Annotated in this window: 50 protein-coding genes, 1 tRNA gene and 3 pseudogenes (1 of these 54 running past the window's edge); 35 read left to right on the top strand and 19 right to left on the bottom strand. The window is 43.2% G+C overall.

Annotated elements, in window-relative coordinates; translation table 11 throughout:
• A protein-coding gene (gene radA, locus O9334_RS18905) for a DNA repair protein RadA (RefSeq protein WP_190381107.1) crosses the window boundary here: on the bottom strand, positions 1 to 819 show its 5' portion. Its footprint begins 708 nt before the window's first position; 819 of the gene's 1,527 nt are visible here — the first part of the coding sequence; the start codon lies at positions 817 to 819; the stop codon falls past the left edge of the window.
• 233 nt (positions 820 to 1,052) lie between these two features.
• On the opposite strand from radA, the gene rpaB reads away from it, so the two are divergent.
• From rpaB to O9334_RS18880, 5 genes are all read left to right on the top strand, one after another.
• Positions 1,053 to 1,781, top strand: coding sequence for a response regulator transcription factor RpaB (rpaB, locus tag O9334_RS18900; RefSeq protein ID WP_002781934.1), 729 nt, complete (start codon positions 1,053 to 1,055; stop codon positions 1,779 to 1,781).
• 9 nt (positions 1,782 to 1,790) lie between these two features.
• Positions 1,791 to 2,432: a cofactor assembly of complex C subunit B gene (locus O9334_RS18895; protein ID WP_288001820.1), complete on the top strand. Its 642-nt coding sequence runs from the start codon at positions 1,791 to 1,793 to the stop codon at positions 2,430 to 2,432.
• An 81-nt stretch (positions 2,433 to 2,513) separates the two neighbouring features.
• Positions 2,514 to 3,002, top strand: coding sequence for a shikimate 5-dehydrogenase (locus tag O9334_RS18890; RefSeq protein ID WP_288001819.1), 489 nt, complete (start codon positions 2,514 to 2,516; stop codon positions 3,000 to 3,002).
• A 44-nt stretch (positions 3,003 to 3,046) separates the two neighbouring features.
• The gene (locus tag O9334_RS18885; RefSeq protein ID WP_045361681.1) at positions 3,047 to 3,469 is read left to right on the top strand and encodes a shikimate 5-dehydrogenase; all 423 of its coding nucleotides are present in this window, start codon (positions 3,047 to 3,049) and stop codon (positions 3,467 to 3,469) included.
• A 57-nt stretch (positions 3,470 to 3,526) separates the two neighbouring features.
• On the top strand, positions 3,527 to 5,074 hold the full coding sequence (locus tag O9334_RS18880) for a protein kinase domain-containing protein (protein ID WP_045361685.1): 1,548 nt from the start codon (positions 3,527 to 3,529) through the stop codon (positions 5,072 to 5,074).
• Between the two features lie 48 nt (positions 5,075 to 5,122).
• Here the strand turns inward: O9334_RS18880 and trhO are convergent, their stop codons facing one another.
• Complete coding sequence (gene trhO / locus O9334_RS18875) at positions 5,123 to 5,935, bottom strand: oxygen-dependent tRNA uridine(34) hydroxylase TrhO (protein ID WP_052426741.1); 813 nt, start codon at positions 5,933 to 5,935, stop codon at positions 5,123 to 5,125.
• A 77-nt stretch (positions 5,936 to 6,012) separates the two neighbouring features.
• Here trhO and O9334_RS18870 point away from each other — a divergent pair.
• From O9334_RS18870 to O9334_RS18855, 4 genes are all read left to right on the top strand, one after another.
• Positions 6,013 to 6,085: transfer RNA gene (locus O9334_RS18870), tRNA-Ala, on the top strand.
• Positions 6,086 to 6,369: 284 nt separating this feature from the next.
• Positions 6,370 to 7,152 carry a DNA repair protein RecO gene (recO, locus tag O9334_RS18865; RefSeq protein WP_288001813.1) on the top strand — a complete coding sequence of 261 codons (783 nt, stop codon included), beginning with the start codon at positions 6,370 to 6,372 and terminating at the stop codon, positions 7,150 to 7,152.
• 22 nt (positions 7,153 to 7,174) lie between these two features.
• Positions 7,175 to 8,665, top strand: a complete 1,491-nt coding sequence (locus O9334_RS18860) for an MFS transporter (RefSeq protein WP_045361691.1) — start codon at positions 7,175 to 7,177, stop codon at positions 8,663 to 8,665.
• Positions 8,666 to 8,982: 317 nt separating this feature from the next.
• Positions 8,983 to 9,963, top strand: coding sequence for a DUF4351 domain-containing protein (locus O9334_RS18855; RefSeq protein WP_045361693.1), 981 nt, complete (start codon positions 8,983 to 8,985; stop codon positions 9,961 to 9,963).
• On the opposite strand, the gene O9334_RS18850 is transcribed toward O9334_RS18855, so the two are convergent.
• The gene (locus tag O9334_RS18850; RefSeq protein ID WP_190381644.1) at positions 9,935 to 10,087 is read right to left on the bottom strand and encodes a hypothetical protein; all 153 of its coding nucleotides are present in this window, start codon (positions 10,085 to 10,087) and stop codon (positions 9,935 to 9,937) included. The two genes, O9334_RS18855 and O9334_RS18850, sit on opposite strands and share 29 nt — an antisense overlap.
• 135 nt (positions 10,088 to 10,222) lie before the next feature.
• Between O9334_RS18850 and O9334_RS18845 the strand changes: the two genes are divergently transcribed.
• The 11 genes and pseudogenes from O9334_RS18845 to O9334_RS18800 all read left to right on the top strand — a co-directional run bounded on the left by O9334_RS18845 (position 10,223) and on the right by O9334_RS18800 (position 23,802).
• Positions 10,223 to 10,468: a UPF0175 family protein gene (locus tag O9334_RS18845; RefSeq protein WP_045361696.1), complete on the top strand. Its 246-nt coding sequence runs from the start codon at positions 10,223 to 10,225 to the stop codon at positions 10,466 to 10,468.
• Positions 10,465 to 10,962: a PIN domain-containing protein gene (locus O9334_RS18840; RefSeq protein ID WP_045361698.1), complete on the top strand. Its 498-nt coding sequence runs from the start codon at positions 10,465 to 10,467 to the stop codon at positions 10,960 to 10,962. The genes O9334_RS18845 and O9334_RS18840 overlap by 4 nt, the downstream gene beginning before the upstream one ends.
• A gap of 154 nt (positions 10,963 to 11,116) precedes the next feature.
• Positions 11,117 to 11,254, top strand: a complete 138-nt coding sequence (locus O9334_RS18835) for a hypothetical protein (protein WP_288001808.1) — start codon at positions 11,117 to 11,119, stop codon at positions 11,252 to 11,254.
• A 250-nt stretch (positions 11,255 to 11,504) separates the two neighbouring features.
• Positions 11,505 to 16,748 (top strand): DUF4347 domain-containing protein, encoded by a 5,244-nt coding sequence (locus tag O9334_RS18830; RefSeq protein ID WP_288001806.1) that lies wholly within the window; start codon positions 11,505 to 11,507, stop codon positions 16,746 to 16,748.
• 72 nt (positions 16,749 to 16,820) lie between these two features.
• Positions 16,821 to 16,898 (top strand): annotated as a pseudogene (locus O9334_RS22920) (bluetail domain-containing putative surface protein); the annotation flags it as partial.
• Positions 16,899 to 17,048: 150 nt separating this feature from the next.
• Positions 17,049 to 18,734 carry a dihydroxy-acid dehydratase gene (gene ilvD / locus O9334_RS18825; protein WP_045361701.1) on the top strand — a complete coding sequence of 562 codons (1,686 nt, stop codon included), beginning with the start codon at positions 17,049 to 17,051 and terminating at the stop codon, positions 18,732 to 18,734.
• Positions 18,735 to 18,950: 216 nt separating this feature from the next.
• Positions 18,951 to 19,811, top strand: a complete 861-nt coding sequence (locus O9334_RS18820) for a tetratricopeptide repeat protein (protein ID WP_288001804.1) — start codon at positions 18,951 to 18,953, stop codon at positions 19,809 to 19,811.
• Positions 19,812 to 20,054: 243 nt separating this feature from the next.
• Positions 20,055 to 20,489 (top strand): ferritin-like domain-containing protein, encoded by a 435-nt coding sequence (locus O9334_RS18815; RefSeq protein WP_002731529.1) that lies wholly within the window; start codon positions 20,055 to 20,057, stop codon positions 20,487 to 20,489.
• A 34-nt stretch (positions 20,490 to 20,523) separates the two neighbouring features.
• Positions 20,524 to 21,444, top strand: coding sequence for an FTR1 family iron permease (locus O9334_RS18810; RefSeq protein WP_288001802.1), 921 nt, complete (start codon positions 20,524 to 20,526; stop codon positions 21,442 to 21,444).
• A gap of 230 nt (positions 21,445 to 21,674) precedes the next feature.
• Complete coding sequence (locus tag O9334_RS18805) at positions 21,675 to 23,288, top strand: ABC transporter substrate-binding protein (RefSeq protein WP_045361707.1); 1,614 nt, start codon at positions 21,675 to 21,677, stop codon at positions 23,286 to 23,288.
• A gap of 43 nt (positions 23,289 to 23,331) precedes the next feature.
• On the top strand, positions 23,332 to 23,802 hold the full coding sequence (locus O9334_RS18800; RefSeq protein WP_288001798.1) for a hypothetical protein: 471 nt from the start codon (positions 23,332 to 23,334) through the stop codon (positions 23,800 to 23,802).
• Positions 23,803 to 24,079: 277 nt separating this feature from the next.
• Here O9334_RS18800 and O9334_RS18795 read toward each other — a convergent pair whose 3' ends face one another.
• From O9334_RS18795 to btpA, 5 genes are all read right to left on the bottom strand, one after another.
• On the bottom strand, positions 24,080 to 25,318 hold the full coding sequence (locus tag O9334_RS18795; RefSeq protein ID WP_288001795.1) for a DNA cytosine methyltransferase: 1,239 nt from the start codon (positions 25,316 to 25,318) through the stop codon (positions 24,080 to 24,082).
• A gap of 72 nt (positions 25,319 to 25,390) precedes the next feature.
• Positions 25,391 to 26,302, bottom strand: a complete 912-nt coding sequence (locus tag O9334_RS18790) for a Bpu10I family restriction endonuclease (protein ID WP_288001792.1) — start codon at positions 26,300 to 26,302, stop codon at positions 25,391 to 25,393.
• 16 nt (positions 26,303 to 26,318) lie between these two features.
• On the bottom strand, positions 26,319 to 27,512 hold the full coding sequence (locus tag O9334_RS18785) for a DNA methyltransferase (RefSeq protein WP_288001790.1): 1,194 nt from the start codon (positions 27,510 to 27,512) through the stop codon (positions 26,319 to 26,321).
• A 109-nt stretch (positions 27,513 to 27,621) separates the two neighbouring features.
• Positions 27,622 to 28,608 (bottom strand): vitamin K epoxide reductase family protein, encoded by a 987-nt coding sequence (locus O9334_RS18780; RefSeq protein ID WP_288001787.1) that lies wholly within the window; start codon positions 28,606 to 28,608, stop codon positions 27,622 to 27,624.
• A 186-nt stretch (positions 28,609 to 28,794) separates the two neighbouring features.
• Complete coding sequence (gene btpA / locus O9334_RS18775) at positions 28,795 to 29,646, bottom strand: photosystem I biogenesis protein BtpA (protein ID WP_045361720.1); 852 nt, start codon at positions 29,644 to 29,646, stop codon at positions 28,795 to 28,797.
• 472 nt (positions 29,647 to 30,118) lie between these two features.
• On the opposite strand from btpA, the gene rimO reads away from it, so the two are divergent.
• The 3 genes from rimO to O9334_RS18760 all read left to right on the top strand — a co-directional run bounded on the left by rimO (position 30,119) and on the right by O9334_RS18760 (position 33,688).
• Positions 30,119 to 31,432, top strand: coding sequence for a 30S ribosomal protein S12 methylthiotransferase RimO (gene rimO / locus O9334_RS18770; protein WP_288001825.1), 1,314 nt, complete (start codon positions 30,119 to 30,121; stop codon positions 31,430 to 31,432).
• 41 nt (positions 31,433 to 31,473) lie between these two features.
• Positions 31,474 to 32,913: a DEAD/DEAH box helicase gene (locus O9334_RS18765; protein WP_045361726.1), complete on the top strand. Its 1,440-nt coding sequence runs from the start codon at positions 31,474 to 31,476 to the stop codon at positions 32,911 to 32,913.
• 340 nt (positions 32,914 to 33,253) lie between these two features.
• A complete protein-coding gene (locus tag O9334_RS18760) occupies positions 33,254 to 33,688 on the top strand; it encodes a DUF4332 domain-containing protein (protein ID WP_045361729.1) in 435 nt (144 codons plus the stop codon).
• Between the two features lie 28 nt (positions 33,689 to 33,716).
• Here the strand turns inward: O9334_RS18760 and O9334_RS18755 are convergent, their stop codons facing one another.
• A complete protein-coding gene (locus tag O9334_RS18755; RefSeq protein WP_045361732.1) occupies positions 33,717 to 34,070 on the bottom strand; it encodes a phenylpyruvate tautomerase MIF-related protein in 354 nt (117 codons plus the stop codon).
• 148 nt (positions 34,071 to 34,218) lie between these two features.
• On the opposite strand from O9334_RS18755, the gene O9334_RS18750 reads away from it, so the two are divergent.
• A complete protein-coding gene (locus O9334_RS18750) occupies positions 34,219 to 35,025 on the top strand; it encodes a Uma2 family endonuclease (RefSeq protein ID WP_288001784.1) in 807 nt (268 codons plus the stop codon).
• Between the two features lie 74 nt (positions 35,026 to 35,099).
• On the top strand, positions 35,100 to 35,705 hold the full coding sequence (gene cobO / locus O9334_RS18745) for a cob(I)yrinic acid a,c-diamide adenosyltransferase (protein ID WP_002767649.1): 606 nt from the start codon (positions 35,100 to 35,102) through the stop codon (positions 35,703 to 35,705).
• Here the strand turns inward: cobO and O9334_RS18740 are convergent, their stop codons facing one another.
• From O9334_RS18740 to O9334_RS18730, 3 genes are all read right to left on the bottom strand, one after another.
• Positions 35,706 to 36,887, bottom strand: a complete 1,182-nt coding sequence (locus O9334_RS18740) for an aldo/keto reductase (protein ID WP_045361739.1) — start codon at positions 36,885 to 36,887, stop codon at positions 35,706 to 35,708.
• A gap of 400 nt (positions 36,888 to 37,287) precedes the next feature.
• Complete coding sequence (map, locus tag O9334_RS18735; protein ID WP_045361741.1) at positions 37,288 to 38,052, bottom strand: type I methionyl aminopeptidase; 765 nt, start codon at positions 38,050 to 38,052, stop codon at positions 37,288 to 37,290.
• Positions 38,053 to 38,563: 511 nt separating this feature from the next.
• Positions 38,564 to 39,571 carry a Gfo/Idh/MocA family protein gene (locus O9334_RS18730; protein WP_288001779.1) on the bottom strand — a complete coding sequence of 336 codons (1,008 nt, stop codon included), beginning with the start codon at positions 39,569 to 39,571 and terminating at the stop codon, positions 38,564 to 38,566.
• 84 nt (positions 39,572 to 39,655) lie between these two features.
• On the opposite strand from O9334_RS18730, the gene O9334_RS18725 reads away from it, so the two are divergent.
• Positions 39,656 to 41,695, top strand: coding sequence for a hydantoinase/oxoprolinase family protein (locus tag O9334_RS18725; protein ID WP_288001776.1), 2,040 nt, complete (start codon positions 39,656 to 39,658; stop codon positions 41,693 to 41,695).
• A gap of 7 nt (positions 41,696 to 41,702) precedes the next feature.
• Positions 41,703 to 41,849 carry a hypothetical protein gene (locus tag O9334_RS18720; protein ID WP_173351057.1) on the top strand — a complete coding sequence of 49 codons (147 nt, stop codon included), beginning with the start codon at positions 41,703 to 41,705 and terminating at the stop codon, positions 41,847 to 41,849.
• 64 nt (positions 41,850 to 41,913) lie between these two features.
• Here the strand turns inward: O9334_RS18720 and O9334_RS18715 are convergent, their stop codons facing one another.
• The 3 genes from O9334_RS18715 to O9334_RS18705 all read right to left on the bottom strand — a co-directional run bounded on the left by O9334_RS18715 (position 41,914) and on the right by O9334_RS18705 (position 43,639).
• Positions 41,914 to 42,534 (bottom strand): chorismate lyase, encoded by a 621-nt coding sequence (locus O9334_RS18715; RefSeq protein ID WP_104397327.1) that lies wholly within the window; start codon positions 42,532 to 42,534, stop codon positions 41,914 to 41,916.
• Between the two features lie 148 nt (positions 42,535 to 42,682).
• On the bottom strand, positions 42,683 to 42,979 hold the full coding sequence (locus tag O9334_RS18710; RefSeq protein WP_045361750.1) for a hypothetical protein: 297 nt from the start codon (positions 42,977 to 42,979) through the stop codon (positions 42,683 to 42,685).
• On the bottom strand, positions 42,980 to 43,639 hold the full coding sequence (locus O9334_RS18705; protein WP_045361753.1) for a glutathione S-transferase family protein: 660 nt from the start codon (positions 43,637 to 43,639) through the stop codon (positions 42,980 to 42,982).
• A 187-nt stretch (positions 43,640 to 43,826) separates the two neighbouring features.
• On the opposite strand from O9334_RS18705, the gene lepB reads away from it, so the two are divergent.
• The 4 genes from lepB to O9334_RS18685 all read left to right on the top strand — a co-directional run bounded on the left by lepB (position 43,827) and on the right by O9334_RS18685 (position 47,162).
• Positions 43,827 to 44,924 (top strand): signal peptidase I, encoded by a 1,098-nt coding sequence (gene lepB, locus O9334_RS18700; RefSeq protein WP_288001772.1) that lies wholly within the window; start codon positions 43,827 to 43,829, stop codon positions 44,922 to 44,924.
• 151 nt (positions 44,925 to 45,075) lie between these two features.
• A complete protein-coding gene (locus O9334_RS18695) occupies positions 45,076 to 45,651 on the top strand; it encodes a hypothetical protein (RefSeq protein WP_288001770.1) in 576 nt (191 codons plus the stop codon).
• Positions 45,652 to 45,657: 6 nt separating this feature from the next.
• Complete coding sequence (locus tag O9334_RS18690) at positions 45,658 to 46,026, top strand: DUF1818 family protein (RefSeq protein ID WP_045361760.1); 369 nt, start codon at positions 45,658 to 45,660, stop codon at positions 46,024 to 46,026.
• Positions 46,027 to 46,091: 65 nt separating this feature from the next.
• Positions 46,092 to 47,162, top strand: coding sequence for a YheT family hydrolase (locus tag O9334_RS18685; RefSeq protein WP_288001824.1), 1,071 nt, complete (start codon positions 46,092 to 46,094; stop codon positions 47,160 to 47,162).
• Between the two features lie 78 nt (positions 47,163 to 47,240).
• Here the strand turns inward: O9334_RS18685 and O9334_RS18680 are convergent, their stop codons facing one another.
• Positions 47,241 to 48,302 (bottom strand): ISKra4-like element ISMae42 family transposase, encoded by a 1,062-nt coding sequence (locus tag O9334_RS18680; protein WP_288001767.1) that lies wholly within the window; start codon positions 48,300 to 48,302, stop codon positions 47,241 to 47,243.
• A 92-nt stretch (positions 48,303 to 48,394) separates the two neighbouring features.
• Between O9334_RS18680 and O9334_RS18675 the strand changes: the two are divergent.
• Together O9334_RS18675 and O9334_RS18670 are read left to right on the top strand one after the other, a co-directional pair.
• Positions 48,395 to 49,258 (top strand): annotated as a pseudogene (locus O9334_RS18675) (formylglycine-generating enzyme family protein); the annotation flags it as partial.
• 408 nt (positions 49,259 to 49,666) lie between these two features.
• The gene (locus O9334_RS18670; protein WP_288001764.1) at positions 49,667 to 49,930 is read left to right on the top strand and encodes a hypothetical protein; all 264 of its coding nucleotides are present in this window, start codon (positions 49,667 to 49,669) and stop codon (positions 49,928 to 49,930) included.
• An 89-nt stretch (positions 49,931 to 50,019) separates the two neighbouring features.
• On the opposite strand, the pseudogene O9334_RS18665 reads toward O9334_RS18670, so the two are convergent.
• Positions 50,020 to 50,574 (bottom strand): annotated as a pseudogene (locus O9334_RS18665) (Rpn family recombination-promoting nuclease/putative transposase).
• 268 nt (positions 50,575 to 50,842) lie between these two features.
• Positions 50,843 to 51,355, bottom strand: coding sequence for a DUF29 domain-containing protein (locus tag O9334_RS18660; protein WP_242017409.1), 513 nt, complete (start codon positions 51,353 to 51,355; stop codon positions 50,843 to 50,845).
• Positions 51,356 to 51,482: 127 nt separating this feature from the next.
• Here O9334_RS18660 and purL point away from each other — a divergent pair, with 127 nt between their 5' ends.
• Positions 51,483 to 53,753: a phosphoribosylformylglycinamidine synthase subunit PurL gene (gene purL / locus O9334_RS18655; RefSeq protein WP_288001760.1), complete on the top strand. Its 2,271-nt coding sequence runs from the start codon at positions 51,483 to 51,485 to the stop codon at positions 53,751 to 53,753.
• A gap of 137 nt (positions 53,754 to 53,890) precedes the next feature.
• Positions 53,891 to 55,354 (top strand): amidophosphoribosyltransferase, encoded by a 1,464-nt coding sequence (gene purF, locus O9334_RS18650; protein ID WP_288001757.1) that lies wholly within the window; start codon positions 53,891 to 53,893, stop codon positions 55,352 to 55,354.
• Positions 55,355 to 55,582: 228 nt separating this feature from the next.
• On the opposite strand, the gene O9334_RS18645 is transcribed toward purF, so the two are convergent.
• Positions 55,583 to 57,298 carry an ABC transporter ATP-binding protein gene (locus O9334_RS18645; protein ID WP_288001755.1) on the bottom strand — a complete coding sequence of 572 codons (1,716 nt, stop codon included), beginning with the start codon at positions 57,296 to 57,298 and terminating at the stop codon, positions 55,583 to 55,585.
• Between the last annotated feature and the right edge of the window lie 373 nt (positions 57,299 to 57,671).

The following is a 57,671-nucleotide window of genomic DNA, read 5'->3' as shown; positions in this document are numbered from 1 at the left end:
TAACACCGTATCGACCAAATGTTCCAAAACTCGCGGACCAGCGATCGCCCCTTCTTTAGTCACATGACCGACAATTAATAAAGTAATATTCTCCCGTTTTGCCACCTGCATCAAGGCGGAGGTACATTCGCGAACTTGGGCGACAGATCCCGGTGCGGAAGTTAAGGCCCCAAAATAAAGAGTTTGAATACTGTCAATTACCGCCACCTGTGGGCGTAAAGATTCTAATTCTCGCAAAATTTCCTCTAAATCGGTTTCTGGCAGAACATAGAGATGATTATCGAGTTCTGCGGTTGATTCAGAGGCTTTTTTCTCCTTGCCATTGCCATTATTTTCCGACTCCACGGCAACCACTCCCACCCCCAAACGGGCAGCCCGCAGTTTAATCTGTTGTCCCGATTCTTCGGCGGAAACGTAGAGGATGCGCGGTAATCTTTGGGCGAGTTGGTTGGTAACTTGCAGTAAAAGCGTCGATTTGCCGATGCCCGGATCGCCGCCGATTAGTACAAGAGAACCCGGGACGATGCCGCCACCGAGAACGCGATCGAATTCCCCGTAACCAGAGGGAAAACGTTCCTGTTCATACTGGGTAATTTCCGAGAAGCGAACCGAGATGCGCGGTTGGGGGTTGCGTTCCCCTTTGCCGTTATTTGGGCGACTATTTTGCCATCCTGGGCGATTTACCGCCGGATTATTGCCACCAGCCACCACTTGTTCTTCTAGCGTCCCGTAGGTGTCACAACTGGGGCATTTTCCTAACCATTGGGGAGATTCCGCCCCACAAGCACTACAGATATATATTGTTCGCGATTTCGCCATGTTTTTTAAGAAAAGTTGAAGAAAAGCGGTTTGGGGATCAATTCTCTTGTCAAATTTAATTAAGTATGATATAGGGGGAGGAAGACCATAAAGTTATTGATAATTGCCATAAAAGAAATAAAATAGGAAATTTAGGCTTAATGATAACGGCAAAGGGATATTCTATAAACAGGAACGCTCGTTATTTAACTTTAAAATTCATCACACTATTTAACTAAGGAGTGTTAATTCAGTTGGAGAACCAGAAGGAAAAAATTCTCGTTGTTGATGATGAAGCCAGCATCCGTCGTATCTTAGAGACTCGTTTGTCGATGATTGGTTATGAAGTCGTCACCGCCGCCGACGGCGAGGAAGCTTTAGAAACCTTCCGCACCGCCGAACCCGATTTAGTGGTTTTGGATGTGATGATGCCGAAATTAGACGGTTACGGTGTCTGTCAGGAACTCCGCAAAGAATCGGATATTCCTATCATTATGTTAACCGCTTTGGGGGATGTGGCTGATCGAATTACTGGGCTAGAATTGGGGGCGGATGACTATGTAGTTAAACCTTTTTCTCCCAAAGAACTCGAGGCGCGGATTCGTTCGGTGTTGCGTCGGGTAGAGAAAAATGGCGCTCCAGGGATTCCTAGTTCCGGTGTGATTCATATCGGTTCAATTAAAATCGATACCAATAAACGCCAAGTTTATAAGGGAGATGAACGCATCCGTCTGACCGGTATGGAATTTAGTTTACTAGAATTATTGGTCAGTCGATCGGGAGAAGCTTTTTCGCGCTCGGAAATCCTTCAGGAAGTTTGGGGTTATACCCCCGAACGTCATGTGGATACGCGGGTGGTAGATGTACATATTTCCCGTTTACGAGCCAAATTAGAGGATGATCCCAGCAATCCTGAGTTAATTCTCACCGCTAGAGGTACAGGCTATCTTTTTCAACGTATTCTAGAACCAGACGAGGAATAGTTCTCAGCTATGGCACCAGCTGATCCCGATCGTATTTTAAGACTGTTACCCCTGTTCGCCGGCATCGTCGGGGGTACGGTATTAATGTTTAATCGTTTTGCCACTGCCGATTTAACCCCATCGCAAGCGCGTTCCGATGTGATGGGAGTGATTTTGAGTGGGGTTTTAATTTTGGTGGGTTTAATCTGGCAAAGAGTTCAACCCCGCTTACCGGATGCTGTGGAATTAATCGGGCGCGAAGGCCTGGAATTTGCCCCAGATTTGCCAGAACCGGTTAAAATTGAGCTTGCCTGGGCTTCCCATTTACTTTTAACTAACACCGCCACAAAATCTCTGATCGTTTATTATCAGGGACAGGTTTTATTACGTCGCGGTATCTTAAGCCAGAATTCTGAAGTTAAAGTTAGTAATATTATCAAAAGAGTTTTAGAAACCGGTAAAGCCGTTTATTTAGTTAATTTAAATTTATATCCCGCTAAAATCGAGTTTGACTATTTGCCAGAAAACACCCAAGGCTTAATCTGTCAACCCATCGGTAAGGAAGGGGTGTTAATTTTGGCGGCAAATGCGCCGCGCAGTTATACTAAACAAGATGAAATTTGGATCGAGGGAATTGCTGATAAATTAGCCAACACTTTCAGTCAGTTTTAGACGATTTCAGTAATATTTAAGAATTTGGTTAAGATGAGAGTAGGCAATTAGCGATCGACTTGTAGCTAAGGATTTTAACCGATGACTCAAACTGGTGAAACCGTTACCTATTCGCTGGAATCCGTCCTGACAAGGATCGAGGGTAAAATCGACAATTTTCAAAGGGATGTTAATCAAAAATTTGATACTCTCCAGAGGGATGTAGATCAGAAAATCGACTCTTTCCACAGAGATGTGGATCAGAAAATAGATTCCTTCCAGAGAGATGTTAATCAAAAATTTGAAACCTTCCAAAAAGATGTGGATCAAAAATTTGACACTCTCCAAAAAGATGTTAATGATTTAAAAGTGGAACCCACAGAAATAAAGGGAGAGATTAAAACTCTGACTGAAAAAGTCGCAGGTATCGATAAACGACTGGAAAAAGTCGAGGATAGTTATGCAATCCTAGTTAAAGATATTGCTGACTTAAAAGGGTTTAAATCCCTGATTATCCCGATGGTTGTGGCTTTTTTAAGTGCTGTGGTCACTTTAGGATTGCACGGCTTTTTTCTTGGCAACAAACCTTAATTTTTTATGTCAAGAAAGTAGTTATTTGCAAGAGGTTTTTAATTATGACACAAACTAGCGAAACCGTTACCTATTCTCTCGAATCTGTCCTGACAAGGATCGAGAGTAAAATCGACACCCTCCAAAGAGATGTTAATCAGAAAATCGACAATCTCCAAAGAGATATGGATCACAAATTTGACAGTCTCCAAAAAGATGTTAATCAAAAATTTGACACTCTCCAAAAAGATGTTAATGATTTAAAGGTGGAAGTCACAGAAATCAAAGGAGATATTAAAACTCTTGATCAGAAAGTCGAAGCGATGGATAAACGACTGGAAAAAGTCGAGGATAGTTATGCAATCCTAGTTAAAGATATTGCTGACTTGAAAGGGTTTAAATCTCTGATTATCCCCATGGTTGTGGCTTTTTTAAGTGCCGTGGTCACTTTGGGATTGCGCGGCTTTTTTCTTGGCAATAAACCTTAAATATATCAGTGGATATTTTAATCATCAAGTTTATTTTGTACTCTACCAATAAAATCCATGAGTTTTTGCATTAATCCTCATTGTCCTAAACCGAAAAGTATCAAGGAGAGTCGTTACTGTCAATCCTGTGGTTCCGACTTGCTTTTAAATGGTAAATATCGAGTCACAAATTTATTGAGTGCCAAAGGTGGATTTGGTAATACCTATGAAGTGATAGATGAACGTAAAATACCCAAAGTATTAAAAGTTCTTACCTACGATTCCAGCAAAGCTATTGATTTATTTCAACAGGAAGCCAATCTTTTAAAACAATTAAATCACCCCGGTATTCCCAAAGGAGAAAACTATTTTATTTATCATCCCCGGGAGAGTCAAACTGCTTTACACTGTTTAGTCATGGAGAAAATTGCTGGTATTGACTTAGAAGAATATCAAAAACAAAGAGGATTTAAACCGATTGATTATCATCTCGCTTTGGATTGGTTAACTCAGTTAGCTAATATTCTCCACGAAGTTCATAAACATAAATTCTATCATCGCGACATCAAACCCTCTAATATTATCTTAAAACCCGATGGTCAATTAGTTTTAATTGATTTTGGGGCAGCGCGACAAGTCACTAAAACCGTCCTAGCAGGAGGTAAAAATACGGGAATTTATACCCCCGGATATGCTCCTCCCGAACAATCTCTCGGTCACTCTGTCCCCCAATCAGACTTTTATGCTTTGGGCAAAACTTTCGTCTTTTTGTTAACCGGTAAAGAACCCAGTGACCCGAAAATTTATAATATCAATACCAACGAATTTAATTGGCGTAAATATGCCCCAAATATCCCTTCTCGATTAGCAGATTTTATCGATAATTTAATGGCAGAAAAACCTATTGATCGACCTAAAGATACCAAAACTTTGCTAAAAATCATTACCGATATTAAAGCCAATCCCCATCAAACTAAAAAAACTAAAAATTCTGCTCCTGAAAAACCTAGAATTATTCCTATTCCCAATCCTGCACTTATTTCTTTAATCGCTGCAATTTCTCCCAGTTATGCTGGGTTTTGGCTCCGTTTAAAAGCTTCTTTAATTGATTCTTTTATCGTTCTTATTATCGCCGCTTTATTAGGTGGTTATATCTGTTTTCGCTTACAACAATGGTCAACTTTTAAAAACTTAAATCTTGATTTTGATATTCCCAAAGAAATCTGGGTTTACTATGCGGCAGGATTAAGTGCAGTTGGAACAACAATTATCGGGTTTGCTTTATTTATAGCGGCAATTATCTATAATATTCAAGCCAAAATTAACTTTACTCACGAACATATTGCCATCCTGACTGCTCTTGGTTTAGGAATAGTGATTAAATGGTTATATTATGTTTTCTTAGAATATCTTTTTAAAGCCACTATTGGTAAAATGTTTTTTGATTTATTCGTCACCGATAGCCAAGGCCGACGCATATCTTTTGCGAGAGCCAATCGCCGCTACTTACTAAAATTTCTCTCCACTGCTCCCTTATATTTGGGCTTTTTACTGGCAGCCTGGACAAAGAAAAAACGCGCCCTTCATGACATGATTTCCGGTACACAAATCCGCAAAAAAAAGTAACCAGAACCTAGAAAAGTAGGGAGATGAGAGCGGTACGATAGGATAAAATTAACTACAATAGGGACAAGATATTCCTGCTCGGTAACTGGGGGATTGTTTATCTTTTTCATCGATGGGATGACCACAAGCGGGACACATTTCATAATGTCCTACCTCTAAATTAGCTGTTAGTGCCACTCTTTGATCGAAAACAAAACATTCTCCTTGCCAAAGACTCTGATCGGGACTAACTTCTTCTAAGTATTTCAAAATACCTCCCTCTAGCTGATAAACTTGAGAAAAGCCTTGATTTAATAAAAAAGCTGCCGCCTTTTCACAGCGAATTCCCCCCGTACAAAAAAGAGCTATTTTCTTATTGTTAATACTATCAAAATTTTCCTGAATATACTCGGGAAATTGGCGAAAATGCCGGATTTCCGGGTTAAGCGCTCCCGCAAAAGTACCGATCGCCACTTCATAATTATTACGAGTATCGATAACTACCACGTCCGGCTCTTTCAGTAATTGGTTCCACTGTTCAGTTTTGAGATGAATTCCTGTTTTTTCGAGAGGATTAGCCTTGGGTTGACCAAAAGTGACAATTTCCTGTTTTAAGCGAATTTTTAAGCGTTGAAAGGGCAAATAATCACAAACAGACTCTTTCACCTCTAGATTAGCTAAACGAGTATCGGTTTTTAACCAACTAATCACCTCCGCGATCGCTTGACGGTTTCCTGCGATCGTTGCATTAATCCCCTCGGCTGCCAGAAGAATAGTTCCTTTAATTCCTCTTTCTTGGCAGTATTTTTGTATTTCTGGCTGTTTTTGACGATAATCTGACAAAGCCACAAACTGGTAAAAAGTGGCGACTAGATAAGACATGGCAGGCAAGGGAAAAATTAACTTGTAATATTTTTCACTATAGGTTATAATAACGAGAGTGTCTCAAAAACCAGATCGGGGGTTTAGCTCAGTTGGTAGAGCGCCTGCTTTGCAAGCAGGATGTCAGCGGTTCGAGTCCGCTAACCTCCATAGTTTCCCTTTTGCCTGGTGATTAGCTCAAGTCTTTTTGGGGAGACAATTAGCTAGGGTTTGCTGAAAAAATCTAAAAACCTTGTTGGGTAAGACTTTTAGACCTTTTGTCAATCAAAAAGTACCAGATATGGGAGTGATCGGGGGGAAATTTCCTGGACTTTTTCCCTGAAAATTAGGTAATTGACCCCCTCAAAATCGGTAAAACCCTACACCCCACACCCCACACCCCACACCCTGTCCCCACGAAAAACTTTTTGCCGCAGACCCTAGTTAATTATTAAATGATGTCTCGTACCTATCAAGCTACTGGAATCAATCTGCAAGGAATGGCCTTCGGAGAAGCCGATCGCATCTTAACTATTTTGACCGCCGAATATGGTTTAATTAGAGCCATTGCCCCTGGTGCGCGCAAGTATAAATCTTCCCTCCGGGGTAGAAGTGAACTATTTGTGGTCAATAATCTGTTAATAGTCGCAGGAAAATCCCTAGATAAGGTCGTTCAAGCCGAAACTATCGAATCTTATCCCAAATTAAGTCAAAATCTCGCCAAACTCACCGTTAGCCAATACCTCTGCGAACTGGTTTTGGCGATCGCACTGAGCGAACAACCCCAGAGGGAATTATACGAATTAATCTGCAGCCATCTGGCCAGAATTGAAGTCCTCGACGAGAATCAATACATACTTCCCTATCTTTGTCAAGCAATTTTTCATTTCTTAATAATTGCCGGCTTAGTGCCGCAAGTCCATAACTGCCTGTTGACGGGAAAAGCTTTAGTTGGGGAAAATTGCCTAGGATTTAGTTTTGAGGCAGGGGGAATAATAGATCTAGCTGCCCTCACAGAAACAATCAACCCGCCCAAAATCGATAGTAAACTGACGCGGCAAGAACTGCAATTACTGCAATGCCTAGGAAAAACAGATTTTCCCCCACCAGAAAACCTGACCTCAGAACTAGCATGGATTAACCTCGATCGCCTGCTGCGCCGCTATACTCAATATCATCTGGGAAAAACTTTTCGCTCCTCGGCATTAGTTGAGGGTTTATCTCCCTTAGAATTTTAAACAGATAGCAAAAATCATCATAATGCAACTGTTTGACTCAGAAACTGACGACGCTACGTCTAGCTCCTCCTCCACTCCTGTTTTTAATTCTTCCGATTCCTCACCGAGGCAATCCGACGCAGAAACCATGAACCGCTTGCCTAAACGTGCGCCCAAATCCCATCCTAGTCAGGGTTTTGCCCCAGTGCTAAAAAACCCGCGCTTTCTCATTCTCTGGGCGGGGGGAATTTTTTCCCAATTAGCGGATAAATTCTATTTAGTCCTGATGATATCCCTAATTGCCACCCATTACCAAGAAGCCGATCAGTCGATTAGTGGCTGGGTATCGGCGATAATGATTGCTAATACAATTCCGGCGGTGTTAGTGGGTTCGGTGGCGGGTGTATATGTTGATAGATGGTTAAAAAAACAAGTTTTAGTTATTTCTAACCTTTTACGGGGGGCCTTTGTCCTCGTCATTCCCCTATTATTATGGTTAGTGCGCGGGCAAACTTTAGCCGTTCCCCTCGGTTGGCTGCCGGAAGGTTTAAGAAATTGGCATTACCGGCTACAAGGAGAATTTAATTTACCCTTCGGTTTTTTCCTGTTGTTAGTCATTACTTTTCTTGTCTCCACCTTAACCCAATTTTTTGCCCCTGCCGAACAATCTACCCTGCCATTAGTGGTAAAACGTCGTCATCTTCTACCGGCTAATTCCCTCAACACTTTAACCACCATGGCGGTATTAATTATCGGTTTTGCCATCGGTGAACCAGTATTAGCTTTTGCCGATAGCATTTTTGGCACGAGAGCCGGACAATTTGATATTGGCAAAGTGATGATTGTCGGTGCTTTTTATATAATTGCCGGTTTAATTCTAATTATCCTGCGAACTAACGAAAAATATGTTATTCCTACCGCAGAACAGCCCCATGTTTGGGAAGATATCCGCGACGGCATTCGTTACCTCAACAAAAATCATAAAGTTCGTAACGCTCTGATTCAATTAGTCATCTTATTCTGTATTTTTGCTGCTCTATCGGTATTAGCCGTCAGTATGGCCGAAAAACTACCCGGGTTAAAAGCTTCTCAATTCGGCTTTTTATTAGCCTCCTGTGGTGCAGGAATGGCAGTTAGTGCGATTACTTTGGGTTATTGGGGCCAAAAATTCTCCCACACCCAATTAAGTCTCTGGGGTTCCCTGGGTATGGCGGCAGCTTTAATCGGTTTATCTCTAGCCACAAAGAGTTTAATTTTAGCCTTCGCTATGACCGCTTTATTAGGGATTTTTGCCGCTTTAGTCGGGGTTCCCATGCAAACTACCCTACAGGCAGATACACCCCCCGAAATGCGCGGTAAAGTCTTTGGTTTAGAAAATAATGCCGTTAATATTGCCCTCTCTTTACCCTTAGCTGTTGCGGGTATCGCCGAAACTCAATTCGGACTCCGACCAGTACTATTAGCTTTAGCAGTTATGGCAGTTATCGGCGGTGGTTTTACTTGGTATGTTTCCGGCAATTTATCTAAAGATTAGCGGAACTTTTCAGTTATCAGTTATCAGTTATCAGTAATCAGTTATCAGTTATCAGGAGTCAGTATTCAGGAGTCAGGAGATTGAGATTGCCTTTATTTATTCTCCCATCTCCCCCACAAAGAAGCGAAACTAACATTAACTAAACGGTTGTACGAACAGGGTTATCAACGAGAGGATATTCTCAGAATAGAAAACGGGTTTCTTGAAGAAACCCGTTTTCTGGATCGTCTTGTCAAGTAACCTTAAACTTGTTAGAATCAAAAAGTTATTATTTTCTGGTAGTCATTCACCGCTGAGATTAGTTAAGATGATATTACATGACTAATAATATTGACCATGATCGCTTATTTAAGGAGTTAATCTCCACCTTTTTTGTCGAATTTATCGAGTTATTTTTTCCTCAAGTAATGGATTATTTAGATAGGGACTCGATTACTTTTTTAGACAAAGAAGTATTTACCGATGTCACGGAAGGAGAAAAGCATGAAAGCGATTTAGTCGCACAGGTTAAGTTTCGAGGAAAAGAATCTTTCTTTCTGATTCATCTGGAGGCGCAGCAAAGTTCCCGCCAGTGGTTTAACCGGCGAATGTTTACTTATTTTGCTCGCTTTCATGAGAAATTTGTCTTACCGATTTATCCCATTGTAATTTTTTCTTACTCCCAGCCAAAAAAAGAAGCAATTAGTCAATATGTGGTCGATTTTCCCGATTTTAAAGTCTTAGAATTTAACTATCAGGTAGTGCAGTTAAATCGATTAAATTGGCGAGATTTTCTCAATCAGCCGAATCCGGTTGCTTCGGCTTTGATGGCGAAGATGAACATTGCCGACAAAGAGCGAGCCAAGGTTAAAGCGGAATGTCTGCGCTTGTTAATCACTTTAAGGTTAGATGCAGCGAGAATGCAATTAATTTCTGGATTTATTGATACTTATCTCAATCTAAATCCTGCCGAAGAGATACAATTTCAAGAAGAGATTAGCACATTTAGTCAACCCGTACAGGAGGGAGTTATGCAAATTACCACCAGTTGGATGCGTCAAGGTATTGAACAAGGTATCGAACAAGGTATCGAACAAGGTATCGAACGGGGTATTGAACAAGGTATCGAACGAGGTATCGAACGCGAAAAGACGTTTATTATTCGCCAACTTAAACGCAAGTTAGGGGAGATTAATCCTGCATTAGAAACTAAAATCATGCAGTTAAGTATTGATGATGTCGAAGCATTAGGAGAAGCTTTATTCGACTTCTCTACGGTTGAAGATTTAATCAATTGGTTAAATACTTTAACTGCCTAGCTTTGACGTTAGCGATCGCATCTTCGCCATCACAAGCGGTGAGATTGCTTCGGGTGGTTTTGGCTGAAAGAGAAAAGTTAACGCGGGAAGTATCCCCCTCACAATGACCCGCTAAAATTGTCATTATAGCTTGTTGATTGAAGTGAGGTCAAAGACAATGCTTCTTACCGTAGGGTGGGAATTACTCACCAATTCACCTTGACAGGCGGCGAAAAATAGGATAACATTTGTATAATTCTTGTCAAAATACGAAGAAAATATGAGTCTAGTTATTTCCCAAGAAGTGATTAAAGCAAGTGGTTTATCAGAGGATGAACTGTTAAAAGAGATTGTTATTATGTTATTTCAACAAGATAAGATTAGCTTGGGAAAAGCAAGTGAGTTATTAGGTATTAATCAAATCAAGTTTCAACGGATGCTTTCTGAAAGAGGAATTTGTATTCATTATGATGTTGCTGAGTTTCAGGAAGATATTAAGCATTTAAAAAACAAAGGTTGGCTATGATCATTATTAGCGATACTTCTCCTCTCAGCAGTCTTGCTCTTGTTGGTTATCTGTCAATCTTAAAAGATATTTATACTAATGTTATTATTCCCCAAGCAGTTGCCAATGAATTGGCCAATTTAACTGAGGAAGATATCCGCATTAAAGCGACGCTTTCTCTGGAATGGATACAGGTTCAACAAGCCACTAATTTAGAACTTGTGGCTTGTTTGAGGAATGAATATAATTTAGATCTTGGCGAAGCAGAAGCAATCGCTCTTGCTTTGGAATTAAAGGCGGATGAATTGTTAATTGATGAACGTCTTGGACGGAGGGAGGCTGTGCGTTTGGGGCTGTCAATTACGGGTATTCTAGGAGTTCTTTTAATTGCTAAAAATAGAGGATTAGTTTCTAAGGTTAAACCGATAATGGAGTCTCTAATTAGCCAAGCAAATTTTCGCATCAGTCATCAACTTTATGAGGAGGTTTTGCAAACTGCAAATGAATTAGATTAAGTTGTGAGGGGGGAATTGAGAGACAATATTCAGAAAAACTGATGATTTAGAAATACAGTTTTCCCGATCAATGTTAATTTCTGTTACAGCACCCTTGAAAGATTGGGGATTGTTGAGCTAAAACTGTTAGCAATAAACTTTTGCTGTCAATGTCATGACTTCTCCCCTGTTGCCGATTCTTCCTGCTGTTGACGATATTTTATTCGATTTTGCTCAATCTGATGGCTTGGTTCAAGTTAATCAGGTGGATAATACAAGAAATCAGGGTTTAACCGCACCGAATTTAATTTGATTTTCTCTGATTCATGAATAAACCTGATGAAAAAAAAAAAAAAAAAAATAAGCATATTTTATATTCTATTGACGGTAGAAAAAAACGCTCTCAAAATGGTAGAAACGATTAATTGATGGTTTGACAGTCTTCAAGCCTAACCTAGACTGGCTGCGGTTGCGGAAAACAGGCTGACTCGGCTGAATAAATAATATTAAAGCAGCTTGTGGGCAATGCCCACCCTACACCACTCACCAGGAACCCTTGTATTATGTCTCGCCAAACCAATCTCAACCAGTCCGTAGTTTTCCTCGATGCTGGTGTTACCGATTATCAAAGTCTCCAAGCTGGGGTAATTCCAGAAGTCGCCACCGTTATTCTCTCTGCCAAGGAAGACGGAATCGAACAAATATCCGCTTTTTTACAACAAAATCCCCAGATTACCACGATTCACCTCGTCTCTCATGGTGCGCCTGGATGCTTATATTTGGGGAATTGTCAACTTAATTTAACAAATATTTACGATTACCGCCAACAGTTACAGAATTGGGCAAATGTTCATCATATTCTACTGTACGGTTGTCAGGTCGCGGCGGGAGATGCAGGAGAAGAATTTATTGAGAAGTTGCATCAGTTGACAGGTGCGACGGTGATGGCTTCAGCGACTCCTACGGGAAGTAGTCGAGGGGGAGGAAATTGGGAGTTAGAGGTAATAGTTTCTCGCGCTGAAAGTGAGCAAGATTTGAATATTTCCTTGGCGTTTGATGGGGGGACTTTAGCGACTTATGAGGGAGTATTTGCTCTTTCTTTAGTTGGGAAGTGGGATCGTTTAAGCTTTGCCAATGCGGTGACAGTAGTAGGTAACTACGCCTACGCGGTGGGGGATACACTAGAAATCATTGATATTAGTAATCCCAGTGACCCGATTTTCAAGGGGAATTACGATATTTCCGATGGTCAAGATGTACAAATAGTCGGTAGCTATGCTTATGTAGCTGATTTGTATTCAGGACTGACAATCATCGATATCAGTAACCCAGATACTCCCACCTTTGTCAGTAATTATGATACTTCTGCCAATTCTTATGATGTGGAAATAGTAGGCAACTACGCTTATGTGGCTGATGGAGGGTTGCTAATCATCGACATTAGCAACCCAGCCGCTCCCACTTTTGTGGATATTGATTATACTTCTGACCTTCCTTATGATGTGGAAATAGTCGGTAACTATGCTTATGTAGCCGATTATTGGTCAGGACTGCAAATCTTCGAGATTTTCAACCCAGCCGCTCCCACTCTTGTGGGTAATTATGATACTTATGGCAATGCTGAGGATGTGGAAATAGTCGGCAACTACGCTTATGTGGCTGATGGAGGGGGTGGACTACAAATCATCGACATCAGCAACCCAGCCGCTCCCACTTTTGTGGGTAATTATGATACTTTTGGCGGTACTAGGGGTGTGCAAATAGTCGGTAACTACGCTTATGTGGCTAGTTATTATTATACAGGACTGACAATCATCGATATCAGCAACCCAGCCGCTCCCACTTTTGTCCGTTATTATTATACTTCTGGCTCTACTACTGATGTGGAAATAGTAGGCAACTACGCTTATGTGGCTGTTGCAGGGAGTGGACTGCAAATCATCGACATTAGTAATCCGACAACGCCTACTCTTAAGGGTAATTATTATAATTTTTTTGACGGTGGTGATGTGGAAATAGTCGGTAACTACGCTTATGTGGCTAATGGGACTTCAGGACTGCACATCATCGATATCAGCAACCCAGCCGCTCCCACTTTTGTGAGTAATTATGATACTCCTGGCTTTGCTTCTGATGTGCAAATAGTAGGCAACTATGCTTATGTAGCTGATGAGTCAGGACTGCAAATCATCGACATCAGCAATCCAGCCGCTCCCACTCTTGTGGATTCTGGTACTTCTGGCTACTCTGCTGGTGTGCAAATAGTAGGCAACTACGCTTATGTGGCTACTGGTGCAGGCGGATTGAAGATTATTGATGTCAGTGACTTCAATAACCCATCGCCTTTACCAAGTGTCACCTTAGCAGTTTCCACCACCAGTGTTACTGAAGATGGAACGACTAATTTAGTTTATACCTTCACCCGCACAGGAGACACAACCAATCCTTTGACGGTCAATTTTAAAACAGTCGATGATACAGACTCGTGGAAAACAGCCATCTTTAACACAGATTACAGTCAAACTGGTGCAGCCAGTTTCCCAAATTACTCAAATGAAACAGGAACAGTGACTTTTGCTGCTAATTCTGCGACTGCAACTGTAACAATTGACCCCACAGCAGATACCACAGTTGAAGATGACGAAACCGTCAGCTTAACCCTCACTTCTGGGACTGACTATACAGTTGGGACAACTACTCCAGTGACGGGAACGATTCTCAATGATGATACCCGTGTTACCCTTCAGGTTTCTCCTAGTCTTGTTACCGAAGATGGGACAACCAACTTAGCTTACTTCTTCTACCGCGACGGTGTAACAACTAATGCTTTGACAGTTAACTATACAGTTGGGGGGACAGCTACCCTTAATACAGACTACACTCAAACCGGTGCAGCGAGTTTTAATGGGACAACAGGGACAGTGACTTTCGCCGCTAATGCTAATACTACTACCGTAACAATTGACCCGACAGCAGATAATATAGCTGACCCGGATGAAACTGTAACTTTAACCCTCGCTTCGGGGACTGGTTATACAGTGGGGACAACCACCACAGTGACGGGAACAATTAATGACGATATCAACCCCCCTATCCCCACTTTCATCAGCAAATATGATACTCCTGGATGGGCTTTTGGTGTGGAAGTAGTGGGAAATTACGCATATTTGGCTGATTATGATTCAGGACTGCAAATCATCGACATCAGCAACCCCAGTAACCCCATTTTCAAAGGCAATTATGATACTGACGGCGCTTGGGATGTGGAAGTAGTGGGGAATTACGCATATCTAGCTGATGGGAGTTCAGGACTACAAATTATCAACATCAGTAACCCCACCAACCCCACTTTCATCGGTAATTATGACAATTTTAGTGCAGTCGTTGATGTGCAAGTAGTGGGGAATTACGCATATTTGGCTAATGGGAATTCATTACTGCAAATCATCGACATCAGCAATCCCACCAACCCCATATTAAAAGGCAGTTATGATGATAGTTCTGGTTTTGCTGATGGTGTACAGGTAGTGGGGAATTATGCTTATATAGCTGATTATTTTTCAGGACTGCAAATCATCGACATCAGCAATCCCACCAACCCCATATTAAAAGGCAATTATTATAGTTCCGGTAATGCTAGGGATGTGGAAGTAGTGGGAAATTACGCATATTTGGCTGATTATGATTCAGGACTGCAAATCATCGACATCAGCAATCCCACCAACCCCATATTAAAAGGCAATTATTATAGTTCCGGCGAGGCTACTGATGTGCAAGTAGTAGGGAATTACGCATATCTAGCTGCTGGAGGAGGTGGACTGCAAATCATCGACATCAGCAACCCTACTAATCCCACTATCAAAGGTAATTATCAAAACAACTATGACTATGCTTTTGATGTGAAAGTAGTCGGTAGTTATGCTTATGTAGCTGCGCGTGAAGGCGGATTGCAGATTATTGATGTGAGTGAGTTTACCAATCCACAAACTGTTACTCTTGCTGTCTCTCCCAGTAGTGTCAATGAAGACGGGACAACTAACTTAGTCTATACCTTCACCCGTACTGGTTCTACTACCAGCGCCTTAACCGCTAACTATACAGTTGGGGGGACAGCTACTAATGGAACCGATTACACTTCTATTCCCACCAGTGTCACCTTTGCTGCTGGTTCATCCACTGCTACTGTAACAGTTGACCCCACTGCTGATACAACAGTAGAAAGTGATGAAACTGTTGCTTTAACTCTTGCTTCTGGGACTGGTTATACAGTTGGGACAACTACCGCAGTGACGGGGACGATTACCAATGATGATTTCCCTAGTATTACTCTTGCGGTTTCTCCCAGTAGTGTGACAGAAGATGGGACAACTAACTTAGTCTATACCTTTACTCGTACCGGTTCTACTACCAGCGCCTTAACCGCTAACTATACAGTTGGGGGAACAGCTACTAATGGAACCGATTACACTTCTATTCCCACCAGTGTCACCTTTGCTGCTGGTTCAGCGACTGCTACTGTAATAGTTGACCCCACTGCTGATACTACAGTAGAAAGTGATGAAACTGTTGCTTTAACTCTTGCTTCTGGGACTGGTTATACAGTTGGGACAACTACCGCAGTGACGGGGACGATTACCAATGATGATTTCCCCCAACTCTCCATCAACGACATCACCGTGGTGGAAGGTCAAAATAGTAATGCAATCCTCACCGTCACTGTAAATAATCCAAGTACACAACAAATTACTGTCAACTATACCACTACAGCCATTGATGCTACCGCCAATGTAGATTACACTAGCCAGACAGGAACCCTCACCATTGCACCTAATACTGCCACCGCTACTATTAGCATTCCCATCCTCAATGATAACCTCAATGAACCTGATGAAGCCTTTACAGTAACCCTGTCAAATGCGGTTAATGCTACCATCAATCCCGACGAAGCAATTGGACAGGTAATTATTACTGACACCCTACAAAGCAGCATTACTAAAACCTTACCCAATAATGTGGAAAACCTCAGACTAATTGGGACTAATAATATTAATGGTACGGGTAACACTGGTGACAATAAAATCACCGGAAATAGCGGTAACAATATCCTCGCTGGTGCTAATGGTAACGATATTTACTGTTTCAATGCTTCAACCTCCTTAGGAAGCGATACCATCCAAGAAACTACCACTGGTGGTATCGATACCCTCGACTTTACTGGGACAAATACCTCAGTACGAGTCAACTTAGGCGTTACTACAACCCAAACCGCCGTCACTAATAATCTAAAATTGACTTTTTCGGCAAATAACACCATCGAAAATATTATTGCCGATAGCGGTAATGACCGACTAACCGGGAATAGCCTTAATAATACTCTAACTGGTGGTGGTGGCAACGATCAATTAACCGGTCAAGACGGAAACGATAGTTTAATTGGTGGTTCCGGCGATGATTTACTCACCGGTGGTAATGGTAGCGATAATTTTATCTTCAATAGTAGTAATTTAGGAATCGATGCCATCAGCGATTTCACTCCGGGTAGTGATAAAATAGTATTAAGTAAAGCCATATTTCCCGCTTTACAAAGTAGCATTGGCAATGGATTCAGTCAACCGGCTGAATTTGCCAGCGTCGCTGACGATGATTTAGTCGCCACTAGCAGCGCTTTTATCGTTTACAGTACCAGCAGTGGCAGTATTTACTACAATCAAAATGGTAGTGCTGCTGGCTTAGGAAGTGGCTCTGAATTTGCCAATTTGTTGACTGTTCCTACCCTGATAGCGGCTGATTTCGCACTGATAAATTAACCTTACCACAGAAATCGATACCATTCGAGCCTCGGTTAATTTGACTTTAGGAGCCAATGTCGAGAATTTAATGCAGCCACCGACGCAATTATCGAAATCACTGGATTAACAGGAACTCTCGATATTGCTGATTTTATAGTTGTACCCTGAATCATCCCACAGTTTTATATTTTCTTTAGAGATGGGCTGTCCTAAAACCTGCTCAGAGCGGCCAAAAGTCAGAAAATATAAATAAAGGTGCGATTGGAGAACTTGAGCCGCGATCGCACCTGTCAGCCGCCATTGGAGAAAGATAAAGTTATGGCAGATAACTACAGAAGTCGCATTGTTACCCAAGGTACCCAACGCAGTCCGAATCGGGCCATGTTAAGAGCGGTAGGTTTTGGGGATGAGGACTTTAGCAAACCAATCATCGGCATCGCTAACGGATTTAGCACCATTACCCCCTGTAACATGGGAATTAATGATTTAGCAATGCGTGCCGAAGCAGGAACCAGATTAGCGGGGGGAATGCCGCAACTTTTCGGGACTATCACCATTAGTGACGGGATTTCCATGGGAACAGAAGGGATGAAATATTCTCTCGTTTCTAGGGAAGTAATCGCCGATTCCATTGAAACCGTCTGTAATGGTCAAAGTCTCGATGGAGTCCTCGCTATCGGGGGTTGTGACAAAAATATGCCAGGGGCAATGATTGCCATGGCCCGGATGAATATTCCCGCTATTTTCGTCTATGGTGGCACGATTAAACCGGGGCGCTACAAAGATTGCGATTTAACCGTGGTCAGTTCCTTTGAAGCCGTGGGACAGTACAGTGCTGGTAAAATCAGTGAAGAAGACCTCATCGGAATTGAACGCAACGCTTGTCCCGGGGCCGGTTCCTGTGGTGGAATGTTTACTGCTAATACCATGTCTTCCATTTTTGAAGCCATGGGGATGAGTTTACCCTATTCCTCGACCATGGCCGCCGAAGATGCGGAAAAAGCCGATAGTACCGAAGAATCGGCCAAGGTTTTGGTCGAGGCGGTTAGAAAACAGATTCTCCCTAGCCAAATTTTGACCCGTAAAGCCTTTGAAAACGCCATTTCGGTAATTATGGCGGTGGGAGGTTCCACTAACGCTGTGCTGCACCTTTTAGCCATTTCCCGCACCATCGGGGTAGAATTATCGATCGATGATTTTGAAACCATCCGCCAGCGTGTACCGGTTATCTGCGATCTTAAACCCTCCGGGCGTTACGTTACCGTGGATCTGCATAAAGCCGGCGGTATTCCCCAAGTGATGAAAATTCTCCTGGTTAATGGTTTACTACACGGGGATGCTCTCACCATTAGCGGTCAGACTATCGCCGAGATTTTAGCCGATATTCCCGACCAACCGCCCTCAGGCCAAGATGTTATCCGTCCTTTTAGCAATCCTGTCTATAAAGAGGGTCATTTAGCCATTTTAAAAGGAAATCTGGCCACGGAGGGGGCCGTGGCCAAAATCAGCGGCGTGAAAACTCCGGTCATCACCGGACCTGCGCGGGTGTTTGAGTCGGAAGAAACCTGTTTAGAGGCAATTTTAGCCGGAAAAATTCAAGCCGGGGATGTGGTGGTTGTCCGTTACGAGGGACCAGTAGGCGGACCGGGTATGCGGGAAATGTTAGCCCCCACTTCGGCAATTATCGGCGCCGGTTTAGGGGATTCCGTGGGATTAATTACCGATGGTCGTTTTTCCGGGGGAACCTATGGCATGGTGGTCGGTCACGTCGCTCCAGAAGCAGCGGTGGGTGGTACAATTGCCCTAGTAGAGGAAGGGGATCAAATCACTATTGATGCTCGTCAGCGTCTCTTGCAGTTAAATGTATCGGAGGAAGAATTAACCCGTCGTCGTAACCATTGGCAACCGCGCCCCCCACGCTATAAAACGGGAATTCTCGGCAAATTCGCCAAGTTAGTCTCCTCTAGCAGTCTCGGCGCTTTAACGGATCTGAATCTGTTCTAAAAGTATAACAGGGAATGGCGATCGCAATTGGTCGCCGTTTCTTGGTTATATTAGGGAACACCAGAGCTTTTTTGCAGTGGTCGGTAAACAGTAATCAGTGAAGGGTTGCCTGTTAGGGATTGGGGAGGGGACGAATTAATATAAATACTTTTGCCTCTTGCCCTTTGCCTCTTGCCTTTTCCAGCTGACGAACCTAATTACTATAGATTAATAACTATGACCTATCTACTCACTGTCTATCGAGCGCTCGAATGCCGTCCAGATACCTATCGGGACTGGTATGACCAAGGCAATATTTTAAGAGAAAGAATGGACTATTTTGGAGCCTTAATCAGCTACGAAAAAGCCTTAGAATATTATCCAGATGATTATTGGGCATGGTACAAAAGGGGTATGATACTAGAAGACTTGGGAATGTATGAAGAAGCGGCTCAAAGTTACGCTAACGCTGCACAGGTAAAGGATGATAACTATTGGGCTTGGTATGATCAAGGTTGTGTTTATCTACAAGAATTAAAGGACTACCAAAAAGCGATCGCTTGTTTTCAACGGGCCCTAAGTCATAGTCCGGGGGACTATTGGGCGGCCTACCGGCAAGGGGAGGCCTATCGATTGCTGAAAAATTACGAACGCGCTATCACTTCCTATGATCTGGCCCTGGGGGCGCGACCCCGGGATTATTGGGCCTGGTATCGTCGCGGCGACGCTTTCCGGGATTGGGGCAATCCCCAAGAGGCTTTATTTAATTATCGTACCGCCCTCGATATCCGACCGCAAGATTACTGGTCTTGGTATCAACAGGGTGTGATCCTACAGGAATTACAGCGTTTACCAGAAGCGATCGCCTGTTATGAAGAATCGTTAAAAATCGATCAAGATGATCGCTATGCGTGGTATAATGCCGCCTGCTGTTATGCCGCCCTCGGTCAACAACAAAAAGCGATCGACTGTTTACGCGAAGCTCTAGACATAGAACCAGATATATGTGGCGAATTAGCGCGTAATAACTTTGTTTTCGATGGTTTAAGGCAAAATGAAACCTTTAATGACCTCTTGAGTTGCTATTCCCCCGGCTAAAATCCTTTTGACTCGATCGCCTCGATTCAGCACCTAGGGTTTGCTGAAAGGGTTTGTCGTGGGGTGTGGGGTTTTAGGCATTTTCAGGGGAAAAGTGCCGAAAATTTCCCCCGATCACTCCAATATCTGGCACTTTTTTGATGACAAAAAAGCCTAAAGATATTAGCCAACAAGGTTTTGAGATTTATTTAGCCAGCCTGGATTAGCTACAATTGCAATTAGAGACGAATTATTGAGAATCTTATGCGAGAACTAGACAGAGACAAAACCATCGAACAACTGAACGAAATCATGGAATTTGAACTAGCGGGAGTTGTCCGTTACACCCACTATTCCCTGATGGTGACAGGTCCCCATCGCATCCCCATCGTCCAATTTTTCCAGACCCAGGCCACGGAGTCCCTCACCCACGCGCAACAAGTCGGGGAAATTCTCACCGGTTTAGAAGGCCATCCTAGCTTAAAAATTGCACCCATCGAGGAGAGCTATGAACACAATATCAAAGCAATCTTGAGTGAGAGCCTCAATCATGAGAAAAAATCCCTTGATTTGTACAAAGCACTCCTAGAAACCGTTGAAGATGCCAGTATTTACCTAGAAGAATTCGCTCGCGGTATGATTGGACAAGAAGAATTACACAATCTGGAAATTCGCAAGATGCTCCGGGATTTTGCTTGAGCTAGGATCAAAGCTAGAGTTTATCCACTAGCTTATGAATCTTAGTTCCGCTTTACCCACTTTTATTATCACTCTCCGGGAAGGTTTCGAGGCCGCTTTAGTGGTGGGAATTGTCCTCGCTTGTTTACAAAAATCGGGTCGATCGCAACTTAACTCATGGGTGTATCGTGGTATTGGTGCGGGAGTGGTGGCTAGTGTTTTGGTCGGTATTTTGCTAGGGGGAATCCTTTTGCAAGTGGATGCCTCTCCTAGTCCATTCGTACCAATGATCAAGGAATTACTGGCCGCCACTTTTGGACTGATTGCCGTCTTGATGTTGAGTTGGATGTTAATTTGGATGACTCAACAGGCCAAATCTTTGAAATCTGAGGTAGAAAGTGCGGTAAAAGCGGGTTTAAAATCGGAAAATGGGGCAGGAAAAGCGATTTTTCTGCTCGTTTTTATCGCTGTCTTGCGAGAGGGATTTGAAACTGTTCTCTTTATCCTGGCCCAATTCCAAAAAGATTGGCAGATACAAACGTTCGGTGCGATAGCGGGGTTAAGTGTCGCAACTTTGTTGGGAACTCTCCTATTTGCGGGGGGAGTAAAAATTAATATCCGTCTCTTTTTCCAAATTATGGGGACTTTCCTCCTCTTAATCGTTGCGGGATTACTCATCGGTGTTTTGAAACATATCGACGCAGGAATCAGTCTTTTAAGTGAAATTGACCCTTTTTATCGCAATTTCTGTCCTTCTCTCCCCTCCTCCTGTCTTCTCGGTTTTCAAGTTTGGGACGGTTCCCAAATTTTAAGCGATCGCACTTTCCCCGTACTCCTCCTTAAATCCCTGTTTGGTTATCGTCAAAACCTCTATATCAGTCAAATTGTTGCTTATATCCTCTTTTTACTGCTTATCGGTGGCCTCTATTTCCAAAGCTTACGACAACGTCCTCAAACAGTGACCAGTAAACAGTAAACAGTAATCAGTAAACAGTGACCAGTAAACAGTAAACAGTAATCAGTAAACAGTGAAAAGATGGCAAGAAACTGCTATTTAATACTGCTCACTTAACACATACTGCTCACTTAAAACTCAAATCTGATAACTTACCCACTGATAACTTACCCACTGATAACTGATAACTGATAACTGATAACTGATAACTTACCCACTGATAACTGATAACTGATAACTGATAACTGATTATGACTACTTGGCAATGTGACGGTATCCCTAAAGATGGTAAAACTTATCCGCAAGCGATTGCGGGAGGTCATGAACCCTGCGAAAATACTACTCCTGATTGTCCTATCTGTGGCCTACCTAGGGAAGCGATGGATCCCGTAACAACGACAGTTAAAACCACGGTTGTGGTGTCCCCGGGGGGTACAACTAGAGTCGGCCAAAAATCTAACTGGTTACTTCCCTTCGCTTTGATAATTACCGCTTTAACCGCAGGTTTAGGGGGTTGGAGTCTATTGCAAATGCTGATTCCCAAACCCGATACTCCCCAAGTTGTACCAGAAAAAACCCCAGATAGGCAATCTAAGGCAACTTTTGTGAGTAATACGGCTAAAAATCCCGATTTATTTAGCCAAGGTGAGAAAATACTGCTTAATTACACTCCTAACAAAGAAAAAGGCGCAGCGGCCTTTAAAAAGGAAGATTGGTCAAATGCGATCGCAGCTTACCAACTAGCAGCCACTCCCCAAGCAAACGACCCGGAGGGCAAAATCTATTACAATAACGCCAAAGCTAGACAAAAGGGTAATCAGAATACTATAGCCGTTGTTGTCCCCATCGCTAACGACCCCAACAGCGCCAAGGAAATTCTCCGAGGTGTGGCCAGGTATCAAGAGGAGTTTAATAATTCTAATCCGGGTAATCCTTTGGAAATAGTCATCGCTAATGATGGCGGTGGGTTACAATCAAAAGCGATCGCTGATGATCTGATTCAATCCGGTCAAGTTTTGGCAGTTATGGGCCACGGAATCGATCCTTTTAGTCAAAAAGCGATTGAAAGTTACGAAAAAGAAGGATTAGCGATTCTTTCTCCCCTGACTACCAGTGTTAGTCAAACGGGAAAATCAACCCTGAAAACCATTCCCCTTAAGGATAAGTCTCAGGAAGTTTTAGGCAGTTATCTGGAAGCAGTGGCCAAAACTTTGGCTAATTATGCTAGTCAGCAAGAGAATTCTCCGTCAGTGGTTCTTTTTTATAATTCCGATAGTCCCTATAGTCAAAAATTAAGGGATTCCTTTGCTAAAGCAATAAAGGAACCGGGAGGCAAGATAGTTAAGGAAATAGACACAACCAAAGCCAATTTTAACGCTAAAACCGCCATAGATCAGGCAAGACAAGCTGGCGCTAAGGTGGTATTTTTGGCCTTGAGTAAAGACGGCGATCGCATAGATCAAGCCGTGGCTATTGCCCAAGAATCGTCTGGAATGCTCTTATTAGGCGGAAATGAACTTTATACACCCGATATCCTTATTCAAGGAGCCGATAGCATCGACGGATTAGTTCTAGCAGTACCTTGGAGTTTCCAAGCAACGGATCCTTTTGCCAAAGATGCGCTGAAAAGTTGGCGCGGTCGCGTCAGTTGGCGTACTGCTACCGCCTACGATAGCATGAAAGTATTAGGAGAAGCGATCGCTAAAAGTTCTGACCGTGCTAGTGCAGTCGAAACTTTAAATCGAGGAATCACCTTGCAGGGAAGCACCACGGATTTTAACATTTTTAATCAAGTTCCCCTCGTACGCGCTAATCGCGGCAATGAAGGGCCAAAGGGTTCTCAATATCAATTCGATCCTATCTAAAATAGATAATGTGATGTCGAGGAGTAGAATCAAGTCTAATTTTATGAACAATATCTTACCCATCCTAGCTTTGTTAATGTCGGTGTCGGGAATTGCCGTGTCTTTGGGACGGGAGGAAGTCCGATGTCATCTCGGTTTAGAATCGGCAGCCTGTCCCCGGGAAGAACAAAACATCAGCGAAGACACCCCTGCAACTACCCCGGAATCTCCCCCCGCAACTACCCCCGCAACTACCCCAGAATCTCCCCGGATAGAAGCAACTCCCGCAGAAACTACCCGTAATATCGAAGCTTCCCCCGAAGTTTCCCCGTCTCCTGAAAGCGAAACTCCAGTGGAATTCACTCCCATCCCGGAAAATAACCCCAGTCCAGAAGTCCCCCCCGAAAATCCCCCCACCCCAGAAACCAAAGCGGTGGAAAAAACTCCAGATGCAGAAAAAAGTCCCGATGTCAATCCATCTAAAGATGGAGAAACTGAAAGTATTCCTTTAGAGGTTATTCCCCCCGCACAGTAAAATCGGACAAAATCAATTTCTAGTGGGGTAGGGTTGATTTTAGAAGTTATTCCCCCCGCACAGTAAAATCGGACAAAATCAATTTCTAGTGGGGTAGGGTTGATTCATGAATCAACCCTACAGACTCCGGACAGTAAAATCGGACAAAATCAATTTCTGGCTGAGGATAGGAACTCAGGCAAGAAGTAGTTAGATATGTGTAATTAATTGTATCTAGCTACTTAATTTTTCTCTAGCTGTTGCTGATTAGGTAAAAACTATTTACTTTTAGTCAAAATTAATTAACTTCTAACCCCGGAATGCTTAACTGTTCGGTTTTTGGCTGTGTTTCCCCGAAATAATCCCCTTGCAACATATTAATTAAACAGCCACCAAGATGATAGGCCATATTCACGGGAACTGCGTTACCAATCTGTCGATATTGAGAGGTTAAATTACCGGTAAATTGCCAATCATCAGGGAAGGACTGCACTCGTGCATATTCTCTCACAGTCAAAGGACGAGTTTCTTGGGGATGGCATCTCTCTGTTTGGGTTTGTGCCGGACTACAGGTAATAGTTAAAGCTGGTTCATCCCAAGATAATCTTTTAGCATATCCTGTCCGTCCGCCGTGATTTTTGAGACTATTTTTCATATATTCTTTTTGAATATCCATCGGCAAATTCCGCCAATTTCCTCCTGGGGGAACTAAAGACATAATCTCTTTTTTTCTTTCTTTATATTCTACTCCTGGAGAACTTGGACAATTCTCTAGAGCTTTTTTCAGAGAAATAGTATAGTTTTTATATTGGGGAAAAATGGGTTTAATATTTAGGTCTTGACGGGTGGCGATAATAATTAATCTTTCTCTTTTTTGGGGAACATCGAGAAATTGAGCCGATAAAACTTGATAAGCAGCATAATAACCGATTTCCTGTAAAGCTTGCAGCATTAATTGGAGGGGTTCTCCTTTTTTATTGCTTAATAATCCTCGAACATTTTCGGCTATAGCGATTTTAGGTTGCACTTCCTGTAAACAACGAGCAAATTCAAAAAATAAGCTCCCTCTCAAATCTTCTAATCCTTTCCCTAACCCAGCATAACTAAAAGGTTGGCAGGGAAAACCTCCAGCTACAATATCTATTTTGTCTCTAAAATCAGAAAATTCAATCTTTTTTATGTCTTGATTTATAACATTCCATTGCGGTCGATTGAGTCTTAAAGTATTAACACAATCTTGATTAATTTCCACCAGTAATTGCGTTTTTAGTCCCGCATTTTCTAAACCTAAAGCCATACCACCACAGCCAGCAAATAATTCGATAACTGTGTAATTAGTTGGCTCAACAGTTTGTAAAATTCTCAATTCTCCAGGGGATTGGTTATTTTTAAGATTGGTTAATTGCTCGAGATCAAATAACCAATCAACTTGATTAATTTTCTGACCTTTGATTAATTTTTTCTTTTGCCATGTTAGTATTTCTGCGGTAGTTACACCGAGAATATTAGCGGCTTTTTGTAGATTTACCTGAGTCATAAGCAATAATTAGCAACCTATCTACGTCTTTATTATAAATCAAAGTAGCTAAACTTGATGTCGAGAAAATTTTTAGAAATATCCTTGATATAAAACATTTTCCAGTGATGGATTTGTATTATCAATATGAGTTTGTATTTTATCGATCATCCTTTGAAACACATCGGGATAATATTGAGAAGCATCCAAAAAATCTACATATTCCTGTCTGTGCAGCTGTCTTGCTTTTGAGGAGCGATACTCTTGTCGAAGATTAGCGGTCATACGCTTAGTTTTTCGTATAATTAACACATCATCAATTTGAGTAGAAATTATTGAAACTGGTGTCATATCAAGAAATTCGCAAATCAAAAAATATAAAGAGTTAGGAACGGCAATTTTTAAATCTCTACTTGTGGCTACAGCTTCCTGAAACATAGTTTTATCTAAATTAGTTTTGCACTCTGCACAAACATAGCCAAGATGAGACTCAATCAATTCATAATTTTGAAATTCTGGATCAAAAGATGACTTTAGATATAACTTTTTGCCCAGTATAAAATCCTGATTTTTGCTTCTAATATTTGCTTGACCACCTTGACCAATATTGCCGAGAGAGGATAGGAAACTTAGTCCAGAGAAGGTATTTCTTGGACCCAATTCAAAAGAGTTATCTATTCCTTGTAAACTACGGAAAACGAGCTGCGGTAAAAATTCTTCTAATATAGTATTATCTAATTTTAACTGTCCCTTCTGTCTATACAAAAAGTTATCTGAACTATCAAAAATCAAGTCAAGTTCGATAAAACGCTTATATCGGTTAGTAGCTGACACTAGCTTTTCTACTGCATCTGCTTGACTAGAATTAATCGATTCTAACTCGATAATCCACTGGCGATATTTTATAATAGCTTCTTCTAAACGTTCCCGATCAGCTTCTGGCAACCGAGGATTGTTAAGACAGGCAGTTAGTTTTGTGTAGTGAGGACGGGAAAATTCGTTCATGTATTTTTGTTGATGTTCAAATATTAACAGGATTAATATATAATCTCTTATCTAAAATTGGTGTTTTTTGAATATTATTGACTTTGGCAATTGCTGATTCTAAACATAGCTGGTTTTCTGAAGATACAAAAAGCCTACTGCTTTCCAATACCTCGAATGCTACCTCTCTAGAAATTTGTTCTATTACCTCTTGGCTAACTTGATTATTTAAGTTGATAAAATTAATTATATCCTCTATAATAACTTTACCAAATTTATTCTTAAATTTTCTTTTTTGTCTTAATACTTTCTGAAATAGCTTGGCTTTGACACCTATTTTTTCAATAATATCAGCATTATAAAAAGGTACGCCAAGAACGTTAGATTCTTGTCCTACAATTAAAACAATTCTTGCTTGCTGCTTGCTGACTCTTGCCAGTTCCTTTAAAATGTCACCCATATCTAAACAGTATTGTACTACAGTGTAGAAACGATTACTCCTATTTGCTCTATTAGAGCCAATTTCTGACTTGGCTATCTTGAGTAAATCCCATCCTAAGATTTCAGCAGATTGACGATAATTTTGATGGTAATTAAAAACATTTATATAGGGTGGAGAAGTCACAACAAAATCTATCTGATTATTTTTTAGTGGTAGAGAACGAGCATCAGATAATCCAACCCTGATCGGCTTTTGAGAGTAAGGTAGCTTAGTAATTATATTGCTAAGATGTAAAAATTTTTTCTGAATAAATTCCTGAGTAATTTTATTCTTACATACATCAAGAATGATTACCAAAGCATCAAATAAAACCTTTGACCGATCCGGTAGCATATTCCTAGTATTTTGCAATTTATATACTAAATTTTCTACTTGGTCACTGACTTCAAAAATTCTCAAAGTAAATTCTTGATCGATGATATTTCTCAGGTTTTTAAGAACTTCTTTTTTTTGAGAATCATTGATAAATTCATAGGTATGACTCATGATATAAGCAGCGGGATTAATCTCAAATCCATAAGCTTCTAGGGATAAATAACTTGCCTCTAGCAAAACAGTTCCGCTACCCACAAAAGGATCGAGGATGACCGAATTAGATGGGCAATAGAAACTTAAAATAGTCTCTATCAGTTGGGGTGAAAACTGACCTCGCCAAGCAAATAAATTGGCTCTAGTTTTCTCAATAATGTCAAGTTTTTCTTGAGGTATAGGTTGATCAAAATCTAGCAACTTTCAATCTCCCTCTATTGCTAAGAACAAAATTAAAGTTCTACTTTATCTAGAGAACAAACACTATAAAATGTCGGGGCTGAACCAGGTTCAACCCCTCAATATTTTCCTAATTGCGCCCCGGAACTGTATATTTAAAATTCATCGGGCCAGTATAACCAGAAATCTCCGCTAATTTCTCTAATCTTTGGGTTCCCGAATATTCTTGACCCTTAATAATCCAAGTGGGGAAACCTTTAATTCCGGCATCGCGACAAGCTTGGGGATTACCATTAACCCCTTGGGGATCGCATTCGATATAAACCCCTTCTTTTTTGAGGATTTCTCCCGCTTCCTTACCAAATAACTGTTTTTGATCGTAACAGTGGGGACACCAAAAAGCCCCGTATTCCTTCGCACCAATTGCTTTTAAATGTTTAGCCAGGGCGATTTCTGCTTTTCCCGAAACCGTGGTTACTTCCCAACCGTAGGGAGGTGTAGCCGCTGTCATTGGCCGGGTAATTTCTTCTTTTCCTCCTGCCACCGTCGGGGAATTTACTCCCGCATAAACCGCTAAAGTTCCCACAAAAGTAATCATTGCCACTACAACCATCGGCAGTATAATTTGTCCTAAACCTTCCCATTCGCGACCGATAATTGTAAGAATTAATAAGGTTAAAGCGAACAAAGCCGAAGTAATGCAGTAGGGACACAATTCCTTTAATTCCGTGGCTAGAATATACATTAAATAACCACTAAATACCGCCATCGCCGTCGCCCCCGCTAACAGCAATAACCAGGTATTATTTTCTAAACTTTTGCGAAGATTTTTCTGAGTTTCCCCATTAATAAATAGAGGACTGAGGGCAAAAACCGCCATGGCAATATAGGCCAAAAAACCGAACAAACTCAAGGGCAGCCCGAAAACCGTAGCGTAGGGACTATTCAGAACACCACTACAACCAGCCCCATCACTAGCCCCGGCAGTACAGGCAGCAGCCCCTCCCGTCAGTTTGGTAATGGTTAAATAGCCGGTCAGAATCGCCCCCACGATCGAAACGCCCCCAATTAGGGGCCGGGAGTAGCGATGAATCCAAGGTACAGAACGACGACGCATAATATTATTTAGATTAAATTACAGCAGAATTCGGGAGTCAGGAGTCGGGAGTCAGGAGGGAGATCTAAATGTACTTTGTCGAAAGGAAAAATTCCCTAACCATATTGTGTTAATTAGGACGTTTTCAATTCCTAAAAACTTAGGATCGCACCACGGCTGATAACTATCCGCCATTCTAGCAAGGGGTTATGTGGACAGAGGCAAAGAAGGCAGAGAATTATTAATTTTTGCCTTTTGATCGTTGATCAGGCGGGCCGTTTCCACAAATTGCGACACCCGGATCGGATCCACCGGTTCAGTAATTTTGCCATGACGCTTGAGGGAACTAGCCACGATCACCCCATCAGCAGCTGGCAGTAACCGCCCGATATTGTCCAGATCAGCCCCGCTGCCGATAAAAACCGGTGTTCCCTTGGCCGCTGTCACTGCTAGTTCCAAATCCTCAAAACTGGGGGGGCTACCGGTGGCCCAACCGGAGAGGATCACCCCGTCTGCCAGTCCCCGTTCGATCGTATCTTGCACCGCCGTAGTCAGATTAGGGGTTCCCAAGGGGCGGGCGTGTTTAACCAAAACATCCGCTAAAATTTTGACCTCAGACCCCAATTCGCGCCGATAACGCAGGAGTTCGTGGGCTTGACCCTCAATAATGCCCTGATCGGTGGCCATAACCCCCGTTAGCACATTAACCCGAATAAATTGGGCATTGACACAGGTAGCGATCGCTAAGGCACTATGGGCATCATTGCGGAGAACATTAAGACCGATCGGTAAGACCACCAGATTTTTAATGCGATCGACAATTAAAGTCATGGCACTAACCACGGCGGGATCCACCTGTTGCTTAGTAAAGGGGGCATCAAAAAAATTCTCGATAATCAAACCATCAACACCGCCGGCAGCCAAAGCCGTCGCCTCCTGTTCAGCCCGCTCGATCACCGTCTTGAGACTGCCACCCCAACGGGGGGAAGTGGGCAGGGGGGCGAGATGAACCACGCCAATAATCGGGTTTTTTGTCTTGAAAGTTGCAATTAAGTTCACAGCGTCTACTACTCTTAGCGTCCCAAACCATGCGCCGCTCACCCATTTTAACAGGGTGAAAGCCTAGCCACGGTTCCACGGGGGGGAAATTATTTTAACTTAGTGCCAGCATTCGTCCCGATGCGCTTAGTGCGATGGGACAGGGCTTTTAAAGGGGCGAAGTAATTCGCCCCACAGTTCCCCTCATCAATGCTGACTTTGTATATAGACAATTCCAAAAAACTATGTTATCATAAACGGGTCTTGACCACTATTCCTTAAGCGATAACCGAGCTTCGGCGGGTCGTGTTGCAAGAAAAAGTGTGGGTCTTAGGAACTAGGACTCCTGCCTGTAGAGGGAAGGTAAGACTTGCTATCTTTCGAGGTAGAAAGCGCATCCCATTGAAGCAGGAAGCTCTCAAATCCGTTGAGAGTAGTTCACAATGTCTTAACATTAAAAGAGAAGTTTAAGATTTGGTTGATACTCGATCGCATGGGCAATAAGCCAACCATCGCTATCTCACACCTAGGCTGTGAGAAAAACCGGATCGACTCCGAGCATATGTTAGGACTGCTGGCCAAGGCCGGCTATCCCGTAGATAATGACGAGGAGTTGGCCGATTACGTTATCGTTAATACCTGTAGTTTCATTCAAGCAGCTAGAGAAGAATCCGTTCGCACCCTCGTGGAACTGGCGGAAGCTAATAAAAAAATTATTATCTCCGGCTGTATGGCCCAACATTTCCAAGATGAACTGCTGACGGAATTGCCGGAAGCCGTGGCCATTGTCGGTACGGGGGATTATCAGAAAATCGTCGAGATCGTCGAACGGGTAGAGACGGGAGAACGAGTCAAAGAAGTCAGCACCGATCCCACTTTTATCGCCGATGAAAATCTGCCCCGTTATCGCACCACTACCGAAGGAGTCGCCTATCTGCGGGTGGCCGAAGGCTGCGATTATCGCTGTGCTTTCTGTATTATTCCCCACCTGCGCGGCGATCAGCGATCGAGATCGATCGAGTCGATTGTGGCCGAAGCGCGACAATTAGCCAGCCAAGGAGTCCAAGAATTAATTCTCATTTCGCAAATAACAACCAATTATGGGTTAGACTTATATGGCGAACCCAAATTAGCGGAACTCTTGCGAGCGCTGGGAGAAGTCGATATACCTTGGATTCGCGTTCACTACGCTTACCCGACCGGGTTAACGCCAAAGGTTATCGAGGCGATCCGAGAGACCCCGAATGTTTTACCCTATCTAGACTTGCCGCTACAACATTCCCATCCCCACATCCTGCGGGCGATGAACCGTCCCTGGCAAGGACGAGTCAACGATGGCATTATCGAGCGGATCAAGCAAGCTATCCCGAACGCGGTTTTACGAACGACTTTTATCGTCGGTTTCCCCGGAGAAACCGAGGAACATTTCAGCCATCTGCTGGAATTTGTCAAGCGTCATGAGTTCGATCACGTCGGGGTGTTTACCTTCTCCGCCGAAGAAGGTACAGCCGCTTTTGACCTGCCCAATCCAGTGCCACAGGCAATTATGGACGAACGCCGCGAAAGGTTGATGTTAACTCAGCAACCAATCTCGGAACGCAAAAATCAAGCTTATATCGGTCAAACTGTCGATGTTCTCATCGAACAGGAAAACCCGGAAACAGGAGAATTAATCGGGCGTTCCGCTCGTTTTTCCCCGGAAGTGGATGGCTTGGTTTATGTGACAGGGGAGGCGATTCTAGGTGCGATCGTACAGGTCCGAATCACTGCGGCCGATACCTACGATCTCTACGGCGAAATAGTCTAATTTTTCCATTTTTCTTATTTAATTCCCACAAAACAATCCCTATGACCACTGGTTTCAACAATTTAGGTTTATCCGATAGCCGTCTTCAACACCTAGAAACGCTTGGATTCACCACCCCCACGGAAATTCAAACCAAAGCCATCCCTCTCCTTCTAGAAGGGCATGACATGGTAGGAATGTCACAAACGGGAACCGGCAAAACCGCCGCCTATTCCCTGCCTTTACTGGAACGCATGGACACCAAAAATCCTAACGTTCAAGCTTTAATCCTCACCCCCACCCGGGAATTAGCCCAACAGGTAGCCAGCGCCATCAAAGATTTCTCTGATGATCGTCGTCTCTTTATCCTGACAGTCTGTGGTGGTCAATCCATGGAACGTCAGATCCGCAGTCTGGAAAAAGGTGTCCAGATTGTGGTCGGGACTCCCGGCCGGGTAATCGATCTGCTCGATCGCAAAAAACTCCATCTAGAATCCCTAAACTGGGTAGTCCTCGATGAAGCGGACGAAATGCTCAGTATGGGTTTTATCGATGATGTTAAGAAAATTCTGCAAGCATCCCCCTCCACCCGTCAAACCGCCTGTTTCTCGGCAACTATGCCCCGGGAAATCCGCGATTTAATCGCTAATTTCTTGAAATCTCCCGTTTCTGTGACGGTTTCTCAACCCCAGGCCGCTCCTGCTAAGATCGAGCAGAAAATTTATCTGATCCCTCGCGGTTGGACAAAATTAAAAGTCCTGCAACCCCTGTTAGAGATCGAACCCCTAGAATCGGCGATTATTTTCGTCCGCACCAAGCAAACCGCAGCCGAATTAACCAGCAAACTGCAAGAAGCGGGGCAAACGGTGGATGAATACCACGGTAACTTAAGCCAAGTGCAACGGGAACGACTGGTGCAACGTTTCCGCGAGGGCAAAATTAAATTGGTGGTAGCCACAGATATCGCGGCCCGCGGTCTAGATGTGGAAAATCTCAGCCACGTTATTAACTATGATCTGCCGGATAATGCCGAAACCTATATTCACCGCATTGGCCGCACGGGCCGTGCCGGTAAAACGGGAACTGCTATATCTTTAGTAGAACCGATTGATCGGCGTTTATTACGTCAGATTGAACAGCGTCTGCGTCAACGTCTGGAATCTAGTCCCATTCCTAGTCGTGCCGAAGTAGAAGCAAAACGCCTGGCCAAGCTGCAAAATCAGCTAAAAGAGGCTTTATCGGGGGAACGTATGGCTTCTTTCTTGCCTTTAGTGCGGGATTTAAGTGAAGAATACGATCCCCAAGCGATCGCAGCTGCTGCCCTGCAAATGATCTACGATCAAAATTGTCCCCAGTGGATGAAAACCGATTGGGAAGTTCCCGCAGCGGCCAGCAGTAAACCGGTGATTAATAAAACTCCCCGCAGTGGTGGTAATAAGTATCCCTCTAAGTCGAATAACCGTCCTTCCCTGGACAAAAAAATCGTCTTTCAAGAACGTTAATTTTTAGTTCTTGAATAGATAATTTTAAGAGTTGATAGACCGTTTTGGTTCTATCAACTTTTTTTCTGTGTACAATTCATAAAAACTACACATTGAATTCCTCCCTTTTCCCCTTTTTTAAGGGGATACCGAAGCTAGGGGGAGCGATTCTCACCAGACATCGACCGGCTAATCTGGGCCTGAAGATAACTGCTATATAGCGTTTTTCAGTCTGCTGAGGTACAAAAGTTATGGGTTTTAGGCAAAAGGCAAGAGGCAAAAGTCAAAAGGGAAGAAAAATATGTGTACCTCACTAGCTTAGGAAACGTTATAATCTACTTATCAATAGTTAATAATTTCGATGAATCGATCGCAACTTATCCACAGGCAAAGCTGGTTAATTGAACATTTGCCGGGGTTAAGTGACCAAGATTGCCAAAAATTAAAGGATTGCGGTATCGATACCACCGCACAACTTTTGCAAAAAGTTCTTCCGCAATTGGGTAAGGAAAAATTAGCGGTAAGAATGCAAATTCAGGCTAAACATATTAATAAGTGGGGGGCAATGGCGGAATTAGCCTCGATTCCCGCCGTGGGTTGTCAATACTGCGGTTTGCTGGTTCATGCCGGTATTGCTTCCATCCCGCAATTGGCACAGACATCAATTCAGCAATTGCATCGACAGATTCTCCGCTTTCAGGTGGCTAATCTGCAAAGACGCGATTTATGTCCCGATATTGCGGTGATGTTAGCTTGGATTGAACAGGCGAAAATCTTAACCAGAGAGTTAAAATAAGCCCTATCTCCGATAATTTTGGCATAAATTAGCCAAAAGTACTGCCATTCCATCCCCAAAGATCACCTTTCGCCTCGGCAAATTCTAGATAAATGCGATTTTTCGGTATTCCTAAATAAGCCTCAATTTCTTGACAAAAATCACTACTCATGCTTTTAGTTTGAGCGGCGGAAATAGAACCAACACTTTTAATCTCCACATAACACACCGGCTCAAAAGTGCCAGCAAAAGTCATTTTTATACCCGATTCTAAAGCTGTCATCACATAGGATTCGGGTTTTACCAGATGTTTAGCTAATTTAGCCGAAAGACTCTGCAAAAGTTGATTAACAGTCTCATCATCGGGGGAGGTGACAGAAGTTTGAATTTTAATTAGAGGCATAGGAAAAATCTCAGAAATATTTTCCTATAATATAACAGTTTTTTCCTTCAGAAAGCTTCAATTATCGAACCACATAACTCCGGCTAGAGCTTCTTTGATGATACCTAGCTGTTATAATTAGATAAATGTCCCAGCCAGGGGAAAAACTATGACAACTCTCGACATTTTACCGGAAGTTACCTGTCCCCCCACCGATTTATGGAGTGATGAACCACCCTTGGAAAGTGATCTACACCTGCAACAGATCATAATTCTTCTCAGTTGTCTAGAATTATTATGGCAAGAGAGAAACGATTACTACGCTTCCGGTAATCTGACTATCTACTATAACGAAGAACAACTGAAAAAGCGCGATTTCTGCGGTCCAGATTTTTTTGTGGTTTTAGATACAGAAAAACGTCCCCGCAAAAGTTGGGTGGTTTGGGGAGAACAGGGGAAATATCCCAATGTGATCATCGAGATTCTTTCTGATTCTACGGCCAATATTGACCGCACTAAAAAGAAAATTCTCTATCAAAATACTTTTCGTACTCCTAATTATTTTTGGTTCGATCCTAATACCTTAGAATTACAAGGATTTAGACTAATTGAGGGACAATATCAAGCTATTGCTGCCAATGAGCAGGGTTATCTATGGAGTGAACAGTTAGGATTATATTTAGGAATATTTGACCGTAAACTGCGTTATTTTACCGTCGATGGTCAATTGGTTCCCACTCCCCAAGAAGCTGAATTACAGCAAAGACAAGCAAAGGAAAGGATTCTTTTAGAAAAAGAACAGGCTCTTTTAGAAAAGGAACAGGAACAACAGGCAAAAGAACAGGCTCTTTTAGAAAAGGAACAAGAACGACAGGCAAAAGAACAGGCTCTTTTAGAAAAAGAACAGGAACGACAAGCCAAGGAAAAATTAGCGGCAAAATTACGAGAATTAGGCATCAATCCCCAGACAATTTAGCCGGTTAAAATCTGCAAACGGCCATCAATAAACCCTTGAGTTACAATTATCTTGATTTGACTGGATAGACCCGAATGCAACTGACTCCCGAACAATACAAAGAAAAAATGCAGCGCCGCAAGGCAATCCAAGAGGAACGTTTAGCCGAAAAAATCGCTGAAAAAGGTTTAATTATCGTTAATACCGGCGATGGTAAGGGAAAAACCACGGCAGCCCTCGGCATGGTTTTACGTTCCCTCGGTCATGGTTACAAAGTGGCGGTGGTACAATTCATCAAAGGTGCTTGGGAACCTGCCGAACAAAAGATTTTTAGTGTTTGGGGGGAACAAATCGAGTTTTATGCTATGGGGGAAGGTTTCACCTGGGAAACTCAAGACAGAGAAAGAGATATAGAGAAAGCCCAAGAAGCATGGCAAAAAGCCCTAACTTTTCTCGAAAATCCCCAATATAAATTAATTTTACTCGATGAGATCAATATCGCCCTTAAATTCGGCTATCTGGATATTCAGGAAGTTATCGCTGGTTTAGCCCGAAAACCCGCTAATTGTCACGTTATTCTCACTGGTAGAGGAGCCTTACCCGAATTAATCGAGATAGCGGATTTAGTCACGGAAATGAAGTTAATTAAACATCCCTTTCGTCAACAGGGAGTAAAAGCGCAACCCGGCATCGAATTTTAATTAACTACTGCTTAAGCGTTGTACCGTCTCTCCCGACAATAATCGATGAGTTTCGGCGAGAAGATAGGGAATTTTATCAGCGTGGGGACTAGCGGCTAAACAGGCAGTTAAATCGAGTTTTTCCACCTCTTTTGCTTGTTGACCGGGGAACCAATGACCCCCATTCCCCAAGAGATTGTATCTGGCCCTGGCAAAGTCGATCATATCGTAGGCGATAGCAAGATTGTGTAACCAGAGGATAGAAGGAATATTAATCTGATTGGGTGTATTTTCCCAGCTAGGTAAACCCACAGACCAAGTTTTTACCCAATTATCGCCTAAACAGTTGATCATCTCCCCTTGCAATCTCTCGATAATTGCCGGTAAAATCTCCTCGGCTCGATCGAGTAAGGGTAAAGTTTTCAGGTGTTCATCAAAATCTGTGGGTTGCGCTGCACCGATACTCAGGGTATGAACGGCCGGATGACTGAGACAGAATAGGTCATTAAAAACCATCGGACTGAGAGGAGAACAGAGAGCCACGAGCTTAGGGGGAGGATTGTAGAGATGGCCGCCCTTATCGGAGGGACTAATGATAAAAACGCCCATATCGTGCTGTTTTGCCGCTTCTATGGCCAGCCAGTTATTCTGAAAAATATAGTACCAGTGCAGATTGAGGTAATCGTAACAATTTGTTGCAATAATCTTGACAATTACATCAGTTGGTGCATGGGTGGAGAAACCGATAAAACGAACTTTTCCTTGTTGCTGTAATTTTTTCGCCTCTTGCCAACAACCGCCCTCGGCCATAGTGTCATCGAGAATTTCGGCCGTGTTGATGCCATGGATGCCCAACAAATCCACATAATCTAACCGTAAAAATTGCAGGGATTGCTCAAATTTACGGCGAAATTCCCGCACATCTTGACTAGGAGAAACTTTCGTCTGCACGATAATCTTATCCCTCGGTAGTTGCGGCAAAATTTTGCCCAATTGCATCTCGGAAGTGCCGTAACCCCTAGCGGTTTCGATGTGATTAATCCCCACTTCCAGAGATTTATTAATGATTGCCTCTAAATTGCCTTGATTCTCGTCGGGAATTTGCGACATTGGCAAATCCTGCCACTGAAATTGATAGCGCATTCCCCCACAGGAAAACACCGGCATTTGTAGATTAGTGCGACCGAAACGACGATACTGCATATATTCAGTTATCAGTTATCAGTGAACAGTTATCAGTTATCAGTTATCAGTTATCAGTTATCAGTTATCAGTTATCAGTTATCAGTTATCAGTTAAGTAGTCGTGCAAAATAAATTTCCTAGTGAAGAAAGGCACTCATGCAAGAGGCAAGAGGCAAGGGGGGGTTAGATATGTGTAATTAATTTTGCTTAGGTACTTATAGTCATTTCAATTAAGATTGAGAATATCAATCCCAGAGTTCATAAGGTTTTTGTCGGTCTAGAGTGTATCAGACTTATCTGAAATGACTATATCAGTGGGGAGATGGGGTTTTAGGGTTTTGGGGTTTTGGGGTATTAGTTGACACTTCTCTATTTCCCCATTCTCCCATTCCCTATCCCCTGTTCCCTGTTCCCTAAATTTAATCGGGTAAAGTGAGAATTTCGACACCGGTTTCGGTGACGGCAATGGTGTGTTCAAATTGGGCCGAAAGTTTACCATCTTTAGTAATAGCAGTCCAACCGTCTTTTAAGAGAATATGTTGCCAAGTACCCTCATTAATCATTGGTTCAATGGTGAATACCATGCCAGGGCGAATTGTTTTGCCTTTGCCGCGAATGCCGTAGTGGGGAACCTGCGGACCGGTGTGAAAAACATTACTGATACCATGACCGACAAAATCTCTAACCACTGAAAATCCCTGTCCTTCGGCATATTCTTGGATAGCTGCGCCGATATCGCCGATTTTACCCCCCGGCTGCACCGCATCTATGCCTCTTTGCAGACATTCTCTGGTCACTTCCACTAACTTTTTGGCCAAGGGGGAGGGAGTACCGACAAAGAAAGTCTGCGAAGTATCGCCGTGATAACCTTCTAAAATCGGGGTGACATCGATGTTAATAATATCGCCGTCTTTGAGGATTTGATTGGCGCTGGGGATGCCGTGACAGATAACCTCGTTAATGCTAGTACAGATGGACTGAGGAAAGCCATGGTATCCTAGAGGCGCACTTTTGGCTCCATGGGCGCGAGTCCAACGTTCTGCCTCGTCATTGATTTCTAGGGTACTTACCCCCGGTTTAACCATATCTGCCAGATGATCTAACAGTTTAGCCGCTAATCGTCCGGCTCGACGCATTTTTTCAATTTCCCGGGAGGAGAGTAAGGTGATGGTATCGTTGCCCATGAATTATCCGACTGTTGAGAAAGATTCTTGTTACATTTCTTATCCTAGCAAAATCGGGCAGCGTTATGGTTTAGGGGGGGGAGACTTTTCAGTTATCAGTAAACAGTAAACAGTAATCAGTGAAAAGACAGCACTGTTACTGCCATTTAATACTGCTTACCATTTTTCTTTATTAGTGGCAGACATCCTACTCCCCTTGCCCCCCCCACCCCCCCCCGACATCGGGGGGGGTGGGGGGGGCAAGGGGGGGCAATTAACTAGGTTTTGCTGAATAATGGTAAAACCCTTTTAAAATAAGGCTTTTGACCTGTTAAAATCCGATGTTCATGCTGCGAAAATAGGATTAAGACCTTCAAAAACCTTGCATTATCCTTCGTATAGTACATAGACTGGTACAAAAAAAGAGGGCAACAAAGCCTGAAACGACCGGCTACTGACGACCGACGCGGAGACTCCTAACCCCACCAATAAACTTTTTGCCGCAAACCCTACTTATCAATCCCCTGTTTCCCTATTCTAAGCGCAGGATTTCTCCACCTCTAGCTAGAGATAATTCTGCTGCCTGGAGGATTTTGACTAATTGGGTCCCTACCGATCCCGAAGATACAGGAGAATCGACACCCGTAGCCACCGACTCTAAAAAATGTTCGCATAATGCTTTTAGGGGTTCACCATCGGCAATAGGGATAGATTCCGTCTCCTGTCCCCGGGGAATAAAATAGGCTTCCTGACGCTCAAAATGGCCCTTTTGTCGGGTTAAAGGCGATCGAGAGTCTAATTCATTGAAAATTAAAGTCCCTTCGCTGCCAACTATTCCTAAGCGTCGCTGTTTATCGGGATTCAACCAACAAAGGTGAATAGTCGCTTGAAAACCATCGCCATAGATCAGGGTTAACCAGACTAAATCGGCTAGATGAGGTTGTAGCCAGAAGGTTCCCCTCGCCTGAACTAATACTGGTGTACTATTTAGCCAATGATTAAAAATCGAGATATCGTGAATAGCTAGATCCCACAAAGCGGACACATCCTGACGGACGGGACCTAAGTGGGTGCGAGTGGCATAACCATAAAGAGGTTTACCGATACCCCCGGATTGCAGGACTTTTTGTCCAGTGATAACGGCGGGATGAAAAAGATAGGTATGATCAACTAATAAAATACGCTGTTTTTTCGCCGCTAATTCCGTTAATTCGCCACATTCTTGGGGATTGAGGGTTAAGGGTTTTTCGGCGAGGACATGATAACCTAAATTAAGAGCATCTTTAATCAGGGGATAATGACTGATGGCGGGAGTAACGACGACTACGGCCGAGATTTCGGGGTGATTGCGAATAGATTCCCAGTCATTGGCTAAAATAACTTTATTAGTATCGAGATTAAATTGATCCCGACAGAGACGGAGTTTTTCAGGGGAGGGATCAACGATTGCCACCACTTGTGCTGAGGGATGTTGAGAAAAATGACGGACGAAATGCACTCCCCAACGTCCTACCCCTAAGATAGCGATTCCTGTGGACATTTTGCTTACTCAGATAAATCAATCTAGTTTATCTTAAAAGAATTAGGCACAATTGTTAATTGATTCTGAGAACTGGAAGGGATTATGTTAAAATTTTTCATCGATCGAGGGGGAACTTTTACCGATATCGTGGCGATAATCGATCAACCAGAAATTATTGAACGACTAGCTAGAGATGCCGCTAGATTTCTGATTGTTCCCCTTGCCGATCAACAGTGGATTGTTCTCTATAAACTGCTCTCGGAGAATCCCGAAAAATACCCAGATGCAGTCATTCAAGGGATCAAAGATATTAGCGGTTCCCTAGATAACATCGAAGTGATCAAAATGGGAACAACGGTAGCCACCAATGCGCTGTTAGAAAGAAAAGGAGAGCGCACGGTTTTGTTAATCACCAAAGGTTTTAAAGATGCCTTGAGAATTGGCTATCAAAATCGCCCCGATATTTTTGCCCGTCAAATTATTCTTCCTTCTTTATTATACGAACAAGTTATCGAAGTGGCGGAACGCTACGATAGTCAAGGACAAGAATTAATCGCCGTTAATCCCGCCCAAGTTAAAGCCGATTTAATGCCAGTTTATCAAGCGGGTATCCGAAGTTGTGCGATTGTTTTTATGCACAGTTATCGTTATCCCGACCACGAAAAACAAGTGGCAGCCATTGCCGAAGAAATCGGCTTTACTCATCTAGCCATTTCCCACCAAGTCAGTCCTTTAATGAAGCTGGTATCCCGGGGAGATACCACGGTAGTCTCTGCCTATTTATCGCCAATTTTACGCCGCTATGTTGATAGTATTAGCCAGCAATTACCGAAAACTAGCTTGTTATTTATGAAATCCGATGGCGGTTTAGTCACCGCCGATAAATTTCAGGGTAAAGATAGCATTTTATCCGGTCCTGCGGGGGGAATAGTTGGGGCAGTACAAACCAGTTTAAGGGCGGGATTTAGCAAAATTATCAGTTTTGATATGGGAGGAACTAGCACCGATGTTTCTCATTTTCAAGGGGAATACGAGCGCCAAACAGATAACGAAATTGCCGGCGTAAGAATGCGAGCGCCGATGTTAAGTATTCACACCGTGGCCGCTGGTGGGGGTTCGATTTTAGTCTATGATGGTTATCGTTTTCGGGTCGGACCGGAAAGTGCCGGAGCTAATCCGGGACCGGCCTGTTATCGACGGGGTGGACCCTTAACAATTACCGATGCTAATGTTTTGTTAGGAAAAATTCAAGCTGCCTATTTTCCCGCTATTTTTGGAGAAGAGGGAAATTTACACCTAGATAGAGAGATTGTGCTGACAAAGTTTCAAGAATTGGCGGCAACAATGGGGGGTAATAATAGTCCTGAAATGTTGGCTGCGGGGTTTATTCAAATTGCCGTGGAAAATATGGCTAATGCAATTAAAAAAATCTCTCTACAAAAGGGTTATGATCTCAGTGATTATACTCTTTGTACCTTTGGCGGTGCCGGGGGTCAAGTGGCCTGTTTAATTGCCGATACTCTGGGAATGAAAAGTATTTTTCTCCATCCCTACGCCGGGGTTTTAAGTGCCTACGGCATGGGTTTGGCCGATTTGAGGGTAATTAAAGAAAAAGCGATCGAACAGCCGTTAAATGCCGATTTAATCGCGCAGTTACTCACGGAAATGAACGAATTAGAAGTCTTAGCGGGTCGGGAATTAGAGGGTTATAATCGGGTGCGGCAGCAAGTCAGTTTAAAATATCAGGGCAGTGATGCCACTTTAGCGGTTAATTTTAGCGATCAAATGCGTCAGGATTTTGAACGGGAACATCAAAGACGTTATGGCTTTAAACAAGAACAAAAAGCTTTAATTGTTGAGTCGATTGCCGTGGAATTGATCCAGACTATGGACAGTCCCCAAGAAGCAATTTTAACCCGCACCCGTCCGATGGGAGAATTACCTCCTATAGTCGATAAAGTAGCGGTTTTTATGGCTAATCAATGGCGGGAAACGCCAATTTATCAGCGTTCAGATCTGCAACCTTTTGATTGTCTGGCAGGACCCGCAATTATTATCGAAAAAATTAGCACGATTGTGATTGAACTGGGTTGGATGGCAAAATTAACGGAGAAAAATCATTTAATTCTCTCCAAAGATTAACTAGGGTTTGCGGCAAAAAGTTTTTCGTGGGGGTAGGGTGTGGGGTGTGGGGTGTGGGGTGTGGGGTTTTACCAGTTTTGAGGTGGCCAATTACCTAATTTTCAGGGAAAAAGTGCCTAAATTTCCCCCACTTTTTGATTTCAAAAAAGCCTAAAGATATTATCCAACAAGGTTTTTAGCTTTATTCAGTAAACCCTACATAGAAATATCTACAGCAGTTATCCTAATTGATCAATTCTCATTTCGCCGAGGTATTTACGGAGATAGGGAGAAAAAACCTCGTAAATCAGGGTCAGGGGTTGGCGAGCGTGCCAAAATAGGTAATGACGACCCCAAAATGCTCCTTTTTCCCCAAAAGCTATTTCTAATTCCGGGGAATGACCGTAATAAAGTCCCTGCACATCGCGATACAATTCCGTGTGCAGCCGCGAGAGACTTTCCCAAATCGGTAGGGAACGATTTTCTAGATATTCGTCCACTTGATTGGCAGACCACCAAGAAGCGGCATAGGCTAACCTTTGACCACTAGCTGTGCGTAACCAAACTTGACGACGCAATCTCGGCCCCGGAATCAGGCTAATTTTCATCGGTGCGCCATCCTCATCGTCGCCGATGGGGGACATATCGATCACATCCACCTCCGTTTTTTCACCGGTTAAAAGTTGTAAATGACGGGTGGGAGAACCATCGCCGAGAATTAAAATCTGCCAAGGAGGCGCGAGTTGGCTATGGGGTAAACCTTGTTTAACATCGGTTTCGTCTCCTTGCCAGAGAGGGGACAGGGAGTACCAAGGAGGATTAAGCAGGGGCTTTTCTTGGGGGTGGAGGATAGCAGTCAAGGTTTGTTACAAAACTTTATGATTTTTTCATTAATCATAACACGGGATTTTTGTCTGCTGGCGATAAAAGCGATCGCCTTGCTCTAATCCTCTCTAACTTTTCGGTTAGCAGATGCACTCTTGCCAAAGGAGATCGACTATTTTGATTTTAACGATAGAAAGGTATGAATATCTGGAGGAGTTTTTGTAATCTTCTCAGGGCAATTAATTGTCGAATCTTGGGATTAATTTGGGGGGGATAAATGCTGGTGGCTAATTGTTCTTCTAGTAAAGCATATTCTGCCGCAGTTAGGGGTTGATTATCAAGGGGCGAGCGAGCCGAAGTGATAATTTCTGCTCGTAAAATTTCTTCGGGAATATCTTCGGGAGAGGGCAAAGCAAGGGTTTTGAGGGGCGATAAGAAACCGATCGAGATAAGGATGATAATTTTGGTTGTTCGCTGCATTTAATTTAAACCGGGGGGCAATTTTTCTCGACACTGTTGATGAATTTCCCCGATTCTAGCAAACAACCAGGGATATTTTTGACGATAACTGGGAATTAGAGCCAGAGGACTGAGTAGAGCAGTGGCGGCAATATCGGCTACACTTAATTTATCTGCCACTAAATAGGGCTGATCTTGCCAATATTCTAGAATCTTGAGGGCATTTTCTAGGCGCTCCTCCGCTAGTTTTACCCTGGCTGGGGTGATTTTATATTGTTGTCGCACGATCTTAATAATTATTTGACTACTCAGGGAAGGATCGATCGCTTTTCCCTCTCCGGCGCGATAATCATAATAGACAAATCTCGTCGCTACTCCAATACTTTCATCTAACCAATCCTCTAGTAACCAAGCTTGATTTTTCTCCTTTTCCCCAGCGGGAACAAAAGAGGGGAAAGGAACTACTTTTTCTAAATATTTTAAAATGGCAGTAGAATCGGCAATAATCTCATCTGCTGCCATTAAAACGGGGACAGTGGTTAACCCTTTAGTTAGGGGACTGAGTTTGAGAATATGTAGTCCGGGAGTGAGATTTTCTACTTGGTAATCAATCCCCTTATAACCTAGGGCTAAACGAGCTTTGCGACAGTAATGAGATGTGCTAAATTGAAGTAAAAGCATTAAGTTTTGTTGGTTGCTATAATAGTTATCAGTTATCAGATTTGAGTTTTAAGTGAGCAGTATGTATTAAGCGAGCAGTATTATTCCTACTGTGTTTTCACTGATTACTGTTTACTGTTTACTGTTTACTGTTTACTGTTTACTGATCACTGATTACTGTTTACTGAATTGGCAATAGGTCTATACTATGAGCAAACCCCCCCTTTTTTCGGCTGTTTCTCCTCCTGATGCGACTAATTCACAAACAAAAGATCCCTGGTTAGCGGTCAATCTCTCGATGTTTTTCCCCGGTTTGGGACAATGGTATGCTAACAAAAACCAGAAAGCAACCATTTGGGCGATCGCTCAAATAATATTAATAATTGTGACAATTTGGTCAATTTTTAGCCCCAATGGCCCTGTAAGCTGGGGATTAGGGGGAATAGTTGCTCTGGTTATCCTTTACATTAGCAATATTTTTGACGCTCACTGGAGTGTTTATTATTCCGAACAGAATAACAGCTTAGAGAAAATTCCCCGCCAACAAAAAAACCCATGGTTTGCCGTCTTCGCTAACCGGATTATACCGGGGTTAGGGCAATTGTACGCCGATAAGGTGATCTTAGGGATAATTTTTCTGACTATATCCCTGATTACCCTGAAAATGGATCATTTTTTTGCCAATATCCTCTTTCTTACCCCTTTAATTACAGCGATCGCTATTTATCATGTTTATCACACTTTCCCCCATCAATTCCATCCCCATCGTCACACCTATCGTTCCATTTTGGCGCTGATGGTGGCAGCAATTTTTACTTGGGGAATTATCTGTAATTATTTTCCCGATTGGTTACATCAAAGAATAGAATTTTTCGAGATTCCTAGCGAATCCATGCTGCCTACCCTCGCAGTAGGTGATCGCATTTTCGTCAGTCAATCTGGTAATTATCAAGCAAAAAGAGGCGATATAATTGTTTTTAGAACTCCCGAAAAAATTAAGCAACTAGATCCTAAGTCTGGAGATTTTTTTATTAAACGAGTCATCGCTATTGCTGGGGATACCATTGAAATCCGGGGGGGCAAAGTTTATCTCAACCAGCAAGTTATCGAGGAACCCTACACCGCCGAGTTAGCCAATTATGAAATAGAATTTATGACTATACCCCCAAAAACCCTGTTTGTTTTGGGAGATAATCGTAACCATAGTTTTGATTCCCGTGATTGGGGTTTTTTGCCCAAAATTTATATCGTTGGTCAAGCCTATAAAGTTTACTGGCCTCTCGATCGTGTTCAGTCTTTGCTATGATGTAGATGACTGGGGTAACTTTGAGCCTAGGTGTTACAGTTAGATGAGTTTGGGTATTGTTAGATGATTATAACATTCCCAACCTATGGAAATGTTCCTGAAAAATTACCACTGGTGCTAGATAATTAACTTCAATCTTTTCTTGATTAATATGCTGTTAAAATTCCCTCAAAAGCTGAAAATTAAGCAAATAATATTATTAGTATTCTGGCTAGGAATAGGGATATTTTTCTGGTGGTTATCGTGGCAATCCACCGGGATTAGCCAAATTCAACGCCCCGAAACAGTTGCTCAACAAATTTACCAAGCAATGCCAGATTTACCGAAAGAAAACAACTATACCCGTCGAGATACAGGGGCGATCGATCCGAATAATACTTTAATAAGTCGCTTTCTTCGTTATCATCAAGATACAAAAAAAAGGTTTACTCTCATCCGTTTTGATTGGCAATTAACCCTAGGAGATTATCTAGGAGTGAACGAGAAAATCAGCGAAGAAAACTATCCCGGACAAGCAACCCTTACCGTTAATCCCATGGCCGCCGATATCAAAGCGATTAACAGTCTTAATCGTCGTCAACGGCAGCAGTTAGTCACCCTTCTAGTCGAAATTTATAACCCCGCCATTCTCCCCCAAGAAACCCCCAATCCTAGTCCTTCTCCTAGTCCTTCTCCCCGTCGTCCATCTTTATCAAAACCAGGAGATGCCGACCTATTAAAATTCTAGAAAATTATGGAAAAAATTCTCAAATATGGTTCGGGTTGGCGACTCGGTTGGGATTCTAAGGCGGCCATTTATAAAGGATTAATTGGTGGCGATGATTGGGCGATCGAATTGACCGAGGCCGAGTGGCAAGATTTGCGTCGGTTACTATCACAATTGACCGCAACTATGGCGGCCATGGTCACAGAATTAATGGATGAAGAAAGTATTGCTTGTGAAGCGGAAAGCGAGCTTTTATGGTTAGAAGCGGCAGGATTTCCCGATCATTATTCCCTGCGATTTATTCTCTATCAAGGTCGCGGTTGTGAGGGCAATTGGTCGGCCACTGCCCTGCCAGAGTTGCTCGCCGCTTGGGACAATTTGCTTTACAATTTTTAAGAAAGCGGTGGGCATAAGTTAATTTTTGTCTCCCTCTCTTGACTTTTTTACTCCCCTGTGCTGCTATGCTTGCCCATCCTAAAACGAAGACCGATAATCTCACCTACACCCCGCCCCCATTGCTGAAAAACGGTTTTGCCATGACCCTCTATGTGGCCCTGAAAGCGCGAGAAACCTGGCAAAATACGATCGCTATTCCCGAACCAGTCTATCAAGAAACCATTTTCACCGGGGCCGATGCCGTCCCCATCTACGGGATTGTTTCCATTCCCCCGCAAGCGAAGGGAACAATTATCGGCACCTACGGCATCACGGGAGACTTAGATAATCAATGGTTTTTAAGAATTTTAGGCAGAAAAGCCGTAGCGAGAAACTACGCGGTCGTCCTCTTCGATTGGCGCGCCCACGGTAAGACAGCCGAATTATCCCCGACTCTCACCTCCGATGGCATCTATGAAGGGCTAGATTTCGTTCATATTGCCGCCCAAGCCCAAAAAATGGGCTGTCCTGCTCCTTTTTGGTTCACGGGTTACTCTCTGGGGGGACAATTAGCCCTCTGGGGAATTAAATCGGCAGAGAATAGGGAAGATAGGGGGATTGATCCCGTCGATATCGGTGGTGGTGCGGTAATTTGTCCTAATTTAGACTCTAATCGTTCTTTATCCTATCTCGTCCGGGAGCCCTGGGGGAAACATTTGGAAAAAGCGATCGCCAGGGAATTACGCAAGTTAGCCAAACGCATCCATAAGGCTCATCCCGATCATATCGATCCTCAAGCAATTACTCGCGCCACCACGATTGCCGGATTCGATCGAGAATTAGTGATTAAAAAGCTAGGATTTGAGACAGTTTTTGACTATTATGCCGCTAGTAGTCCCTTGCCCTTTCAACCCTATTTAGCTAAACCCACTTTTATCCTCTACGCGGCCGATGATCCCCTCTTTTCCCCCGCAGTTATTCCCGATCTGCAAGCAGCGATCGCTGATAATCCCCACGTGGATCTACTCTTAACCAACCATGGCGGTCATGTGGGTTATATCAGCAGTTTATCCTGTCAGCGTCAGTGGGGCGATAGCGATCGCTGGTGGGCATGGAATCGGGTTTTAGACTGGTTTGACCAAAAAACTGGCAAATAATACTAAATCCGTTGAGTATAGGTTAAATATCACTTGGGAGCAAGTCAGTTTTGTCAGAACATAAATACTATTCAATAGCTAAAGACTGTTATTTAGGTAAGCACAGCGGTGTTTAAGCACTTGAGGGATATTTTCTTCATTCCACTGGGCTCCAGAAATTTTCAGTCGTCGGTCAATCTGTTTAACCGTGGATTCAACGGCTCCCGAAGCAATAGAGCAAATCTCTTCTTGTTGATAGTAATTATAATTAACAATTCGATGACGATGAATCTCTAAATAACGACAGAAATTTTCAGCTCGTTCGTTTTTTAAAGGAGAGATTAATGCTATTGTTTCCTCAATTTTGCCCTGCCATAATAAACTTTCTGCTTTTTTCAATCTCTTCACTGAACCGCCGACTTTATGAAGATTTTCTACCAAATGAAACCAGTCAAGTATTTCTCTTTTTTCTCCTGGACAATCCCAGTTTTTCACAATTTTCCCAATACCGGGATGTCCGTCTCCCAAACAGGTAAGGGGGTCAGATAAAGGTTGTTGATTAACCCAATATATTAACGATTCATTTTCTCCAAACCAAGCTTTTCTTAGGAAAGTATCAACACAGATTGCTTTATAATCTTTCCAGATACAAGCCTCTCCCTTAGTTTCGGTTCTTAAGCGCACTTTTCCTCCATCTAGACTAATTTCTTGAACGGGGTTTCCTGATTCTTCTTCGGCAAATTGGTGGCGATGGACTAATCGTTGTTGAGTCCTAGCCGAGACCTTCATCCCTATATAAAATTGAAGATCTCTGGCGGCATTTTCATAAGAAACATTGGCACTAGCTCTTAAACAACAGCGTTCTAAGTAAGGACTAATTTGGTTATTACGAGGAATATTTAAACGGATTGCTTGTTTTTCTGTCAGGCATAATTCTCCGATGATGCTTTTTATTTTTCTCGGTCTCCCGGCTTGAGTTCCTGTCGTTTTTGTGACAAAAAAAAATCCTAGTTTCGGAGTTATATATTTTAAGGTCTGTTCTCTTATTGTCGTCTCTATTCCCTCTAAAGTTTGGATTTTTTCAGCCTCAGCTTCCTGATGAAGAATCTTGGCTATCGCTTGAATATGTTGGTTAAGTTCTTGTTGTTGCTCTGGAGTCATTTTTGTCTTTTCCCCACTCTTTTCTCTATCCCATACCCAATTGATGCTTTTGTCAAGTAGTTTATTTGTTCTTCAGCTTTGACTTGCTCCCAGTGGAAATCCCCGATGAGGAAATCGAACTCGAAACCGCCATTCAACGCATCAACGACCATGTAATCGAGAGAGTCGGGAATTTTATTATCACCTCTACCGAAAACCTACCCAATGGAGTAACACTGAAGATGGTGAGCTTACCAGCAGGTAAATTTCTCATGGGATCTCCTGACAGTGATCTCGATGCTGAAAGTTATGAAAAGCCTCAACACCTAGTTCAAGTAAACAGTTTTGCGATTGGGAAATATCCAGTTACTCAGGCACAATATCAAGCAGTAATGGGAACAAATGCAACATCTCAAAAATCGCTGAGAGGTAAGAGGAGAGCAACGGCAGCGTCGCTGCCCTCTTATTTTCAAAACAATCCGCAAAATCCGGTAGAACAAGTTAGCTGGAATGACGCTCAAGCTTTTTGTCAGAAATTGAGTCAAATAACAGGGAAAACCTATCGCCTACCGACGGAAGCCGAATGGGAATATGCCTGTCGTGCGGGAACAACTACTCGCTATTATTTTGGTGATGATGCTAATCAGTTAGGAGATTATGCTTGGTATGGCGGAAATTCTCAAAATACAACTCATCCTGTGGGTCAGAAAAGGCCCAATGCTTGGGGACTCTATGACATGATTGGCAATGTTTGGGAGTGGTGCGAGGACAATTGGCATGATAGCTATATCGGAGCGCCGACGGATGGCAGTGCTTGGATAAAAAATGGTAATGATAATCGTTCTCTATTGCGGGGCGGTTCTTGGTACAACGATCCAAGTTACTGCCGTTCCGCTTACCGCCCCGCCGACGCCCGCCGCGTCTTCCTCAACGACCACGGTTTTCGGGTGGTGTGCGGTGCTGGGAGGACTCTGTAACCCTTTTTCCCTTTTTACCCTTTTTACCCTTTTTCTCTTTTTCCCGCCGCTAGGCGGGTCGATTTTTTTTGAGATTTTTAATGGCTTCCATTACTGTTAATATCTCAGATGAACAGTTGAAGACTTAATTAGGGTTTGCATAGAAGATTCGATTTTCAATTTCTGTCGATGGCGTTTGGAACAAGGGGTTAAGGCTTGTGTTCGATGCCATCAAATCATTACAGATATGCCAATAATCCCAGATGATAGAGAATAGATATTTCCGAAAATTAAATATGCGTAACCTGAAACCCTTGGTAGGGACAATTCATGAATTGTTCCTACGTTTTCGGAGTAAAATTCATGAATTAGTCCTACATTTTCGGAGTACAATTCATGAATTAGTCCTACGTTTTCGGAGTAAAATTCATGAATTGTCCCTACGTTTTCGGAGTAAAATTCATGAATTGTCCCTACGTTTTCGGAGTAAAATTCATGAATTGTCCCTACGTTTTCGGAGTAAAATTTATGAATTGTCCCTACGTTTTCGGAGTAAAATTCATGAATTGTCCCTACGTTTTCGGAGTAAAATTTATGAATTGTCCCTACGTTTTCGGAGTAAAATTTATGAATTGTCCCTACGTTTTCGGAGTAAAATTTATGAATTGTCCCTACGTTTTCGGAGATGTCTAATGATGACACAGCTAGTCTCTCTGCTATAGTACAAAAGTCGTTTAGCATGATACGCTATCTAACCTTATTGCGATCGCATTGAACTTTTCCTATTCCCTTTGATTTGCTTGTCTAACCTGTTCGATCTCTAATTCTAAAGCTTGTGCTATCTGTTCAAAGTTTAATCCTAAGGCCAATAAACGAGGAATAGAGGCTAATTTTGCCGCTAATTCGCCTTCTTGTCGGCCTTCCTCTCTACCTTCCTCTCTACCTTCCTCTAAAGCTTCCTGATACACTTTAGTTTGTTTTAAATCGCTTAAACTAAACATCGCTTCTATCTCCTTTCTACTGACTTGGGGTAACTTATAAACCAAGATTGTCTCTATCAATTCTAAAAGTTCTTGCTGTTGTTTGAGCTTAGGTAATTCTTGTCTAATCTAACGGGAATAAAACCTATTATCTTTCTGAAATTGTACTTCTAGGAAATAAATAGGCTGATTGGGTGTATCAGGCAAAAAGACTCCATCGAGACGAAAGGACAATTGTTTAACTTCCACCGAGGAGAATTGATAAGAATTGGCGGTTTCAGGAGGAAGGTTCAACAAATCAAAGAAACAAGCGGGAAATCTTTGTAAGAGTTGATAAAAAATACTGTCAGTTTTCACGCAATTAAACTCAAAAAGAGGCCTCTAGTTTAGCAAAAGTTTTTTATTGTATTCTTCAGGAAGCTCCTGTTTTTGAGCAATTGGGATGACGACTGTTACCCAACACCATCGGAACCAAGATTAAATAGGGTATGATGGGGGTTGGATAGATTTTCTCCTATACTTTTTCCTCAAGTATGACAACCGGGGAAAGCTGGAAGGGTGGCACACCATAAATCATCTTCTTGCCAAAGAATAACTTTAATATTCATCTTTAACTTTTTTGTCCTTATATGTCGAAGTAATGATCGATATCAATCGGGAACCACTCCCCATCTAATACCTGTTCGAGGGAGAAAGGAGGCTCCACAGGAATCGCGTCGCCAGTGACGGTTTTCGCTTGTATTGAGGTTTTTCGAGCGTTCGAGTAGGCTTTTTGAAAATAATCCCGCGCGTGGTTGCTGAGAGTAGTAGTTTCTAGCCACTCTCCTAGTTGAGTTCGGAAACTGGCGATTTCTCCTACCCAGTGACAGACGTTGCGTTCTCGCTCCCGTTCCGATTTGTGATAAGCTAACTTAAACAGGTGTTCGATCAGCTGGGTTAATAAACTCTCTACAGCCCGTCTGTCACTTTTCCCCATGCACTCCACTTCCTCGATCAGATTTTCCCAGTCCACCTCATCAAACTTTTTTAGCTTTAAAAGTTCGGCGGTTTTTGAAGCCCAGAGAACAAAATCCTGATCATATAAGGCTTTCATTGATAAAGCTGTTTCTACTGCCATAGTTTCGTTCCAACTGATCATAAAACTATGTCTTTAGCTTAACTTTACTAGCGCAAACCCTTTTAACTTTTTTGTCCTTTACTAAGCAGTGTAACTCGATCTCATCAGACGTTATACAATAAATCTTGTCCCTCGATCGCATTGTCCCATGACTACCCCCTTCACTGCCGCAGAAATTGCCTCAGAAGGCATCAAACCCGAAGAATACGAAGAAATAGTCAAAAGACTGGGAAGACACCCCAACAAAGCCGAATTAGGAATGTTTGGCGTGATGTGGTCGGAACACTGCTGTTATAAAAACTCCCGGCCGCTGCTCAAACAATTCCCCACCACCGGCGAAAAAATTCTCGTTGGACCGGGGGAAAATGCCGGAGTAGTGGATTTAGGCGATGGATTGCGATTAGCCTTTAAAATCGAGTCCCATAATCATCCTTCTGCGGTGGAACCGTTCCAAGGTGCCGCTACCGGAGTCGGAGGCATCCTGCGGGATATTTTTACCATGGGGGCCCGGCCCATTGCTATCCTCAACTCCCTCCGTTTTGGTAACTTGGAAGATGCCCGTAATCGTCGCATTTTTGCCGGAGTCGTGGAAGGAATAAGTCATTATGGCAATAGTGTCGGCGTTGCCACGGTGGGCGGTGAGATATACTTCGATAATGCCTACAATGGCAATCCCCTCGTTAATGCCATGGCTTTAGGGCTAATGGAAACCGAGGAAATCGTTAAATCCGGGGCAAAAGGTCTAGGAAACCCGGTTTTATACGTTGGTTCTACCACCGGCCGCGACGGTATGGGAGGGGCGAGTTTTGCCAGCGCCGAATTAACCGATAAATCTATGGATGACCGGCCCGCGGTGCAAGTGGGCGACCCTTTTCTGGAAAAATCCCTGATAGAAGCTTGTTTAGAGGCATTTAAGACCGGCGCGGTGGTGGCGGCCCAGGATATGGGGGCCGCTGGGATCACCTGTTCTACTTCCGAGATGGCAGCCAAGGGAGGGGTGGGAATTGAATTAGACCTCGATAAAATCCCCGTCCGGGAAACTGGGATGGTCCCCTACGAATATCTGCTATCGGAATCCCAAGAAAGAATGTTATTTGTGGCAGCATCGGGACGAGAAGGCGAATTAATCGAGATTTTCCATCGTTGGGGACTTCAGGCTGTGGTCGCTGGCCAGGTAATTGCAGAACCGATCGTCCGTATATTATTTAAAGGGGAAATTGCCGCCGAAATTCCTGCCACGGCCCTGGCGGATAATACTCCTATCTATCATCGGGAATTACTAACAGAACCGCCAGAATACGCCCAAAAAGCTCAATTATGGCAAGATGCCACTATTCCTATTCCCGAATCCTATAACGAGATTTTATTAAAACTGCTGGATAGTCCCTCGATTGCCTCAAAACGCTGGGTTTATCGTCAATATGATCATCAAGTCCAGAATAACACCATTATTCTCCCCGGGGGGGCCGATGCGGCCGTGATTCGCGTGCGTCCTCTGGGTGCTAATCCCGCAAATTCTCGGCGAGGTGTAGCGGCGACTACAGATTGTAATCCGCGATACGTTTATCTTGATCCCTATAACGGAGCTAAGTTGGCCGTGGCGGAAGCGGCCAGAAACCTTAGCTGTGTTGGTGCTGACCCCATTGCTGTCACGGATAATCTCAATTTCGGAAGTCCAGAGAATTCAATCGGTTATTGGCAATTAGCCACTGCTTGTCAGGGTATTGCCGAAGCTTGTCGGGAAATGAATACACCAGTGACTGGGGGTAATGTCTCTTTGTACAACGAAACCGTTGACGCAGCTGGCAGCCCCCAGTCTATTTATCCCACTCCCGTGATTGGTATGGTGGGATTAGTGCCGGATATAGGGCAAATTTGCGGCCAAGGTTGGCAAAAAGCGGGGGATTTAATCTATATTTTGGGTTTCTCTTTGCCAACTATCGGCGCATCGGAATATTTAGCCGTTATTCACGGTTTGGTGACGGGAAAACCGCCAGTAATTGATTTTGAGTTAGAAAGAAAGGTACAAGCGGCCTGTCGTCGGGGAATTCGCGCCGGTTGGGTGAAATCTGCCCACGATTGCGCCGAGGGAGGTTTAGGCACTGCTCTGGCAGAATGCTGTATTAGTGGCCAATTAGGGGCGGAAATTGACCTTTCTTGGCACAATCAAGGCCGTTTTGACGCGGTGTTATTCGGAGAATTAGCTAGTTGCATTATTGTCTCCGTTTCCCCCGAAAATCGGCAAGATTGGGAAGAATACCTAAAGACACAATTGGGAGACTATTGGCAAATAACCGGCAAAGTTAGCGAAAAAAGCGATAATCTTCTGATTTTTGACCGGGATAAACAACCGGCGATCGATGTTAGTCTAGAAACTATACAGCAAGTTTGGTCAAAAGCGATCGAAAGAAGGCTGTAATCTTGAGGCCGTCAGCTAGATAAGATGGCCGATTATATCGGTAAATAAAGGCTGATAGCTGATCAATAAATCGTTAAAAGAAGATTAAGATCGGTTAAGATTTTGTTACCAAAGTATTCTGCAGCCCCAACCCTCCCATGTCTAGCCATCCCGACTCATCCCTATCCCTGAACCGCGTCGATAAGCCTGAAGAAGCCTGTGGAGTTTTTGGACTCTATGCCCCCGAGGAAGAAGTAGCAAAACTGACCTACTTCGGACTCTATGCCCTGCAACACCGAGGACAGGAATCGGCAGGTATTGCCACCTACGACGGGGAAACGGTGCATTGTTACAAAGAAATGGGCTTAGTTTCCCAAGTTTTTAACGAAACTGTCCTTAAAACCTTGCCCGGTACTCACGCCGTCGGTCATACTCGTTACTCTACCACCGGTTCTAGCCGTCGCGCCAATGCCCAACCTGCTGTGATCGAAACCCGTTTGGGTAAACTTTCCCTAGCACATAATGGCAATTTAGTCAATACTTTTGAGTTAAGAAATGTATTGGAAAAGCGCGGTTGTGATTTCGTCACCACCACCGACTCGGAAATGATCGCCGTCGCTATCGGTCAGGAAGTGGATAGTGGCAAGGATTGGATAGAAGCGGCGATCGATGCCTTTAGCTATTGTAGCGGGGCTTACAGCCTTGTTATCGGCACACCGACGGGAATTATCGGGGCGCGGGATCCCAATGGTGTCAGACCCTTAGTAATTGGGGTTTTGCAAGAAGAAGGCAATCCCCCTCGTTATGTTTTAGCTTCGGAAACCTGCGGATTAGATATTATCGGGGCCGATTATCTGCGGGATGTGCAGCCGGGGGAATTAGTTTGGATTAGTGAAGATGGCTTATCTTCGGTGGATTGGGCCATTAAACCGGAGAAAAAATTATGCGTTTTCGAGATGATTTATTTTGCTCGTCCCGATAGCATTGTTCACGAGGAATCTTTATATACTTATCGGGTACGTTTGGGGGAACAATTAGCCAAAGAGTCGCCGGTAGAAGCAGATATGGTGATGGGAGTTCCCGATTCGGGTATTCCGGCTGCGATCGGATTTTCGCGCATTTCTGATATTCCCTACGCGGAAGGATTGATTAAAAATCGTTATGTGGGACGGACTTTTATTCAACCAACCCAACACATGAGAGAGTCGGGGATTAAGATGAAATTGAATCCTTTAAAGGATGTTTTACAGGGAAAAAGAGTTATTATTGTTGATGATTCGATCGTGCGGGGAACCACTAGCCGGAAATTAGTTAAAGCTTTACGCGATGCCGGAGCAAGAGAAGTTCACATGAGAATATCTTCTCCTCCGGTGACTCATCCTTGTTTTTATGGTATTGATACGGACAATCAAGAGCAATTAATTGCGGCAACTAAATCGGTGGCGCAAATTCAGGCACAAATCGGGGTGGATAGTTTAGCTTATCTCAGTCACGATGGGATGTTAACAGCAACGAAAGAAGATCCGAAAACCTTCTGTACTGCCTGTTTTAATGGCGATTATCCGATTCCTGTACCCGATAATGTTAAGCGATCGAAGTTGATCTTAGAAAAAGTTAAATAGGGGTTGCTGAATAAATATAAAAACCTTGCTGGGTAAGACTTTTAGACTTTTGATCAATCAAAAAGTACCAGAGATGGGAGTGATCGGGGGGAAAATTCAGGGACTTTTTCCCTGAAAATTAGGTAATTGACCAGGTGAAAATCGGTAAAACCCTACACCCCACACCCCACACCCCACACCCTGTCCCCACGAATAACTTTTTGCCGCAAACCCTAAATAACCTCACGGCTAAATCCTCTGAAAACAATCGGCAATTTCCTGGGGAGTTAAAAGAGAATTAGGATAACCGGAAAGTTGTCCTAATTTTTGTGCTAATAAAACTGCTTGGGGTGGAGTTAGATAGGTTTTGGCTAAGAGATCGGTTTGATGATAAGCTTGCCGGATTGGGGCATCTAAAAGGATGGTTCCTTGACCCATAATAATTACTCTTTCGGCGTATTCTGGCATTAAATAGAGGTGATGGGTGATAACAATCACCGTTTTGCCCATCTGGTGTAATTGACGACTCACCTCTAAAATTGCCTTAGCTCCTTGGTAATCTTGGCCGGTGGTGGGTTCATCAAAAACAACTATGCGCGGTTCCATGGCTAAAATTGCCGCAATCACTACCCGCGCTCGATCGCCTTTCGGTAAGGAGAGAGGATGATAGGAGCGATATTCTAGCAATCCCATGGCTTCTAGACTTGCTTCCGTGCGTTGGGTGACGATTTCTGGGGAATAACCGAGATTAGTCAGGGCAAATGATACCTCTTTCTCGACAGTGGTGTTAAAAATCTGATTATCGGGATTTTGGGCTACATAACCGATCGATCGGGCTAAATCACTGACAGAAAAGCTACCGATCGAACGTCCATCAATCATAACTTGACCGGTGGTTGCCGAGAGAAGATTGAGAAAATGCTTGACTAAAGTGCTTTTTCCCGCGCCATTTTGACCGATAATCAGCAGATATTCCCCTTCGGCAATATCGAGGGACACATCCCGCAAGGCGGTAGTACCATCGGGATAGGTATGGCAGAGATTTTTTACCCTCAGTATGGGGTTTAAGGGGTCAGAAACCGACGATAAGGGAGGGGTTGGGGTTCTATGATGGTAAAAGGATTTAAGCTCGTTTAAACGGGCAAAACTGCGGTCTAGGGTGACAGGAATAGAATTTATCGCCCCGATTTTTTGATCGATCAAAGCAAAAGTAGTGGCCACTTGCGGGGGACGCAGGGCATTTTCCTGTAAAAGTTGTACTTGGGAGTAGATCTCTGCTGGGGTTCCCATGGCTTCGATCGCACCCTCCCTTAATAGTACCAGGCGATCGGCATATTCGGCCATTTCCTCGGCTGCGTGGGAGACCATCACAATAGTGACACCGAGATGGCGATTTAACTCCTTAATGGTGGCGAAAACTTCCTGGGATCCCACCGGATCCAGTTGGGAGGTGGGTTCATCGAGAATTAACAAAGCGGGCTGAACTGCGAGAGCGGCGGCGATCGCTAATCGTTGTTTTTGTCCTCCCGATAATTCCCCCGGCGATTTTTTTTCCATTCCCTCTAACCGGACTGCCGCTAAAACTTTGGGAATACGCGCTTTAATTTCCTCTCGCGGTAGCCGTAAATTTTCTAAGGTAAAAGCGATTTCATTTTCTATAGAAGTGGCTAAAAGTTGCGTTTCCGGATCTTCAAATACTGCCCCCACATAGCGGGCCAAGGTGCTAACGGGATGGGTTAAAGTGTCTAAACCGGCTACTGTTGCATAACCAAAAAAACGCCCTCCGTAAAATTGGGGGACAATACCGTTAAGAGTTAAACAGAGAGTAGTTTTTCCCGCACCTGTGGGCCCGATAATACCTAAAAATTCTCCTCGATGAATTGCCAAAGAGATATTTTTAAGCACTAGATTGGAGGATTCGGGATAAATATAGGAAACTTTCTCTAATTGGGCGATGATTTCCATTATCGGTGGGGAATAGAAGACGGGAGTGGGGTAGATAGGGAGATATTTTTCAGGGAAATGCGAGTTAGGGACGCTTCTATTTTCCGCTATTTCGATCGATGAACTCGATTATCACACAGGTAGCCCACTACTCTGTCAATTTTAAAACGATGGCAAGATTTAAGCTAAGACGTATTTAAAGGCTGCATCTCATTTTTGTAAATCTACTTAGTTGGGATTTTTAAAGGGAAACTATCTTCTAAAATTGGTCATTGCTTCCGATTTTACCACTCAATCCAAGCCTTTGGGGGGTTCTACCCCCCAAACCCCCCGTTGGGGGCGTGGCGCCGCCCCCAAACCCCCCCCGCATTAGTTTTTCGGTGGGATGCTTACA

This window comes from Microcystis sp. LE19-8.1F (assembly GCF_027531715.1).
Taxonomy (GTDB): Bacteria; Cyanobacteriota; Cyanobacteriia; order Cyanobacteriales; family Microcystaceae; genus Microcystis; species Microcystis wesenbergii_A.
Note: the sequence above shows the minus strand (reverse complement) of the source record. Positions and strands in the feature narration are given on the sequence as shown.

Bases quoted from the DNA above. Each gene is read 5' to 3' on its own strand.
- O9334_RS18895 (WP_288001820.1), top strand. From the start codon at position 1,791: ATGGCACCAGCTGATCCCGATCGTATTTTAAGACTGTTACCCCTGTTC.
- O9334_RS18890 (WP_288001819.1), top strand. From the start codon at position 2,514: ATGACTCAAACTGGTGAAACCGTTACCTATTCGCTGGAATCCGTCCTG.
- O9334_RS18885 (WP_045361681.1), top strand. From the start codon at position 3,047: ATGACACAAACTAGCGAAACCGTTACCTATTCTCTCGAATCTGTCCTG.
- O9334_RS18880 (WP_045361685.1), top strand. From the start codon at position 3,527: ATGAGTTTTTGCATTAATCCTCATTGTCCTAAACCGAAAAGTATCAAG.
- trhO (WP_052426741.1), bottom strand. From the start codon at position 5,935: ATGTCTTATCTAGTCGCCACTTTTTACCAGTTTGTGGCTTTGTCAGAT.
- recO (WP_288001813.1), top strand. From the start codon at position 6,370: ATGATGTCTCGTACCTATCAAGCTACTGGAATCAATCTGCAAGGAATG.
- O9334_RS18860 (WP_045361691.1), top strand. From the start codon at position 7,175: ATGCAACTGTTTGACTCAGAAACTGACGACGCTACGTCTAGCTCCTCC.
- O9334_RS18855 (WP_045361693.1), top strand. From the start codon at position 8,983: ATGACTAATAATATTGACCATGATCGCTTATTTAAGGAGTTAATCTCC.
- O9334_RS18850 (WP_190381644.1), bottom strand. From the start codon at position 10,087: ATGACAATTTTAGCGGGTCATTGTGAGGGGGATACTTCCCGCGTTAAC.
- O9334_RS18845 (WP_045361696.1), top strand. From the start codon at position 10,223: ATGAGTCTAGTTATTTCCCAAGAAGTGATTAAAGCAAGTGGTTTATCA.
- O9334_RS18840 (WP_045361698.1), top strand. From the start codon at position 10,465: ATGATCATTATTAGCGATACTTCTCCTCTCAGCAGTCTTGCTCTTGTT.
- O9334_RS18835 (WP_288001808.1), top strand. From the start codon at position 11,117: ATGACTTCTCCCCTGTTGCCGATTCTTCCTGCTGTTGACGATATTTTA.
- O9334_RS18830 (WP_288001806.1), top strand. From the start codon at position 11,505: ATGTCTCGCCAAACCAATCTCAACCAGTCCGTAGTTTTCCTCGATGCT.
- ilvD (WP_045361701.1), top strand. From the start codon at position 17,049: ATGGCAGATAACTACAGAAGTCGCATTGTTACCCAAGGTACCCAACGC.
- O9334_RS18820 (WP_288001804.1), top strand. From the start codon at position 18,951: ATGACCTATCTACTCACTGTCTATCGAGCGCTCGAATGCCGTCCAGAT.
- O9334_RS18815 (WP_002731529.1), top strand. From the start codon at position 20,055: ATGCGAGAACTAGACAGAGACAAAACCATCGAACAACTGAACGAAATC.
- O9334_RS18810 (WP_288001802.1), top strand. From the start codon at position 20,524: ATGAATCTTAGTTCCGCTTTACCCACTTTTATTATCACTCTCCGGGAA.
- O9334_RS18805 (WP_045361707.1), top strand. From the start codon at position 21,675: ATGACTACTTGGCAATGTGACGGTATCCCTAAAGATGGTAAAACTTAT.
- O9334_RS18800 (WP_288001798.1), top strand. From the start codon at position 23,332: ATGAACAATATCTTACCCATCCTAGCTTTGTTAATGTCGGTGTCGGGA.
- O9334_RS18795 (WP_288001795.1), bottom strand. From the start codon at position 25,318: ATGACTCAGGTAAATCTACAAAAAGCCGCTAATATTCTCGGTGTAACT.
- O9334_RS18790 (WP_288001792.1), bottom strand. From the start codon at position 26,302: ATGAACGAATTTTCCCGTCCTCACTACACAAAACTAACTGCCTGTCTT.
- O9334_RS18780 (WP_288001787.1), bottom strand. From the start codon at position 28,608: ATGCGTCGTCGTTCTGTACCTTGGATTCATCGCTACTCCCGGCCCCTA.
- rimO (WP_288001825.1), top strand. From the start codon at position 30,119: ATGGGCAATAAGCCAACCATCGCTATCTCACACCTAGGCTGTGAGAAA.
- O9334_RS18765 (WP_045361726.1), top strand. From the start codon at position 31,474: ATGACCACTGGTTTCAACAATTTAGGTTTATCCGATAGCCGTCTTCAA.
- O9334_RS18760 (WP_045361729.1), top strand. From the start codon at position 33,254: ATGAATCGATCGCAACTTATCCACAGGCAAAGCTGGTTAATTGAACAT.
- O9334_RS18755 (WP_045361732.1), bottom strand. From the start codon at position 34,070: ATGCCTCTAATTAAAATTCAAACTTCTGTCACCTCCCCCGATGATGAG.
- O9334_RS18750 (WP_288001784.1), top strand. From the start codon at position 34,219: ATGACAACTCTCGACATTTTACCGGAAGTTACCTGTCCCCCCACCGAT.
- cobO (WP_002767649.1), top strand. From the start codon at position 35,100: ATGCAACTGACTCCCGAACAATACAAAGAAAAAATGCAGCGCCGCAAG.
- O9334_RS18740 (WP_045361739.1), bottom strand. From the start codon at position 36,887: ATGCAGTATCGTCGTTTCGGTCGCACTAATCTACAAATGCCGGTGTTT.
- map (WP_045361741.1), bottom strand. From the start codon at position 38,052: ATGGGCAACGATACCATCACCTTACTCTCCTCCCGGGAAATTGAAAAA.
- O9334_RS18730 (WP_288001779.1), bottom strand. From the start codon at position 39,571: ATGTCCACAGGAATCGCTATCTTAGGGGTAGGACGTTGGGGAGTGCAT.
- O9334_RS18725 (WP_288001776.1), top strand. From the start codon at position 39,656: ATGTTAAAATTTTTCATCGATCGAGGGGGAACTTTTACCGATATCGTG.
- O9334_RS18710 (WP_045361750.1), bottom strand. From the start codon at position 42,979: ATGCAGCGAACAACCAAAATTATCATCCTTATCTCGATCGGTTTCTTA.
- O9334_RS18705 (WP_045361753.1), bottom strand. From the start codon at position 43,639: ATGCTTTTACTTCAATTTAGCACATCTCATTACTGTCGCAAAGCTCGT.
- lepB (WP_288001772.1), top strand. From the start codon at position 43,827: ATGAGCAAACCCCCCCTTTTTTCGGCTGTTTCTCCTCCTGATGCGACT.
- O9334_RS18695 (WP_288001770.1), top strand. From the start codon at position 45,076: ATGCTGTTAAAATTCCCTCAAAAGCTGAAAATTAAGCAAATAATATTA.
- O9334_RS18690 (WP_045361760.1), top strand. From the start codon at position 45,658: ATGGAAAAAATTCTCAAATATGGTTCGGGTTGGCGACTCGGTTGGGAT.
- O9334_RS18685 (WP_288001824.1), top strand. From the start codon at position 46,092: ATGCTTGCCCATCCTAAAACGAAGACCGATAATCTCACCTACACCCCG.
- O9334_RS18680 (WP_288001767.1), bottom strand. From the start codon at position 48,302: ATGACTCCAGAGCAACAACAAGAACTTAACCAACATATTCAAGCGATA.
- O9334_RS18670 (WP_288001764.1), top strand. From the start codon at position 49,667: ATGAATTGTCCCTACGTTTTCGGAGTAAAATTCATGAATTGTCCCTAC.
- O9334_RS18660 (WP_242017409.1), bottom strand. From the start codon at position 51,355: ATGATCAGTTGGAACGAAACTATGGCAGTAGAAACAGCTTTATCAATG.
- purL (WP_288001760.1), top strand. From the start codon at position 51,483: ATGACTACCCCCTTCACTGCCGCAGAAATTGCCTCAGAAGGCATCAAA.
- purF (WP_288001757.1), top strand. From the start codon at position 53,891: ATGTCTAGCCATCCCGACTCATCCCTATCCCTGAACCGCGTCGATAAG.
- O9334_RS18645 (WP_288001755.1), bottom strand. From the start codon at position 57,298: ATGGAAATCATCGCCCAATTAGAGAAAGTTTCCTATATTTATCCCGAA.